This is a genomic window from Bacteroides sp. AF25-38AC, assembly GCF_003602995.1.
Taxonomy (GTDB): Bacteria; Bacteroidota; Bacteroidia; order Bacteroidales; family Bacteroidaceae; genus Bacteroides; species Bacteroides uniformis.
In genome coordinates this window covers 173,015-230,685 of the sequence record NZ_QTMD01000002.1, presented here as the reverse complement: position 1 = coordinate 230,685, position 57,671 = coordinate 173,015, and the positions used below count along the sequence as shown (strand labels likewise).

Annotated in this window: 40 protein-coding genes (2 of these 40 running past the window's edge); 29 read left to right on the top strand and 11 right to left on the bottom strand. The window is 40.3% G+C overall.

Annotation, left to right across the window (positions count from 1 at the left end; all coding sequences use genetic code 11):
- The 10 genes from DWY55_RS02480 to DWY55_RS02435 all read right to left on the bottom strand — a co-directional run.
- Nucleotides 1-251: the beginning of a PRTRC system ThiF family protein gene (locus DWY55_RS02480; RefSeq protein ID WP_118419553.1), read on the bottom strand. 532 nt of this gene lie to the left of the window's left edge; 251 of the gene's 783 nt are visible here — the first part of the coding sequence; its start codon is at nt 249-251; the stop codon falls past the left edge of the window.
- Entirely contained in the window at nt 248-949 is a 702-nt protein-coding gene (locus DWY55_RS02475) for a prokaryotic E2 ligase family D protein (protein WP_117652413.1), read from the bottom strand. The genes DWY55_RS02480 and DWY55_RS02475 overlap by 4 nt, the downstream gene beginning before the upstream one ends.
- Nucleotides 950-954: 5 nt before the next feature.
- Nucleotides 955-2,064: a peptidase gene (locus tag DWY55_RS02470; protein WP_118419552.1), complete on the bottom strand. Its 1,110-nt coding sequence runs from the start codon at nt 2,062-2,064 to the stop codon at nt 955-957.
- 36 nt (nt 2,065-2,100) lie between these two features.
- Nucleotides 2,101-2,322, bottom strand: coding sequence for a PRTRC system protein C (locus DWY55_RS02465; RefSeq protein WP_022302394.1), 222 nt, complete (start codon nt 2,320-2,322; stop codon nt 2,101-2,103).
- Between the two features lie 44 nt (nt 2,323-2,366).
- Nucleotides 2,367-3,428, bottom strand: a complete 1,062-nt coding sequence (locus DWY55_RS02460; protein ID WP_118419551.1) for a PRTRC system protein E — start codon at nt 3,426-3,428, stop codon at nt 2,367-2,369.
- Nucleotides 3,429-3,446: 18 nt separating this feature from the next.
- On the bottom strand, nt 3,447-3,656 hold the full coding sequence (locus DWY55_RS02455) for a hypothetical protein (protein WP_039950479.1): 210 nt from the start codon (nt 3,654-3,656) through the stop codon (nt 3,447-3,449).
- 18 nt (nt 3,657-3,674) lie between these two features.
- Entirely contained in the window at nt 3,675-3,890 is a 216-nt protein-coding gene (locus DWY55_RS02450) for a hypothetical protein (protein WP_118086599.1), read from the bottom strand.
- A 292-nt stretch (nt 3,891-4,182) separates the two neighbouring features.
- Nucleotides 4,183-5,952, bottom strand: coding sequence for a DNA topoisomerase (locus tag DWY55_RS02445; protein WP_118086598.1), 1,770 nt, complete (start codon nt 5,950-5,952; stop codon nt 4,183-4,185).
- Nucleotides 5,953-6,027: 75 nt separating this feature from the next.
- Entirely contained in the window at nt 6,028-6,288 is a 261-nt protein-coding gene (locus DWY55_RS02440; protein ID WP_118086597.1) for a DUF4099 domain-containing protein, read from the bottom strand.
- Between the two features lie 53 nt (nt 6,289-6,341).
- Nucleotides 6,342-8,159, bottom strand: a complete 1,818-nt coding sequence (locus DWY55_RS02435) for a DUF3945 domain-containing protein (RefSeq protein ID WP_118086596.1) — start codon at nt 8,157-8,159, stop codon at nt 6,342-6,344.
- A gap of 797 nt (nt 8,160-8,956) precedes the next feature.
- Here DWY55_RS02435 and DWY55_RS02425 point away from each other — a divergent pair.
- The 3 genes from DWY55_RS02425 to DWY55_RS02415 all read left to right on the top strand — a co-directional run bounded on the left by DWY55_RS02425 (nt 8,957) and on the right by DWY55_RS02415 (nt 17,161).
- Nucleotides 8,957-12,220 carry a glycoside hydrolase family 2 TIM barrel-domain containing protein gene (locus DWY55_RS02425; protein ID WP_242493931.1) on the top strand — a complete coding sequence of 1,088 codons (3,264 nt, stop codon included), beginning with the start codon at nt 8,957-8,959 and terminating at the stop codon, nt 12,218-12,220.
- A gap of 235 nt (nt 12,221-12,455) precedes the next feature.
- A complete protein-coding gene (locus DWY55_RS02420; RefSeq protein ID WP_117878736.1) occupies nt 12,456-15,518 on the top strand; it encodes a SusC/RagA family TonB-linked outer membrane protein in 3,063 nt (1,020 codons plus the stop codon).
- A gap of 11 nt (nt 15,519-15,529) precedes the next feature.
- Nucleotides 15,530-17,161, top strand: coding sequence for a RagB/SusD family nutrient uptake outer membrane protein (locus tag DWY55_RS02415; protein WP_165354945.1), 1,632 nt, complete (start codon nt 15,530-15,532; stop codon nt 17,159-17,161).
- Between the two features lie 100 nt (nt 17,162-17,261).
- Here the strand turns inward: DWY55_RS02415 and DWY55_RS02410 are convergent, their stop codons facing one another.
- Entirely contained in the window at nt 17,262-18,170 is a 909-nt protein-coding gene (locus DWY55_RS02410) for a family 16 glycosylhydrolase (protein WP_118086594.1), read from the bottom strand.
- A gap of 312 nt (nt 18,171-18,482) precedes the next feature.
- On the opposite strand from DWY55_RS02410, the gene DWY55_RS02405 reads away from it, so the two are divergent.
- From DWY55_RS02405 to DWY55_RS02280, 26 genes are all read left to right on the top strand, one after another.
- Nucleotides 18,483-20,261, top strand: coding sequence for an alpha-L-fucosidase (locus DWY55_RS02405; RefSeq protein WP_025018832.1), 1,779 nt, complete (start codon nt 18,483-18,485; stop codon nt 20,259-20,261).
- Nucleotides 20,239-21,849 (top strand): sulfatase, encoded by a 1,611-nt coding sequence (locus DWY55_RS02400; protein ID WP_118086593.1) that lies wholly within the window; start codon nt 20,239-20,241, stop codon nt 21,847-21,849. Before DWY55_RS02405 ends, DWY55_RS02400 begins: the two co-directional genes overlap by 23 nt.
- Nucleotides 21,850-21,873: 24 nt before the next feature.
- A complete protein-coding gene (locus tag DWY55_RS02395; protein ID WP_118086592.1) occupies nt 21,874-23,046 on the top strand; it encodes an iron-containing alcohol dehydrogenase in 1,173 nt (390 codons plus the stop codon).
- A 264-nt stretch (nt 23,047-23,310) separates the two neighbouring features.
- A complete protein-coding gene (locus DWY55_RS02390; RefSeq protein ID WP_118086591.1) occupies nt 23,311-27,282 on the top strand; it encodes an ATP-binding protein in 3,972 nt (1,323 codons plus the stop codon).
- Between the two features lie 132 nt (nt 27,283-27,414).
- Nucleotides 27,415-30,510: a SusC/RagA family TonB-linked outer membrane protein gene (locus DWY55_RS02385; protein WP_117902189.1), complete on the top strand. Its 3,096-nt coding sequence runs from the start codon at nt 27,415-27,417 to the stop codon at nt 30,508-30,510.
- 19 nt (nt 30,511-30,529) lie between these two features.
- Nucleotides 30,530-32,572 carry a RagB/SusD family nutrient uptake outer membrane protein gene (locus DWY55_RS02380; RefSeq protein WP_117902190.1) on the top strand — a complete coding sequence of 681 codons (2,043 nt, stop codon included), beginning with the start codon at nt 30,530-30,532 and terminating at the stop codon, nt 32,570-32,572.
- Nucleotides 32,573-32,574: 2 nt separating this feature from the next.
- On the top strand, nt 32,575-34,293 hold the full coding sequence (locus DWY55_RS02375) for a hypothetical protein (protein ID WP_118086590.1): 1,719 nt from the start codon (nt 32,575-32,577) through the stop codon (nt 34,291-34,293).
- Nucleotides 34,294-34,304: 11 nt separating this feature from the next.
- Nucleotides 34,305-34,859 carry a hypothetical protein gene (locus DWY55_RS02370; RefSeq protein ID WP_117902192.1) on the top strand — a complete coding sequence of 185 codons (555 nt, stop codon included), beginning with the start codon at nt 34,305-34,307 and terminating at the stop codon, nt 34,857-34,859.
- Nucleotides 34,860-34,960: 101 nt separating this feature from the next.
- Nucleotides 34,961-35,980, top strand: a complete 1,020-nt coding sequence (locus DWY55_RS02365) for a sugar kinase (RefSeq protein WP_117902193.1) — start codon at nt 34,961-34,963, stop codon at nt 35,978-35,980.
- A 43-nt stretch (nt 35,981-36,023) separates the two neighbouring features.
- Nucleotides 36,024-36,686: a bifunctional 4-hydroxy-2-oxoglutarate aldolase/2-dehydro-3-deoxy-phosphogluconate aldolase gene (locus tag DWY55_RS02360; protein WP_118086601.1), complete on the top strand. Its 663-nt coding sequence runs from the start codon at nt 36,024-36,026 to the stop codon at nt 36,684-36,686.
- Nucleotides 36,687-37,255: 569 nt separating this feature from the next.
- Nucleotides 37,256-39,226, top strand: a complete 1,971-nt coding sequence (locus tag DWY55_RS02355; RefSeq protein ID WP_243633629.1) for a carbohydrate binding domain-containing protein — start codon at nt 37,256-37,258, stop codon at nt 39,224-39,226.
- A gap of 5 nt (nt 39,227-39,231) precedes the next feature.
- Nucleotides 39,232-40,542, top strand: coding sequence for a hypothetical protein (locus DWY55_RS02350; protein ID WP_118086588.1), 1,311 nt, complete (start codon nt 39,232-39,234; stop codon nt 40,540-40,542).
- A gap of 390 nt (nt 40,543-40,932) precedes the next feature.
- Entirely contained in the window at nt 40,933-41,901 is a 969-nt protein-coding gene (locus DWY55_RS02345; RefSeq protein WP_117902196.1) for a family 16 glycosylhydrolase, read from the top strand.
- Between the two features lie 44 nt (nt 41,902-41,945).
- Nucleotides 41,946-42,437: a carbohydrate binding domain-containing protein gene (locus DWY55_RS02340; protein WP_118086587.1), complete on the top strand. Its 492-nt coding sequence runs from the start codon at nt 41,946-41,948 to the stop codon at nt 42,435-42,437.
- 230 nt (nt 42,438-42,667) lie between these two features.
- Nucleotides 42,668-43,519 (top strand): Ig-like domain-containing protein, encoded by an 852-nt coding sequence (locus tag DWY55_RS02335; RefSeq protein ID WP_118086586.1) that lies wholly within the window; start codon nt 42,668-42,670, stop codon nt 43,517-43,519.
- A 54-nt stretch (nt 43,520-43,573) separates the two neighbouring features.
- Nucleotides 43,574-45,295 carry a fimbrillin family protein gene (locus DWY55_RS02330; protein WP_118419548.1) on the top strand — a complete coding sequence of 574 codons (1,722 nt, stop codon included), beginning with the start codon at nt 43,574-43,576 and terminating at the stop codon, nt 45,293-45,295.
- A gap of 85 nt (nt 45,296-45,380) precedes the next feature.
- A complete protein-coding gene (locus DWY55_RS02325; protein ID WP_118086584.1) occupies nt 45,381-46,163 on the top strand; it encodes a hypothetical protein in 783 nt (260 codons plus the stop codon).
- Nucleotides 46,164-46,392: 229 nt separating this feature from the next.
- A complete protein-coding gene (locus DWY55_RS02320) occupies nt 46,393-46,776 on the top strand; it encodes an L-rhamnose mutarotase (RefSeq protein WP_117902201.1) in 384 nt (127 codons plus the stop codon).
- 49 nt (nt 46,777-46,825) lie between these two features.
- Nucleotides 46,826-47,758: an aldo/keto reductase gene (locus DWY55_RS02315; RefSeq protein ID WP_117902216.1), complete on the top strand. Its 933-nt coding sequence runs from the start codon at nt 46,826-46,828 to the stop codon at nt 47,756-47,758.
- Between the two features lie 11 nt (nt 47,759-47,769).
- The gene (locus DWY55_RS02310; protein WP_117902215.1) at nt 47,770-48,693 is read left to right on the top strand and encodes an amidohydrolase family protein; all 924 of its coding nucleotides are present in this window, start codon (nt 47,770-47,772) and stop codon (nt 48,691-48,693) included.
- Nucleotides 48,690-49,943, top strand: coding sequence for an L-fucose:H+ symporter permease (gene fucP / locus DWY55_RS02305; RefSeq protein ID WP_118086583.1), 1,254 nt, complete (start codon nt 48,690-48,692; stop codon nt 49,941-49,943). Before DWY55_RS02310 ends, fucP begins: the two co-directional genes overlap by 4 nt.
- A 37-nt stretch (nt 49,944-49,980) precedes the next feature.
- Entirely contained in the window at nt 49,981-50,997 is a 1,017-nt protein-coding gene (locus tag DWY55_RS02300; protein WP_118086582.1) for a zinc-binding alcohol dehydrogenase family protein, read from the top strand.
- 29 nt (nt 50,998-51,026) lie between these two features.
- Nucleotides 51,027-52,469: a tagaturonate reductase gene (locus DWY55_RS02295; protein ID WP_007560925.1), complete on the top strand. Its 1,443-nt coding sequence runs from the start codon at nt 51,027-51,029 to the stop codon at nt 52,467-52,469.
- Between the two features lie 42 nt (nt 52,470-52,511).
- A complete protein-coding gene (locus tag DWY55_RS02290) occupies nt 52,512-53,999 on the top strand; it encodes a UxaA family hydrolase (protein ID WP_007560923.1) in 1,488 nt (495 codons plus the stop codon).
- A 120-nt stretch (nt 54,000-54,119) separates the two neighbouring features.
- Nucleotides 54,120-56,675, top strand: a complete 2,556-nt coding sequence (locus tag DWY55_RS02285) for a glycoside hydrolase family 2 TIM barrel-domain containing protein (protein ID WP_118086581.1) — start codon at nt 54,120-54,122, stop codon at nt 56,673-56,675.
- A 70-nt stretch (nt 56,676-56,745) separates the two neighbouring features.
- Nucleotides 56,746-57,671: the 5' end (the start) of a sugar-binding domain-containing protein gene (locus DWY55_RS02280; protein ID WP_120178000.1), read on the top strand. Its footprint extends 1,597 nt past the window's final position; only the first 926 of its 2,523 coding nucleotides appear in the window; the start codon lies at nt 56,746-56,748; its stop codon lies off the right edge, out of view.

Below are 57,671 nucleotides of genomic sequence, written 5' to 3'. Positions count from 1 at the left end.
AGTGATACGGCTTTGTTCAGTCCCAGTTCTGTTTCACTGAAAAGCTGGCGTCCTATATTGGCCTGGCTTACTGTGTCGGGATCGAATACGGTGACATGCAGTCCCGGATGACCTAATGCCTGAAGTGCCATGCTCATGCGTGCCAGATTGGTTATCACTTGTGAGCCGGTACCTCCGGCTCCGATGACGAATACCGTTACCGGATGACGCGGATTGAGCAGGTAGCGGTCTGTAAAATGTATCTTTTTCATGGAAGTATGTCTTTAAGTTTTTTATTCATGGGCTTGAGTTCGTTCATGTCGAACGGATTGTTTCTTATGTTCTCGGTAACGATGACAAGATTTGAAACGGTAGGATTCACATTTCCTCCCAGATGGGAGAATTCAGTCAGCCAGAACCGTTTTTCCCAGTATTCCAGCAGGGAAAGGAAAGTCGGGTTCTGTGGCTTTTCCAAAGAACTGCTGCCAAGGCAGACACTTGATCCGGTCACGTTGAAGAACGGGGCACGGAACAGCGGAGTCGTCTCCACCGGACGTTTTCCCTTGAAGGCGAATACGTCCATGCTTCCGTTTTTTACATGGTAGACAATTCCCGGCAGATTGAACATGCCGTCCTGTATATTGAGATCCTTGTGAAAGAACATCTGTCTCTTTCCGGGCGGATTGTACCAGATATATTCTTCCTGTCCTTTTCTTGGATTGCAGGCCAGCATGTTTTCGGGGACTCTGCCTGCCGGTATCCCGCTCATTTCCTCCGTATAGGATTCCAGTAGGGTATTCATGAATTCGTATGTGACGGGGATACCTGCTCCCATCTGTCCGTTTTTTCCGATGGGACGCAATTCTATGAAGTACCTGGTATCAAAATTTCTTCTGTCTTCATATTTGTAGGCTATGATAGCCGCCTTCGGTACCATCATTTTCTGTATGTTTTTTGTCAGTTCATTCATGATGTTTATAAATTATAGGTAACATGTTCTACAAATTTCTCAAACCAACTGGAGAAACGCTCCGGATAGTTGTCCGGTTTGAAAAGTTCCTCTGTTTCCGGTGTGATGAAGGTAAATGATACGGGAGTCTGGTTATATGTCTCCTGACAATCAGTACTGAAACAGCTTTCCATGTCTTTGGTAACCGTATCCGTAATGGAATATGTAAGCAGAATCTGATATTCGAGCGGTGGCGGTTCGAAATCCCTTTCCTTTTCGCTTGCAAAATCATAGTCATAATTCAAGATATAAGGGCTGTCCTTTGCAATCAGGGACATCCCTTCGGTAATCAGTTCCATAAGTCTTCTTTCTTTGTCGCTGGAAGGATTACAGTTGCTGATATGTTCTTCCAGATTCCTGCAGAAAGCTCTGGAGTACATCCGGCACAGCTTCCTGTGGATTCTCCCTTTCTCATATGACCTGAAAAGCTTTTCCTTTCTGTACAAATCCTTTTTCTCTTCCTCATCGAGCTGTTCAAAGTCCACATAATCGATACAGACTTCCGACATCTCAAAATAAGGGGTATCGGTTATATCCATCATCCTGTGATACTTGATGAACCTTCTGATGAACTCCAGTGTAATCTTTTTAATTTCACCTTTCAGTCTTTCTGTAAAATCTATCGGTATCAGGAACAGGGTGTAATCAGGCCATTCATGGAAATGATAGATACAGAACTGGAGCCTGTCACCGACAAGTTCCAGATTTACATGATGAGATACTATGGAATCCAGCGCATTATATAGCAGGCATATTTTTTCTCTTATGGAAGTCCTGCCTGTAGGATGGTATGGCAGCTCCACATCCAGGAGCTGCGCATACTTCATGGCTGAACGGTACAGGAAATCAAGATTCTCTTTGGTGGTGACATTTACCGTTGCATCCCTGTCATTCTCCACATACAGATTGGGAGCGATGGAAGGTATTCTCGTGTTCAGAAAACCATAAGGTTTTCTGCAGGAGGGAGTTTTCTTTTCTTCCTGCTTCTGATGCCCCGGCTTACGTCCGTGTTTTCGAGTTCCGATATGATAAGTCTGGCTAAATTTTCCAAAGCCCGTTCCGTAAGTTGTGTACATGGTTTCTCATTTTTACGTTGTCCTTTTTTCATGTCCTTACCCTTTCACTCCGATGGTTGTCTTGAATTCATATACCGCCCGGTCATCTTCGATTTCCGGTCCATGTACGGTCGCGGTGGTCAGTTCCGGATAGTTCATTGAATAGAAATCCATCACTTCAGCCGGAGACATGTTTACGTTCGGATCGTCCAGTACGATTTCCTTACTGTTCTTCCTCATTTTGAAGACTCTTTTCATACCTTTAATTTCCAGTGCCATATTGTTTATAGTTTATTGGTTTTACAAATCGTTTATTGTGCATATCAGCAGTATATCATTTCTACCTGTGCCTCGTCCTTCATCCGGTACTCAGCCGGAAAATCCGGATATTCCGCATATGGGTCCTCTCTTAGAAGTTCCCTGTCATTCTCGTCTTCCGGATCGAAGCAGAATGTATCATGGGCAGCCGGTACAGCCTGGTATTCCCGTCCGTTTCCGTTCTGCACTTGTACCGTTCCGTTTGGTATATGGCTGTTTGCCGGTTGCTGTGGCTGTCGTGGTGGATAAGGAACTGTTTCGGGATGGTATGCCGGCTGCTGCGGATAAGTCTGCATTGTTGCACCTTGTGGCATACCTGTTCCTTGCATCACGGGACGGTTTGGAGCCGGTTGGATATATGCTCCATTCGTGTCATGTACCTGTTGGGGCATTTCTTGTGGAATCTGCTGTGGAGCAGGCTGCATGACAGGTTCAGGATTCATAGTATGGGTTGGTTGCTCCGGGAATATGCTTGTTTGCATACCGGGCTGTGGCTGACCGTTCATGCTGCCTTGTGGTTGGGGAATTACCAGCGCCGGTTCCTCTGCCATACCGAACAGGCTTCCTGCACTGGCCTGTTTCTGTACTTCCTGCATCTTTTCGTCAATCTCCTTCTGTTTTTCTGAAGGAGCCAGTACCCGTGCCTGTTTCAGCCATGTCATTGCTTCGGAGAACCTTTTTGCGGCAGTCGCATCATCAGCCTTCTTGAGGAGCTTTTCCATCTTTTCACGTTTTTCCCTGGCTTCCTTTGATTCGGCCGGTACTGTAGGAGCCTTGGATGATTTGGCCTGTGATGTAGCCTTTTCTGCCTGTTTCTCGAAATTTTCCGCATTGACAAGCAACCCCTGTACCTTCTGTATCGGTTGTAGTATCGTCTGCAGGAAGCCCATATCCAGTTCTGCCGGTGTTCCGTTCACTACCAGCGGCACCATGTTCTGCCGCGTATCCTCTTTCAGGCTGTTCCGCCTTGGCATGACTGCTACGCTCAGGCTGTTGTCCACTTTACGGATATTGATGTTCAGATCCGTACCTGCTGTAATCATCTGATAAATTGATTGAAAAAACATAATTGAAAAATTTTATGGTTATACATAAGTTTCCTTGAAGAATTCTTTCAGGACATCCTCCCTGTCCGGTCTGCTTGCAATATCACGCAGCGATTCCAGATAGTAGCCGATGTTTTTAGGCTCATCAACTGTATTGGGCAGACGTCTTTTGACCGGTCTGATATGTTCACTCTGTGGCCATACAGCCGGCATGACAGGAGCAGAAGATATACATGTACTTGTTTTCATATCTGTAGGTTTTATTGGTTAGAAAAACAGGAGTTCGACAATGAAAAAGATAAATGCTATCCTTACAATCAGTAGAAGAGCTCTGAAAAGAAATCCTATGATTCCTCCGGTGAGCAGGAGCATTGCAATAATACCGGTAGGCATGATACCTTTGTCTGTCAGCATAAGTATTCCGATAACCAGTACCAGGGTTACCGCATGCTTGCTGATACTTTCGATAATCTGTAGTTTCATAATCCTTAATTTTATGAATGAATAATCCCATCGGGATGTGTTTTCCCGATTTTATAGGCCTCCGGCCTCTTGGATTGCCTTTTTGCGCAAGGCCTGGCAGGAAAAAATACCGGAGCGTAGCGAGGATGATTTTTTCCTGTCCAGCCAAGCCCTTCAGGGCAGCCTTGCGGCAAAAGGCAGGCAATTCAAGACCTTTGCCGCTTAAAAGCGGAAAAACAGATTCTTTTCTGTACGGATACAAAAAAATGCAGACCTTCAGGCCTGCATTCTCTTGGTTGATTAGGTATAGATGTTATTCTTCTTTTGTGGAATAGGTGTTGAAAATGTCATCAGTCATTTCCTTGGCGAGAGTCCTGATCCTGTTCAGGAAGTCCTGTCCGGTTATCATTCCGCTTTCAAGTCCGGCCAGCTGTTTTTCCCAGTCTGCGGTGAGTGAAGTATCCGCAATTTTCTTTCCACGGATGGTTTCGTAGGTGAACATGCCTTTCGGGGTCGGAACGATATATTTCCCTGAATAACGGATATACTTACGGTTAACCAGTGTACGGATGATATTGGTACGTGAGGATACCGTGCCCAGTCCGTTCTGTTCCATGTATTCCACCAGTTCTGCATCCGTGAACGGATTTACCGGCAGCTGTTTCTTGTGTACCATGTTGCATCCGCATACATTCAGAGTATCACTTTTCTCCACTTCGGGGAGTTCATTGACAGAATATCCTGATTTTGGAACCATGTCGGAACGCATGAACACATCATGCCAGCCGGCTTCAATGATTCTTGTTTGTTCGGCCTTGAAATGTTGTGCCGCACAAACCGCTTCAACATTTGTCGTTTCTATGCGGCATGGAGCCATGAATGTTTCAAGCATCCTTCCGGCTACAAGTCTGTAAACCTGCATTTCCTTTTCGGACAGATTTCCGGGACGGATACCTGTAATGATGATGGCATGATGTACATTGGCTTTTTCTGCACTTATTACGTGGCGGGACAAACTGGATATGTCAATACCTCCAGTTCCTTTAGCGGCAGGGAACAGCTCCCATGATAACAGACGCGCCATGATTGGTGAAAGCGAGTCAAACACATCCTCCGTCAGATAACGGCTGGAAGTCCTTGGGTAGGAAATCAGTTTCTTTTCATAAAGGGCCTGTGCGATGTCATATACCTCTGATGCGGTATAACCATAGCGGATGTTCGCTTCTTTCTGCAACTGTGTCAGGTTAAGTAGATCCGGTGGAAGTATTTCCTTAATGCTGTGACTGATACCTGTAATCTGTGCCTGATGTGTCAGCTTGCAGTCCTGGAAAAACATTGTTGCGGATTCTTTGTCGGGAAGATCCTGTGTGCGGCGCATCTTGAAAAGGATACCGTCCTTTTGCAGGCTGATGTAGATGGGCCAGCTGTCCGATGAAATATGGTTCTCCCTTTCACGGTAGCGTCTGCTGATGGCGGCCAGTACCGGTGTCTGTACCCGCCCGAGGGAATTGTTGCCAAAGCCAGTCGCCTTGCACATGGCATAGCTGGCGTTGATTCCGAGAATCCAGTCCGCCTTGTTGCGGCTGTCGGCAGCAAGGAACAGGCTGTCGTAGCAACTGTCCGGTTTCAGATTTTCCATGCCTTTACGCACAGACTCGTCGGTAAGAGAGGAAATCCACAGACGGAAGCAAGGCTGTGTACAGTTCAGGTATTGATAGACATAGCGGAATGTCATTTCCCCGTCACGGCTGGCATCGGTAGCCGCAATGATGGTGTCACATGCCTGAAACACCCTCTCGATTACTTTAAGCTGGAGTACGGCATCAATCTCCGGTATCCATCCGTTCTCGGTGCGTGTATGACGTACCATCAGTTCAAATTCGGACGGGATGAAAGGAAAGTCATTCCGTTCCAGCTTTTGGGTTCCGTAGTCCTTCGGCATGGCCAGTGACAGCATGTTCCCGAAAGTCCATGTAACCATGTAGCCGTTTCCTTCCACATATCCGTTTCTTACTTTGGTTGCACCGATGATTCTTCCGATTTCTTTTCCTACACTTGGTTTGTCTGTTAATATGGCAATCATGATAAATTCTGTTTTTATATCTTTCCATACGGACTTACCGTATGGAAAGAGAGATGATACATTATGGATTCTTATTTATTCACTTGAAGGGTTGATACCGTTTACGCTGATGACCGGATTTCCATTCTCGTCTTCAATCAGACTGAGTGTGGCGTCCATGGTCAGTGAAAATACAGGAGTCTTGATTTTAATGGACATGACATTGGTTTCCTCTCCCTGAAGGAGCAGGTCCATGTTTCCGTCCTTATCAATTTGCGATTTGCTGATACCTACCGATTCCAGTTTCTCCCAGTCGATTTGTTCAGCCTTGTAGATATGATGATTGTTCTTGTTCATGTTCTTTCCTTTTTTAGTAATTGATGATTTGAATGATTTGAATCCCGTTCAGGTCAGACAGCCTGTTTTGCTCCCTTCTTCTGTTCCTGCTGCTGGGTATTGTCAGTCTGTGAAGCACGCTGTGAGGTATTACGGCGTACATCTGGATTTTCCTGGAAATATTGCAGCTGTCCGGTGTTTGCGTTTACTTTCAGATAGGAATCGAACGGTTTGCCGTTGGGACCTTTCATACCCGTTACAAGGATGGCCTTTCCGTCCTGAAGATTTGCTCTTTCCTGTGCCGAAAGCAGGTGTCCGTAAACCTCAGCCGGGATGGTAGGTGCCTGTCGTTCGTTGAAACCGTCCGGAGTTCTGGAATACTGTGGTCTTCCGCTTGCCAGGTCCAGCTTGACAAAAGACGAGAATTCCTCACCTTTACGGTTGATCATGTTCTCAAGATAGATGGGCTGCCCTTTGCGTAACGCTTCCTTGTCTTCCGGTGTGAGCTGTACCGAACAGATTTCCTTTGGTATGTAGATTTCTCCCGTTTCCGGATTGTGGCGCGTATATTGGAGACCACCTGTTACCTTATCCATGGTAACGAAGGATGAAAACAGTTCGCCGTTCTTTCGTTTCATATCCTCTACAAGGATGGTGTGGCCTTCGTTCAACGCTTTGAGCTGCATGGGGGAAAGCGGTACACCGCCAAGCGTCTGCTGGTTGAAAGCCTGGTCTTTCGGGAAAATAAATTCGATGCCTCTTCTTTCCGCATTGTATTGCAGATTGGCATTGAATTCCTTGCCTTGATTAGATTTCATGCCATCCACGAATATCTGTTCACCGTTTTTCAGTTTCTGAATTTCATCCGGAGTCAGAGTCACACCTTTGATTTCATTCGGGATATAGACATGCTCCTGTCGTACGGCTACAAGTTCGTTAGTATTCTTGTCGATGGAAATCAGACACGGCTCTGTCGTGTTGCCACGCAGGTTAAGGTCAGCCACGCGTCCCATGTTCCCGCTCTCACGCAGGTTCTTCTTGTCCTCTTCCGTGAAGATATGTCCGAAATAAGGACGGTCCAGTTCCGGTTCTTTTCTGATACCGTGGATGCCCAGCATGACCTGCCCGCCGTTGGATATGAATGAAAGGCGTGCATCAAGCTTTGCGGTCAGTACCCCAGGAATGTTGAGTGTCAGCGGCATGGTCCTGTTGGTCTTGTATCCTTTCAACATGCTGTCAAGCTGTCCAGACTGCTCCAGCATTTCCTTGGATATGCCGAACTTACCCAGTTCCTCCCAATTAATCATGTTCTCGTTGTAGCGGTACGTGGGTGTCTGCTGGCGTTGCGGTTCCTGTTGTTCGCGCCCCTGTGCGGCAGCTTCCACCTGTGATACCTGTTCAGGCTGAGCCTGCGTTGTCTGTTCCTGCTTCTTTGCCATTGTTGTTTCCTCCTCTTTTGTTTGACTGTTTTTCTGATTGTTTACTTTCGGTACGATTTCATAGCGTTTCAGAAACTCCTTTACCGCGTCTGTATTCTTACCTTCGGCCAAATCCTTGAGAGCCTGTTTGTTCTGCTTGTAATCATTGAAGGTCATACGGATAAGCCTGAAATGCGTAGGCTCCTTCAGCTGGCTCCAAAAATTCTTGATGAAGTTTTCGAGAATACTCGAATTCTTGTCGAATTTCAGAAATGAGTTCTCATTCTTCTCCTCCGGTGTAACCGTCTGATAATTGCCTTTCTCGTCCGCCTTGCTGATCACTCCCAAACATTCCTTTGGGTCATTCTTGTTATGTACCAGCAAAAATTCGTTAATTTGTTCCACATAAGGCTTTTCCGGTTTCTTTATCCGGCCTTGCCTTTTTTCCTTGTCAGGACTGTTTTCTTGTGCCATAATCTTTTGTTTTGGGTGACTACTTGATTTGTTTCACAGTCCAAATGTAAGATGATAAATTGATTAAACAATTGATTTACAAATAGATGGCATTAGATGTCATCAGGTGTCATCAAATGTCATATGAAGGATAGGAAAGAATGTAAAAACAGTTGGAAAAAAGGATGAAAGGAAGTAGGAAGAGTATAAGTAAAAGCATAGCTAAGCCACTGGACTATGCAGATCGGAGGGAGCTGAAATCCCTGTCTTATTTCGGGATTTGATAAGCAGGCTATGTTTTGTTATTGGGGAAAGTGGATTTTCACAGTATTTATGAGGCCATATATGGAATATAAGGATAGCCGCCTTTGATTTACGGCTATGCGTCACGTCGGTCGCAGTTAATCCCTGTAATCTTTCCTTTAATTCTAATCCGTTTGCCGCCGCATTCTTTTTCAGGTGAATTTTCATGGCGTCAGCCATAAGGAAAATTCTCCTGAAAAAAGGAATAAATGCGGCTGGCAAATCAGGATTGGGATTTATCTTTGATGGAAGGGATAAGATGAGAATATATAAAAATTGTCAGAAAAGATTTGTGTCATGGGTGTATATAATATTTCAAATAGAGTGCTACATAGCATAGTATTCCGGACGATGTTCTGTAAAGTCTAAGCTTATATTTAAAAATACCACTCTATATAGATAGAAATACCCCCTATTCATTGTTCGTTATACTTATATATTTGCATAGAAACTTAAAATGCGAATTTATGAACTTGAACTTAAAATCTATTTTTTCATTTTCTGTGTTATTTTTCATGATGCAATTTCTGTCTGCATCGGACAACGGTGCCAATCAGTGGAGAAACAATCAGAATGTATGGCAGAATCAGACCATAAACGGAATTAACCGTTTGCCTTCCCGCAGTACTACTTATTCTTTCCGGAGAGTGGATTGGGCTTTGGATGGAGACAGAGAGAAATCGGAGTATATGTCGTTGAACGGCCAATGGAAGTTTAACTTTTCCGAGGATATGGCATTGGCTCCCGCCGGTTTTTATAAAGTGGAGTACAATTCATCATCATGGAAAACTATTCCTGTTCCTTCATGTTGGGAGATGCAGGGATATGGCTATCCTATATATACAAATACTATTTATCCTTTCCCTGCTCGTCCGCCATATATTGACAGGAATAATCAGACGGGGTGTTATATCAAGGAGTTTGTTGTTCCTGACAAGTGGAAGAGCGACAGGATTATACTCCATTTCGGAGGCGTCTATTCGGGATTTAATGTATGGATAAACGGACAGAAGGTGGGATATTCCGAAGACAGTTGTCTGCCTACTGAATTTGATATTACCGAATACGTTAAGAAGGGGGAGAATAAACTGGCGGTGCAAGTGTATAAGTGGACCGACGGAAGTTATATGGAAGATGCCGACCACTGGCGAATGGCTGGTATCCATCGTGAAGTATATATCATGTCCATTCCGCAGGTGGCAATATATGATTATGGAGTAAGGACACGCATCGATTTCCGGAAGAATATAGCACGGTTACAAATCCGTCCGGAAATAACAAATCAGAATATGGATGATTTGAAGGGATGGAATCTGTCAGCCCAATTATATGATGCCGATGGGAAACCGGTGTTTGGAAAAGACATTACCGTTACTGCCGATTATGTGGTGAACGAACCTTATCCTCAGCGTGATAATGTTTATTACGGAATGATGGAGGGAATTGTTTCTAAGCCAAAACTATGGAATTCGGAACACCCTTATCTATACACTTTGGTTATAAAGCTCACAGACAAAAAGGGCAACGTGGTGGATGCGAGAAGTAATAAGGTAGGGTTCAGGGATATTAAAATAACAGGTAATCAGATTCTGGTGAATGACACTCCTATTAAACTCATTGGTGTAAACCGCCATGACCATAGCGAGACCGGAGGTAAGACCGTTACACGTGATGAGATGCTCGAAGACGTTCTGCTTATGAAGCGTTATAACTTCAATACAGTCCGCACATCGCACTATCCTAACGACCCCTATTTCTATGAATTGTGCGATAAGTATGGTATATACGTAATGGATGAGGCTAATCTTGAAACTCATCATCAAAGAGGCTATCTGTCCAACAGACCTGAGTGGATTAATCCATTCATGGAGAGAGTGGTAAGAATGGCTGTAAGAGACAGGAACCATCCTTCTGTGTTCATGTGGTCGTTGGGTAACGAGTCTGGATGCGGTCCTAATCATGCTGCCCTGTCAGGATGGTTGAAAGATTATGACCCAACCCGCCCTGTTCATTATGAGGGAGCACAAGGTCAGCCGGAAAATCCTTTATACAAACCTATCGGACGTAAAGAAGCATCAATCGTTACGAGTGAGATAGATTTTAATGTGAACGAAGATGTCAAACCGGCAAAGAAAGAGCTTTATGTGTATGCCAATCCCGATGATCCTTTATACGTAGATGTCATTAGCCGTATGTATCCTATGGTAGATGAGCTTATAGCAGTGACTAAGAATCCGGTCATGAACCGTCCGATAATAATGTGTGAATATGCACATTCTATGGGAAACTCTACCGGCGGGCTGAAAGAATACTGGGATGCAATACGTTCTCATGATGCGCTTGCCGGCGGATATATTTGGGACTGGATAGACCAGGGATTGCTGGATAATGAACGGAAATATAATAAGAAATCATGGAATTATGGTGGTGACTATGAGAAAGGGGAGCACAACGACCAAAACTTCTGTATAAATGGTGTTATCAGTGCCGACCGCTCCATTAAACCTGCTACTGAGGAATGCAAGTACGTGTTTGCTCCTGTATCATTTACAACTGATAATGTCTATAGTGGAGAGATAACTGTGAAAAACAGAAACTTCTTCCTTTCAACAGATGAGTATCGTTATTTTTGGCAATTGAAGGACGAAGACAGTGTATTGCAGGAAGGTGAGATTATTGTGCCGACAACACCAGCTGGTGAGAGCTGTAAACTAAAACTTCCTATTCAGAATTTCAAGGCCGATGACGGTGCGGAATATTGGTTATGCCTGAGTGCCAGGCTCAAGAATGACAATCTGTATGCCAAAGCTGGATACGAGGTTGCCTGGGAACAGTTTAAGTATCTTTCTTTACCAAAGATAGTAGAATGCGTTGATACTACATTGGATATGGAAATCGATTCAGATAACAAGAAAGACATCAGCGTGAAGGGAAAGAACTTTTATCTGAATATCAGTGATGGTTATATCAGTCAGTATAAGATAGATAATGAAAGTATCATCACATCTGCTCTGAAACCAAACTTCTGGAGAGCGTCAACAGACAATGACTGGCGAGGATGGAAGGTCGATAGACTGTTTGCATTCTGGAAAGATGCTCCATTAAAGCTAAAGACAGTTTCTATAGATGTACGCAAATCGGAAGGCAATCTTGAGGTTAAGGTGCTAAAGGCTATAGATGAAAGACTGAGACTTACCTTGAATTATAAAGTAAAAGCAGACGGAACAATAGGCGTTCATTATTCAATGATGAAGTCTCCTGAAATATCAGAAATGTTGCGCGTAGGATTGCAATGCGAATGTACCAATCGTTTGTCGGATGTGACATATTATGGACGTGGCCCATGGGAAAACTATTCCGACAGAAAAGCTTCTGCAATGGTGTCTATATATAACTGCAAGGTGTCCGCTCTGGGATTTGACTATGTAATGCCGCAGGAAAACGGAAACCGTTGTGACGTGAGATGGTTTGCCTTGCAGTCGGATAAGGCAGGTGTGATGATTGTCGGTGATGAACCCCTATCTGTCTCAGTGTGGGAGATGTCGCAGAATGCGATTGATAAGGCTAAACATATAAATGAACTTGAAAAGGACTTGTATTCTAATACTCTTAATATCGACCTGGTTCAGGCTGGAGTGGGCGGAACAGATAGCTGGAGTCTGAAAGCCCGTCCTTCAATAGACAAGCGTCTTCTGAAGGGAAGCTATTCATACGGATTTACTTTTGTTCCACTGGGCAGGGATGCAAATCTTAAGGAAATGGGCAGAAAAATATATTGATTAACAGGCGATTGTTAGTGATAAAATGGCTGTTGGAGTCTGGGAATGGATTCTAACAGCCATTTTTCCTTAAAATATTTAGTTAATCTATTCCCCCACCCTATTTAAATGAAATTTTCCCCCTTTGGTTATATTACATAGTATATATATTTGCAAGTGTCAGTAAGTAGCGCGCAACTGATAGAACAAAACTTTTTATTTTAAGAAAAACACTAATTACAAAAAACTCTAGATTATGAACAGAACACTATCATTAATGTGTATGCTGATTCTTATAACGTTCAGTTTACCATTAAATGCACAGAACGGGAAAGTTACCGGTTGTATAACAGACTCCGATGGTTTACCTGTGATAGGTGCAAGTATTTTAGTTAAAGGTACCACAAACGGTATTATTTCTGATTTGGACGGAAATTATATCTTGGAAAATGTACCAATGGAATCGACATTGATTTATAGCTTCGTAGGATATGATACACAGAATATAGTGTATAAAGGTCAGTCTAAGATAGACGTTCAATTAAAAACATCTGCCATTGCACTCGAGGAAGTTGTAGCAATAGGATATGAGGTTAAGAAAAAAAGTGTTGTAACAGGTGCTATCAGTAGCATCGATTCCGATGATTTATTGCAATCTAAACCAGCAAATGCCGTGAATGCATTGAGCGGTAGGGTTAGTGGTGTGAACGTTGTGACAAATTCCGGTCAGCCAGGAACAGCACCGAAGCTGGTAATTCGTGGTGTTGGTACAAATGGAAACTCTAATCCTCTTTTTGTAATTGACGGACTGCCTATGGACGACATAAACAGTGTAAATCCCAACGACATTGAAAGCATGGAAGTCTTGAAGGATGCAACTTCAGCTGCTATTTATGGTGCCAGAGCCGCTAATGGTGTAGTCCTTATAACCACAAAGAAAGGAAAGAAAGGAAAGACATCGCTTGCTTATGATGGTTACTATGGTTTTTCTACAGTAGCAAAGAAACCAACCATGCTGAATGATGAACAGTACATCATGCTGATGAAAGAGTTTGCCGATAATGATGATATGCCGCTTGCCGGTGGTGTACCTACTGCTCCAACAGGCTATAATACAGACTGGTTTAATGAAATATTGAATACAGCTCCTGTTACTGAGCATAACATTACTGCTAACTTTGGCAGTGATAAGGGTTCAAGCTTGCTTTCATTGAATTATCTAGACCAGAATGGTATTATCGGTGAAGATGCGTCATTTTACAAACGATTCAGCACAAGGCTGAACAGTTCCTATTCTATAAATGATTTCTTAAGTGTAGGTGCAAACGTCAACTATGCATATATAGAGAATAGTGGAGTGGCAACCGGCATCAATGGCTATAATCCGATATCATACGCTTATAATATTGATCCTACTACTCCGGTTTATGATGAGAATAGCAACGATACTTTCGGATATGGAGTCTCTCCTGTACCTTATAGCCGTATGTGGAACCCTATTGCATTTATGGATGAGGCACCTAAGAATAAAAATATTACCCAGCAATTTTTTGGTAATGTTTATGCTGAGATTACTTTTATTAAAGACCTTGTTTTCCGCACAGATTTTGGTATTAATCATCGGAATTTCCGTGGAAGAATGTTTGCACCAAAGTTTTTTCATTCTGCAGAATGTAAAGAAGATAATTCTAGGGTAGAACAAAGTACAAATGCTAATAGTAGTTGGCAGTGGGAGAATACATTGCGATATAAAAAATCTTTTGGTGAACATTCTGCATCTGTCCTGTTAGGTACTTCTGCATCAAGAGATGTTTATGAGTTTATGACCGGAAGACGAAATAAATATCCAAATGAAGCAATGACCAATGAGAATTACTGGTATCTTAATGCTGGTGATGTTATGACATCAGCTAATAGTGGCGGTGCTAATCCTAGACATAGTATGTTCTCATATTTTGCTCGTCTAAGCTATAATTATGCTGAAAAATATATGGCGGAAGTTGTGGTCAGACGCGATGGGTCTTCAAATTTCGGTCCCAATAACAGATATGCTACTTTCCCGGGCGTTTCATTAGGTTGGAATGTTTCAAATGAGAAATTCTGGAAAATTAAGAACTTTGATGTCTTCAAACTTAGATTCTCTTGGGGACAGAACGGAAATGAGCGAATTTCTCCATTCTCCTATACTTCTATTATTGGCAATAATTATAATTACACGTTTGGTAATGCCATCACTGTGGGATCTGCTCCTAATAACCTTGTTATTCCAGACGTGAAATGGGAAACTTCTGAACAATTTAATGTTGGTGCCGATATGACATTCTATAATGGTATGATTAGAGCAAGTTTCGACTGGTTTAAAAAAAGTACTAAGGATTTGTTGTTCCAGCCAACAGTTGAAGCCATTAGAGGTAATAATGCAGCTTTTAGAAACCTTGGTAATATAACAAACCAGGGTGTGGAAATGCAGATGACATTTAATAAAAATTGGAACGAAATCAACTTCTCTATTTCCGCAAATGCCTCATATCTTAAAAATGAGGTTGTAAAGATAGGAAATGCAAATGGATATACTGATGGTGGTAGGTGGAGAACATCTGTTAATGTAACGCGTATGGAGGAAGGTCATGCTATGGGTTATTTCCGCCTTTATAAGAACTTAGGAATATTCCAAAATGAAGAGCAGATACAAAACTATAAATCAAAAGACGGTAAAGTGATACAACCTGATGCCGTTCCGGGTGACTTTATATGGCAAGATACAAATAACGATGGCAAGATTACAGATGAAGATAGAACCGATTGTGGTAATCCTTGGCCAAAATGGACATTCGGTTTGAATTTAGGTGCCGACTGGAGAGGTATTGATATGACAATCTTCTTGACAGGAAAAGCCGGATATAAAGTCTTCTCTGATATTTACCGTCAGGAGGCATACGGACGTAGCAACCTTCCATCATTCTACCTTGACAGATGGCAGAAAGAAGGTGATAATAATGGAGTGCCTCGTCTTTCATCCAAAGACCCTAATGGAAACTTCGGCAAACCATCCGATTTTTATCTTTATGATGGTTCGCATTTAAAGATTTCTTCACTTGAGGTAGGCTATTCATTCCCAACTAAATTAATAAATAAGTTAATGCTGAATAAAGCAAGAATTTATGCAGCAATTGATAATCTTGCCACTTTCACCAGCTATCCGTTTATGGACCCAGAAGTTGGAAATATGGCAGGTGACAACATTCTTAGCACAGGTATTGACTATGGTACTTACCCTCAGGCCCGTACATTCAGATTTGGTTTAAGTCTTAATTTCTAAAAATGAAAATTATGAAGTCGAAAATATATAATAATCTTGCAATACTTATGTTTGCTGTAATTACATCATCATCTTGCAGCGACAGTTTTCTGGATACAGCTCCTATAATGTCAGAAACAGAAAGTTCTTTTTATAGGACCGATGAACAGATGTTCAAAGCGCTTACTGCTTGTTATGATCCGTTAGCTCACATAGGTGGTGGTTCGGGTAATGCACTTGCTTCTATTGTACCTATGGGTGAAATCCGTTCGGATAATGCTCGTACAGGTGGTGGTTCTGATCAGGATCAGCCTTACATGCAGGCTATAGAGGATTATTCAAATACGAGTGTCAATTCTATCTCCGATAATTTGTGGAAAACACGTTACCGTGGTATATATCGATGTAATTTTGTAATAAACTCAGAGTATGACAGTCCGGAAGCTAAAGTTTATAAAGCTGAAGCTAAGTTCTTACGTGCCTGGTATCATTTTGAATTGCTGAGATATTATGGCCCGTGCTTTATCAGTCTTGAGACTCTTTATCCTGAAGGATTCAAGTTTACGAGAGATACTCGCGAAAATGTAAATAAAGCAATAGAGAAAGATCTTCTTGAAGCTATTCCTTCTTTAAAGGATAATTTCCCGGACACAATGAAAGGACGTATTACCAAGACTGCGGCTCAAACCCTGTTGGCCAAGGTCTATCTTTATTGGGCTGACTGGAGTAATGATGATGCTATGATATTTGACAAGGCGAAACCTTTATTGGAGAATGTAATTTCAAGTGGTAATTATACTCTGTCGGATGATTATTCCAAACTTTTTGCTGCTCATCAGGAGAATAACGAGGAATCTATATTTGAAATACAGACCTCTACCAAATCTGGTAATACAAACTGGGGTAATATCGATGCAGGCGAAGGTGCTATGTGGGTGACTTTCTGCGGACCGAGACAGTTGAAAAATAGTCCTGATTATGATAATGGATATGGCTTTTGTCTGCCTACTAAGGAATTGTATGATTATTTCCTTCCGGATGACCATGTGCGTCGTGATGCGGCGATATTTACTTACGATGAACTTGTAACCAAACCTAATGCCAATATTCAGGATGAATCAAAAAAAGTTGTTTGGGAGACAGGCTCTTACGGATCTGATTTCCAGGGATATGCCCAGAAGAAATATCCTCCTTTCAAAAATTACGATATGATAGGAAACCCCAATCTAAACAAGCCTGGAAACGTAAGGGTCATCAGATATGGTGAAGTGTATCTGATGCTTGCCGAAGCATATCTCAGAGGTACTAATCCTGATGAAGCAAAAGCGAAGTATTACATAAATGAACTCAGAAAGAAGCATGTTCATGCAGACGACGGAAGTTATATTGATGTTGACAAGCTAATGCAGATGTATCCTGACAGATTTAAAAGCGTAATTGATGTTCTATGGTATGAGCGTCGTTGTGAACTGGCATGCGAGGGTGACAGATGGTTTGACCTTGTCCGCTCAGGACGTGCCGAGGAGGTCATGATGCCTATTCTTAGAAGAGATTATGGTATCTCTGCATGGAGCAAGAAGTTCAATTATCTTCCTATCGGCTCTATTGAAATAAGCAATTCGGGAAACTCTCTCACAGAGTATCCGGATGAAGCTAATGAGTGATAGAGCGGATCTAAATCTTTATCATCCCTATTATATATAAAGGCAGTCTTTATAATCAGTTTATTGATAATGAAGACTGCCTTATTTATTTCAGATTATGTTATTTCTCTTTTTTATTCCACACCCTTACATAATCTATAAGATATTCAGAATCCATGTTGTTGTCGTCCGGTAGAGCTCCAAACCATTTGTTCGATTCATTGTTGAGGTTGATACGCAATGGCTGGTGCCAGTACTTGTTTTCTATTTCTCTGTACAGTATTCCGTCGATATACAGTCGGATATATTCCTTGCTCCAGTCAAGCCCCCATACGTGAAAGTCTTTCTGCAATTCGAATGGTATGTAGTACTTAGAAGGGAAGTCAATATGTTTCTTTATATCACCCTTATCTGCCGGAGCTTTAAATACATGTACGTTCGAATTCAGGTCATGTCTGTTGACTGGATTGCCGGGACAGTTCTCGCAAATGTCTATTTCTGTCCACCAGTCTCTTTCATTGTTCGACATCCAGAAGCCGAAAACCCATGGCGAGTCGTTTGGTCTCAGTCTTGCTTCGAAATATCCGTAAAGGAAAAGTTCTTTACTTACCAGGAAACCGGCAGTGTGAGTATATCCTTCGGGCAGTGTGCCTGCTTCCGGTTTGTAAGTTCTCATCACACAACAGCCATTCTCAAACGTAGTATTCTCCTTTGCAAAGAAAGTCGGTTGTCTTCCTTTCCATTTCGGGTTGTTCGGGAACCATCTTTCCTCATTCAGTTTCTTTCCTTTGAACTCGTCGGAGGCTTTTTTGTTGAGAACCCATCCGCCTTCGTTCTTCTGGTTGGAAAGAGGGTACTTGTTGTTAAGTCTTTTCGGAGCGTTGCTGAAATCAATGCTGTCCTTGTAGAACTTTTTCGGAATGGTAAGTTCAGTGGTTTCATTACCTGTTTTTGTACTGACTTGAGCTTTCAAGTCTGCTACAGTTGTACACGATACTGCTGCGAGTAAGTAAATTAAATAGTTTTTCATAAATTTGTTTTTACAGTTTGTTATGGTGGCAAATTTACTCTATATATACTTTATTCTTAGGGTGAAATTGTAATGTAATAATAGGTTAAACTTTTTTGTGCAAAGAAATATATTTGTTCGTTATTCAATATTGATTATTGATAATCAGATATTAGAGGGGTAAATTTATTTAATAATAGGGGGGGTAAATATTTTACCCCTTACTATAGTAATTAAATTATTGATTGTAAATCGAACTCAAGTGTATCTTTGCTTACAGAAAAAATTAATGTCATTATTTAATGTAATAAAATTATTATGAATAAGAAATCCATGAAAACAGCTTTAGGAGTGGCGGCATTAAGCCTGTTGGCGTCGTGCAGTTCTACATACGCTCCTAATGTAGATTCTACTGTATCTTTAAAAGGTACAGATGTGTTTAAAGCGGACTCTGCTTCTATTGCGCAAAATTACACTATTCCTGAGTGGTTCAAGGATGCCAAGTTCGGTATCTTTATTCACTGGGGCGTTTATTCGGTTCCTGCATACGGAAGCGAATGGTATTCCCGCTGGATGTACAAGGAGGGTCATCCTATTAATAAGTATCACGTACAGACTTACGGCCCTTTGACGAAATTCGGATATAAGGATTTCATCCCTATGTTCAAGGCTGAAAACTTCAATGCCGACGAGTGGCTAGCAGTGGTAAAATCGTCAGGAGCGCAATACATTGTTCCCGTGGCTGAGCATCACGACGGATTTGCCATGTATAGCAGTACTTTCAATAAATGGAATGCTGTGGATATGGGACCGAAAAGAGATATTATTGGCGAACTGAAGAAGGCTACAGAGAAAGCCGGTCTGCGTTTCGGACTGTCTTCTCACAGATGCGAGAATGCATGGTTCTATGAATATGGAATGGAAACTCCTTCTGATGTTCAGGACACTACAATCACCCTCTATGGCGAAAGACTGCATGAGCCGGAAGGTAAGGGTATGACACCATATTGTGGCAAATACGAAGGCTCTAATGAACGCTCACGCCGTCAGTTCCTTATGCATACATACGAGCTTATTGACAAATACCAGCCTGAACTGATATGGTTCGACTGGACTGTAGGAAAATATCCTTTCCAGCCTACTTTCTATAAATTCATGGCTTATTATTACAACTCGGCTCTCGACTGGAATAAGGAAGTGGTGGTTAACACCAAATTCGGATACGGCGACAATATCCAGGTGTTCGATATAGAAAGAGGTAAGAGCGACAGAATCCGTGAATATCCATGGCAGACTGATACTTCTGTAGGTAAGAAATCGTGGAGCTATTGTGTGGGCGAGGAAAACAAGAGTCCTGACCATATCATCGACGACTTTGTTGATATTGTCAGCAAGAACGGTAACTTATTGCTGAATATAGGTCCTAAGGCCGACGGTACTATTACAGACGAACAGAAGAACGTACTTGCCGAGATAGGTAAATGGTTGAAGACTAACGGTGAGGCTATTTATGGCTCACGACCATGGGTGATTGCTTCCGAAGGACATAACGCAGGCACCGCAGGCTATATGACAGACAATACAAAAACTGAATATACAGCGGACGACATTCGCTTTACTACACGCGACAATAACCTCTATGCCGTGTCTCTGGCTTGGACAGATGGTAGTGTTACTATCAAGTCATTGGCTACTAAGTATTGCCGGAACGTAGAAATTGAGTCGGTTGAAATGCTTGGAAGCTCAGAGAAGATTGACTATAAGATGACTGACGAGGGTCTTGTAGTAAACTTCCCTAAGAACAAACCTACTGAATATGCACATGTGTTCAAGATTAAGCTTAAAGGGGTGGTGGTTTCCAAACCGCTATACGATAAGGTTGATAACGGATGCCTTATCACTGTACGTGTGGCAAACCATAATGCCGAGGATGCAAATGTCACTCTTAAAAGTGTAGTCGACGGTAATGAGGTTTCAACTCAGGTCGCTGTCAAGGCTAAATCAGAACAATGGGTTAAAATGCAGAATAAGGACGTAAAATCATTCGATGATATGTCTTGCAAGTTCTATTTCAATGATAATCTGACTTATGAAAACGAATTTAAAAAATAATATAATGAAGGGAATGGCTGTTATGCCATTCCTGTCTGTATGTGTTGGTGTCGCAGCACAGCAGAAACAGATGAATGTCATCTACATCATGTCGGACGACCATACTTCGCAGGCTATCGGCGCATACGGAAGTCGTCTTGCAGTACTGAACCCTACTCCTACAATTGATGAACTGGCAAGGGACGGTATGCTCTTCGAGAACTGTTTCTGTACAAACTCCATCAGTACCCCAAGCCGTGCATGTATCATGACCGGACAGTATTCCCATCGTAACAAGGTGCTCACTTTGGATGAAGTGCTTCAGCCGGACCAGGAATATCTGGTTGATGAGTTCCATAATATGGGATATCAGACTGCCATGATCGGTAAATGGCATTTGGGATGCGAACCGTCGCACTTCGACTATTATTCTGTATTCAACGGTCATGGCGGACAGGGCGAATACTTCGACCCTACTTTCCTTACAAGTGACGTAACTGACAAGAAATGGCCTAATAACCAGATAAAGAAAATGGGTTACTCCTCGGATATCGTGACCAACCTTGCTATTGACTGGTTGAAGAACAGACGCGACAAGTCCAAACCTTTCTTCATGATGCATCATTACAAGGCACCGCACGATATGTTCGAGTACGCACCGCGCTATGAATATTATCTTGACGATGTGGAAGTGCCTGTTCCATTGTCATTGTTCGATACAGACAAATGGGGCTCCGAAGGCACAAGAGGCAAGAACGATTCACTTCGTCACTTCATCGGAACTTCTGTCTCAAGCCGTCATGAAATCCGCAATTATGTAATGGAATATAAGTGCAATACAGGTGATGAAATGGAGAATACATACCTTGCCTACCAGCATTACCTGAAATCGTATCTGCGTTGCGTAAAGGGTGTGGATGACAACCTGAAACGTCTTTTCGACTATCTCAAGAAGGAAGGACTCTGGGAAAATACCATTATCGTATATACAGGCGACCAGGGTATGATACTTGGCGAACACGACCTGCAGGACAAGAGATGGATGTATGAAGAATCTCAGAGAATGCCTTTCATAGTCCGCGACCCGAGATGTCCTTACAAGGGAGCCAAGTCGGACCTGATGATTAACAACATTGATTTTGCTCCAACTCTTATAGAGATGGTCGGTGGCAAAGAACCTTCATACATGGATGGAAAGAGCTTTGCCTCTGTGTTCGAAGGCAAAAAGCCAGAAAACTGGAAGGATGCTGTTTACTACAGATACTGGATGCACATGATTCATCACGACGTTCCGGCACACATAGGTATCCGCACGGAAAACTATAAGCTGATACTTTTCTATGGCCGTCATTACGACGACAAACGTTACGGACAGAAATCAATGTCATGGTTGAAGAACAGCCACAAGATTGTTCCTACTCCGGTTTCTTTCGAACTCTACGATGTGAAGAACGACCCTTACGAAATGGTAAACCTGGCTGATAATCCTAAATACGCCAAAGTTCTTAAGGACATGAAAAAGAAACTGCGTGAGTTGAGAAAACAGGTGGGTGATACAGATGAGGCTTATCCTGAACTCAAGAAAGTGATTGATGAGGCTTTAAGATAGTAAGTTGACTGACTGATAATATTTATGGACAATAATTTTGTTTTTGGTTATAATATTCCGACGAAGATTCTCTTCGGATGTGGCGAACTTAAACGTCTTTCAACAGAGACATTGCCCGGCAAAAAGGCTTTGATAGTCATTTCATCCGGAACATCAATGCGTAAATATGGTTATCTGGATAAGGTGATTGGTCTGCTGAAAGAAAATAATGTTGATGCCGTGGTGTACGACAAGATATTGCCTAACCCAATAAAAGACCATGTAATGGAAGGTGCGGCAATCTGTCGTGAGGAAAATTGCGATATGATTATAGGTTTGGGAGGCGGAAGTTCGATAGATACAGCCAAATCCATTGCAATCATGGCATGTAATGATGGCGATTATTGGGAATATGTTGAAGGAGGTACCGGCAAGGGGCTTCCTTACAGCAAAGCATTGCCCATCATAGCCATTCCTACAACAGCCGGAACCGGAACCGAGGCTGACCCATGGACTGTCATAACCAATCTGGAAACAAACGAAAAGATAGGTATCGGCTCCACTTTAACTTTCCCATGTCTGTCGATAATCGACCCGGAACTGATGGTTTCAGTTCCGCCACATCTGACTGCCTATCAGGGATTCGACGCATTCTTTCATGCAGCCGAAGGCTATATTGCCAATTGTGCAACCCCAATAAGTGATATTTTCGCTCTTGAGGCCATCAGACTGCTGTATAAATATTTACCTGTTGCGGTGAAGGATGGAAATAACCTGAAAGCGAGGGCAAAGGTGGCTTGGGCAAGTACGCTGGCGGGAATGGTTGAATCCACATCCAGTTGTACTTCCGAACATTCTCTCGAGCACGCTCTCAGCGCATACTATCCCGCTCTTCCTCATGGTGCTGGCCTGATAGCTATAAGCGAGGCCTATTTCTCTACTTTTATTTATGACAGGACAAAGAGATATATGCGCATGGCAGATGTTATGACCGGACGCAAGAACCTTAATCCCGAACATTTTATAGATGCTTTGGTGAGAATGCAGAAGGAATGCAATGTCCGCGATTTGAAGCTTAGCGACTGGGGAATAGTAAAGGAAGATTTCCCTAAGATGATTGATAATGCGCGAACTGCCATGGGTGCATTGTTCAGTCTGGACCCTCATGAACTGTCGGATACCGAAATACTCGACATATATATAAAGTCATACAGATAAGTCTTTTTAAGAACAATCCCAATACAGTCTGTTACTGTAATTTCTTTCGGGCATCGTATCTATTATTGAGTGTAATGGTACGATGCTTTTTTGTTTTATACTATGAAATGAAGTTAAAGATTTATTTTTTTTCTTGATTGATTTTGATACGCATTCTAAAGTGGAAAATATCTATAATTATCTATTAACTACTATAAATACTTGATGTTTTAGATAAAATCAATAACTTTGTAATCTTGATGAAATATAAAGAATAATAGTTATATGTTTAGATTAATCTTAAGTTTAATATCAGTTCTGATTATAGTTTGCAAATCCTTTGCATCCAATGAGTTTGTCACAAGAAAGTACACTACTCTTGATGGACTTTCCCAAAATGACGTGCAATGTATTTATCAAGACTCTAAGGGTTTTATATGGTTGGCTACAAACGACGGTCTGAACAGGTTCGATGGGTATGAATTTAAGGTCTATGGATACCAGTCAAATGGTCTTACCAGTAATCTGATAGTATGTATTGATGAAGATTCTCATGGAAATCTGTGGATAGGTACTGCTGATAGAGGGGTATTCTTGTTTAATTCCGTAAAGAATGAATTCATTTCATTAAATATTGGTCATATAGGCATTGATAAGAATTTCACCTGCGACAAAATTCTGGTTGATTCGAAAGACAGGGTGTGGTTTCATTCCTCTGATGAAAGTATATACCTTGTAAATTACGATTTTTCCAATGGAAAAATAAATACTGTCTTAAAATCAACAATTAAATTACCATATATATCCGACATCATAGAAATTGATAATACAATAATGCTCTCGTCTGAAGACGGTCTGTACGAATGTAGCGTCCATAGAGAAAGATTACAGCTTAATAAACTGTTGGATAGTCCTATAGCTGCAGCTATAGTTATCTCGTCTTCTCAAATATTGTACTCTAATCTGGAGAATCATCAATTATGTTTATACGACAAGCATACTTGCAAGGTAAGCACCTTGTTGGAAAACTGCAATATTCGAAAAATGGTTTATAAAAATAAAAGATTATTTTATGCCACTACAAGTACTGTAAGTGTGTTGCCTTTTGATGTTTTACATGCTATCGAATCAAAGCCGCAGGTTATTGCTACCTATTCTTACAGCTATCCACAAACTATTGTTCTTGATAAAAATGATATTCTTTGGATAGGTTTTTTCAAGAGTGGCTTTATGAGCATACGCGAAAACAATAAACCAATAGAATTATTCAGGGAAATAGGAAATGACCATGTATCCTCCATTTATACATTTGCCAAATCCGATATTTATTTAGGCACAGAAGGCTCTGGACTATATCATTTTAATTCTATTACTGGAAATGCCAGACTTATTCCTTTCACAGCAAACAGGATAGTATACTCTACTACATACTCAAACTTTACCGACCGCATGTATGTGTCTCTGATGTACGATGGTATTTATAGTTTTACTTCAGATAATGATTATAAAAAGATTTCAGGCTTGAGGAATGTGCGCACAATGCTTGCCGATGGAAAATATTTGTGGGTTGGTACATATAATAAAGGTTTATTTAGATATGATTTGTCTACAGGTGTGATGAAGGAAATTAAAACATCGGAAAATAAAGAGCTAAAGATAGTAAGAAATGTCGTGAAAGATCATAAGGGGAATTTATGGGTAGCCTCCAGTTATGGCCTTAAAGTATTGAAATCTGCAGATTTGTATCTTGATAATCCTGTTTTGAATTCAGTGAAGGGGCTTGATGAACTAGATTATATAGTACCTATTTGTGAAGACCTGAATCATAATATATGGTATGGAACACTTGGGCTCGGATTAAAGAAAATCGTGGACTTGGATGACAGTCTGAATGTGCGTATTGAAGATTTCAGTACTGCAAACGGATTGAATAGTAATACCATAAAATCCATTGTTAATGGAACGGATGGAACATTATGGATTTCTACTAATAAGGGAATAAATTCGTTGAATATAAACACACAGAAAATAAAATCTTATGATATTTACGATGGTCTTCAGGACTATGAGTTTATGGAACTCTCGGCTGGAGTAATGACAGATGGAACAATGATATTCGGTGGTGTTAACGGAATAAACGTCTTTAGACCGAACGACTTCGATGTGATGGATTTCAATGGCTGTCCTACACTCGTTGATTTTAAAATCTTCAATCACAGCGTTGAGGCCGATTCTATATATTCCGTATATTTTGATAAAAGTGTATGTTTTGCAGAATATATAGAATTGCCTTATAATTTAAACACTTTCTCATTCCAGTTCAGCTCCCTGGATTACAGAAGTCCATATAAGGTTGTTTACGAATATATGCTTGAAGGTGTAGATAATTCGTGGATTTCCACTTCCGCTTTTCATCGTGAGGCTTTCTACACTAAGCTTTCTTCTGGAGAATATATGTTCAGACTGAGAGTCAGGAATACCGATGGAGTTTACAGTTCAAATGAACTTTCCATACCTGTCATTATTACCCCTCCTTTCTGGCGTACATGGTATGCTTATACATTTTATTTGATGTTGCTTGCATTATCCTTGTACCAGTTCAAGAGGTATTATACTTCAAGAGCGCAGCGTAGAAATGCAGTATATATAGCAAACATGGAAAAACGTAAGACTGAAGAATTGCTCGAGAAAGAAACAACATTCTTTACCAATATCTCGCATGAATTGAGGACTCCACTCACATTGATTCATTCGCCACTGAGTATGATTATAGAATCGGGCAAGTATTCGTCCGATAAGTATCTTGTCGGCATGCTGCAGACAATGGAGCATAACAGTAAGTTTTTGTTAAGACTTGTTAACCAGCTGATGAATTTCTCCAAGAGCGAGAAAGGAATGCTTAGTCTGAATCTCAGATATGGCAACTTCTCGTCTTTCTCAAAAGAGGTATTTCAGCAGTTCACGTATTGGTCAAAACAGAAAGGTGTTGGGCTGGAATATTCTGTTTCACGCAGTGATATAAGTTTTCTGTTCGACTCCCATCTTATGGAACAGATAATTTATAATTTGGTGTCGAATGCCATAAAGCATACACCTGCCGGAGGATTTGTATCGTTTACAGTTAATGAACAGGATAATAAAATAAACATCGCTATAGCAGATTCAGGAAATGGTATATCTGAGGATTTGAAAACTCATCTTTTTGAACGTTTCTATAGTCAGAATAAAAATTCAGCAGAGGGAGGTACTGGTATAGGTTTGTTTCTAACCAAACGACTTGTAGAAATACATAATGGAAATATCTCATTTGTATCAGAGGAAGGCAAAGGTACCGTTTTTCATGTACAGATTCCTATGATAACAGAGAGAGAAATGATGACAGAGAATCTTTTTTCTAATAATAGGAATGATGAAGAGTTTATTGATGTACTGAGTAGTAAATCAAGTGAATCCGAAGATATAGAAGACACAGAAGTAAAAGGAGAGTCACCTGTTGTGTTGATTGTTGATGACAATAAAGATATATGTAATATGTTATCATTACTGTTGTCAGATAAATATAAAATAATGATTGCTTATGATGGAGAAATGGCATGGAACATGATTCCCGATATGCAGCCAGATCTTGTTTTGTCTGATATAATGATGCCCGGCATGAATGGTCTGGAACTGTGTGAGAGAATCAAGCAGGATGTAAGGACATCTCATATCCCTGTAGTCTTGCTTTCAGCCAAGACTACATTGCAGGATTATCTCATCGGATATAAATTCCATGCCGATGCTTATTGTCCTAAACCTTTTGATAATCAGATAATGAAAGAGTTGCTGAATTCTATCATAACAAATAGGAAGCGGATTCTTCAACACAAAAAAGTCTCGACAATAAAGATTTCTGAGGTAACCACTACATCTACTGATGATAAGTTCCTAGAAAAACTTGTAAAGATAATAGAGGACAACATTGCGGATTCGTCTTTTCAGATAGAAGATATTTGTAAAGGACTTGGTGTTACGGCTTTAGTCCTGAACAAAAAGCTTAAAACACTTATGGGAGTAACAGCTAATGCTTTTGTCCGCTCCATAAGGATGAAAAGAGCGGCAGAACTATTGAAGACCGGAAGATATTCAGTTTCTGAAGTAACATACGATGTTGGATTCAATGATCTGAAGTATTTTAGAGAATGTTTCAAGAAAGAATTTGGTGTATTGCCACAACAATATAAAGAGCAGAATACTCAGACGGATTTGGATTCTTAATATAAGTGGGGGTAAAATTTTACCCCCTTTTTAAATATATAATTCTCCCCTTCGGTCCCGTTTTAAATAAATAATTTAGCGGCAGTTATAAAAGAAATTTCATAACCTATTGCTAAATTAAATTTTTTACAAATGAGAAATCAGGAAAAAAGGTACCATAGCAGGTACATGTTGTTCGTGATGCTTATCTTCTATACATTATCTATGTATTCACAGAAGATAACAGTCAAAGGAAAAGTGATTGATGCCGCCAATAATCTCGAAGTTATAGGTGCAGCAGTTCAGGTTGAAGGAAATTCTCTCGGTACTATTACCGATATTGATGGTAATTTCGTTCTGCAGGGGGTACCGGAAAAAGGAAACTTGGTGTTCAGTTTTGTTGGTTATAAAACTGTAAAGGCTGCAATCAAGAATGGAAAATTCTATAACATTAAACTTCAGGAAGACACAAAAGTGTTGGACGAAGTGGTTGTTGTAGGTTATGGCTCAATGCGTAAAAAAGAAGTTACAGGTGCAGTAGCACGTGTAAATTCTGAAGAAATTACAAAGATCAGTACATCAGATTTGGGAACCGCATTGCAAGGCATGGTGGCTGGAGTCAATGTTCAAGCTAGTTCTGGTGAACCTGGAGCGAAATCTAATATACAGATTCGTGGTATTAGTTCAATTTCAGGTTCTAGTGCTCCTCTTTATGTCGTTGATGGTGTTCCCTTTGAAGGTGACCCTGGTTTGAGTAATAATGAAATTGCTAGTATTGATATTCTTAAGGATGCTGCTTCTGCTGCTATTTACGGAACACGTGGTGCTTCAGGTGTTATACTAATTACAACCAAGAAGGGTAAGGAGGGTGAAATGAAAGTTGCTCTTGATGGATATTATGGTTTTCAACATATAACATCAAAAGTTCATCTTCTAGATGCTAATGAAGAAACTTTTGTAACTGTCATGGCTAACCGTATGGCTGAAACTAAGAATACAGATGATTTGGCTTGGTCAAGTTTGAAAAATTATCCTGTTAATTTCTTTAATAATACTCGGCTTTATGATTGTATAATAAATAATAACGCACCAATACAAAATTATTCAGCCAATTTTAGTGGTGGACAGAAAAATCTGACTTATAATATGACTGTTAACTATTTTGATCAGGAAGGTGTATTAATCAATTCAGACTATAAACGTTATAATATCCGTTCTAATACAAATTTTAAAAGAGGAAAATGGAATATTAATGCAAATCTTGCAATGCAAATAGAAGACCAGCTTTCTCCTGCTTGGGCTTTATTAAATGATGCATACGACTATTCTCCTTTACGTTCTCCAGTTGATCCTAATCTAGATATATTCAATACAGCAGGTGATCCAGGTGAAATTCAAGGTATAAGTTATACTTTAGGTCGATTAAAAGAAAGAAATGATAAAAATACAGAGTCATTTAATGGGAATTTTTATATTGCTTACGGTATATTACCTGGATTGAGTGTTTCTACACGTTTGAGTTTCGGTTATCTTAACCAGAAGATGGTTATGACACGTCCTGAGTTTGAAGTGTATAACCAAGATGGCGAAAGAGTCGTTAGTTCAAACTATCGATCGCAGATAAAAGATACCCATTCTAAGAATACTAGTATGACTTGGGAATCTATGGTAAACTATAATAGGAAAATCAAGAAACATGATTTTAAGTTTACTGGTGTTTTCAGTATGGAAAAATATACATACGAGATGTTTTTTGCAAGTATAATGGACTTATATACAAATGAAATACCAAATCTGAATGCAGGCTCGTCTGATATGTCTGTAGGAACTGGTGATGGTCAATGGGGGCAGGATAGAACAAGCACACTTATTGGTATATTGGCCCGTCTACAGTATTCTTATGCTGATAAATACATGGTTAGTGTTAGTGTTCGTCGAGATGGATCTTCAAAGTTCTCTAAAGAAAACCGTTGGGGTATGTTCCCTTCATTATCTTTAGGATGGAATATTTCTGAAGAACGATTTTGGGATAGACTAAGATGGATGGTTAATTCTTTTAAATTAAGATTAAGTTATGGTACAACAGGTAATCAGAATTTTGCTGATTATTCTTATGCTCCAGCTATCTATAAAAATTATGATTATGCTTTTGGAACAGGAGCTAAAGAAACTTTAGTAAATGGTCTTACTCAGTTGGGTTTTGCAAATCCGAATGTGAAATGGGAGACAACGCAGCAGCTCAATGCTGGTATTGATTTGGCTTTCATGAACAATAAGTTAATTTTGGGTCTTGATGTCTATAAAAGTAATAAAAAGAATATGCTATTTCCGATGGTTGTGCCTCCTTCTAGTGGTGGAGGACAGAATTCCACTGTTACATTGAATGCCGGTAATATGGAGAATAAGGGAGTTGAACTATCACTCACTCATAGAAATAAAATTCATGGGGTAAATTATAGCTTGACAGGAACATTTACAAAGAATAAGAATGAGATAACCTCAATGGCCGGTAAGAACTCTCTTTATTTCTTCTCAGAAGGAAAACCTATTTATAGTGGAAGTGATTATGTTACTGCTATAAAGGAAGGATATGAGGCTGGTGCTTTCTTTGTTATGCCTACAAACGGAGTTATAAATACGGAACAAAAACTTGCAGAGTATCAGAAACTTGTATCAAGTGCTCGTATGGGAGATCTTATGTATGTAGATACAAATAAAGATGGCATTCTTAATGATGATGATAGGGTTTATGCAGGAAGTGGTATGCCTGATTTTGAACTTGGATTGAATTTTGCAGCAGATTATAAGGGATTTGACTTTTCTATGAACTGGTATGCTTCTGTAGGAAATGATATTATCAATGCTACTAAGATATATTCTTATCAGAAGAAGACGAGTAAAGATCTTATATATATGTGGACTCCTACAAATAATACTTCAACAATACCTTCTTATCGTAATGAACAACATAACAATTATCGTGCTCATACAGATATGTGGGTTGAGGATGGTTCTTTTGTGAGGTTGAAAAATATTATGTTAGGTTATTCTTTACCAAAGAAAGTCGTTTCAAAACTTAGGCTTGGTAAATGCCGTTTTTATATTGCAGCAGATAACCTTCTTACATTGACCAAGTATGACGGTTATGATCCTGAAGTTGGTAGTAATGGTTTGTCAAGACGTGGTCTTGACTTTGGAACATATCCTATCAGTATACAAATGCGAGGAGGATTCCAACTTAATTTCTAATCTATTAAAATAAAAAAATATGAACTTAAAATATAAGATATTAACTTTTAGTTTATTGATGTCTGGCCTTGGATTTACATCTTGTGATGATTTCTTAACTCAGGAAAATGAGCATCAATTAACTACTCAGAAATTCTACAAAGACTTAGGAGATTGTGAAAATGGGTTGGCAGCCATTTATAATGCTTTTAAAAACACAAATATTTATCAACCAATGGATGAAAATCTGAGAAGTGATTTAGCGGTTGAAGCAAATAAAAACAGAATTAATCTTGTAAATGCTGCTTATCTTCAAAATTTTAATGATTCATACCAAACTTTGAGAAATAAATGGGCTGCTCTTTACACTGGTGTTTTCCGTTGTAATCAAGTTATAGAAGGAGTAGAAAAGGTACGAACTATTCTGACAGATGAAGTTCAATTGGTAAAACTCACTCAGATTGAGGCTCAGGCATATTTCTTCCGTGGTGTATTCTTTTTTTATCTTAATACATCTTTCAATAATGGAAATGTACCATATATTGATTATGTACCTGAAGAAGAAGATGACTATTATAAAAAGTGTACTCCAAGTGATGAAGTGAAGAAATATTATAGAGCAGATTTGCAGAAAGCGCTAGATTTAGGACTAAATGGTGAGTGGAAGGAGGCCGATAAAGGACGTGCTACTTCTTGGGCAGCAAAAGCTGTACTTGGTAAAAGTTATTTGTATGACGGTGACTACGATAAGGCTGCAGAGTATTTTTCTGATATAATTAATAACGGTCCGTTCACTCTTGTTGATAATATTATGGATAATTTTACCGCCGTTAATGAATTTAACTCAGAGTCTATTTTGGAAGTTTCATATTCAACTCAGTATAATACACAGTATGGACCTTGGTCGGATGCTACATTGTACAATATATGGGGCATGAATGTTTGTGGTTCAAGCACATCTTGGATTAATACATCTCCTTCTTTGTGGCTAGTAGAAAAATTCGAAAATGAAGCTGTTGATGAAAATGACCCTCGCAACTGGATTGAAGTGGAATCTGATAATTATCCTCTAACAGCTCCAAACAATCAGAAGGATATTATATATGATCAGTTAGGTCAAACTTTTAATTCTGTGATAGAAAGAAACGGGAAAAAATATAATAAAACCTATGTCTATCATTATGAAAATGGTAAGTATGTAGGTGTGCGTCAGCGTTTGATTCCTGTTGATGGAATTGGAAATGTTGATTACGGAAAACTTTCAGATATATATTCTGAACCAGAACATGAAAGAAAATTTAAATGGGAGAATGGTAAACCGTATCGTTTGAGAGCATATTCTTTAAGAGCATCTGCTTCATTGGCTATTAATGGAGATGAAGATTTAAGCTATTATGAAAAGACCACCCAACAGGTAGGTAAGTTCAATAATGGAATTACTGCTTATTTCAGAAAACTTACAAACTGGGATTCACGAAAAGACGAGGCAGATTTTAAGCCTGCTATGGCTTCGGGTATAAATTATCGTCTGATTCGTTTGGCTGATATCTATTTGATGTATGCAGAATGTCTTATCAAAGGTGGTACATCTGAATCTAATCTTCAAAATGCTATTAACTTTATTAATAGGGTAAGAAAACGTTCTGGTATTATTCTTATTGGTAAGCAAAACCTTGGTGAATATCCTGAAGCTACTTATGATGATAGAGACTTGAATTCTAATGATGTTATGCAGCATTTAATGTATATTGAAAGACCTATGGAACTTTGTATGGAAGGGCATGCCATTCGAGTTATTGATTTACGTCGATGGAATGTTACAAAAGAACGCTTCACCTGGCTTTCAAAACAGAAATATCTTATAGGTAGAGGGACTTTCTTGGCTCCTACTAAGGAAGACCCTAATAGTCTGTATGTTGGTCAAAATTGGGGTAAACAGCGTCCTTATAGAGCTGACGATCCTGATACATATCTTAAACCAGTATCTGATTATATTCAAGCATCAATGAACTATGGACCAAGTGTTGCATATTGGCCTATACCTAACATAGAATCAACTTCTAATCCTGACATTAATAACTAGATATGATGAAAAATAAATTTTTATATATAGTTTTGGTGATTACATCAATTATTTCCTCCTGTAAGGAAGATGATTTTGAACCATTGAATGATGTGGCAGAATGTACTTGGCATATGAGTACTGAAGCTGAGAATATATCTCCGATTCAACTTAATCTTAAAGAGTATATTAGTATAATGGATTTGTCTCAAGGTAATTTATCACATGAATGGACTGTTTCTGATGATGGAACTAAATTCCTTAGTGGTAAGATGCAATGGGGTCAGAAAGAATATGATAATCTGGTAGATGAATCTATTCCTCATGTAAATAATGAAAAGACAATTCATGTATATTTTACAAAGGCTGGTGATCATACAATTAGATTGCGTAATACATTCTCTAAACAGGTTGTATATCCTTACTCAGAATGGAGTGCTGAGCTTCAGACTTATGTGAAGAAATATACTTATGCAAGAAAGGAAGGCGATGTCTATGTAATGGACACTACATTTCATGTGCGTGTATATGATCTGAATCTGGTTCCTGCTATTAGAATGTATAGTGACCCTGAATGTACTCAGGAGATTAAAATGGGACAGATTGGAGGCACTGAAGAGGCTCCTGAGTATGAGACGTATGAACTTGAATACGGAAAGAGTCTTTATGTAAAAGATGACTCTTATGGATTGCCAAATTATTGGAAACTTGTATGTTATGCTGCCGGTTTTGAGCAGGAGTTTACAGACTTTCCCGATGTTTATGAGCTTAAACTTAAAAAGTTTTCTGATAAACCTCTCAATCTTAACTTGACGGTTGAGAGAAAAAGCGATCCTAATAATAAATATCAGCCAACAGCTATGGCTAAATCTGTTGTGGTTCCTCTTAACATTAAGGTAGTTCCTACACAAGACCCTGTTTCTTACAAAATCCGTCAGATAGACCAGTGGAATATTGCTATTGACCTTGAAAACTCAGAGTTCGGTTATAAGCCTATTGACGTAAGTGCTTTAACTTTAAATTATCGGAATAACTATAATGGGAATAATAATTCAGGTACAATTGCAATAAATAAAGCAGAGGTTAATAATACTCATCGTTATGAGTTAAAATTGACATTGGGTGAAAAAATTTATAATACTGATGATTTGATTCTTACAGGTACTTTAAGAAAAGCTTTATATGGAGATGCAGACTTGACAATTTCTTCTTCAGAACCTAATGTTGTTACAACATATGCTTCATTCTTGGATGATGGTTTTGAGTATCCTTCTACTTATGAAGACTGGAAGGTGGTTAAAGCAGATGTATTGCCGGCTCAATATCAGCCATCATCTGTAGTTGATAATCCATTACAAAATGCGGTTAATTCAAGTGCTAAATGTTTACGTGTAGATGCTGTAGAATTCAGTAGAGCTCTGATTTCTAAGCCATTTAAGGGTGGTAAAGGTACTTATACAATTAAATATAAGTATTATGTTCCAGGTGAAGTAAGATCAGGTTTGACAGCGTGGTTTGTTCCTTCCGATAAACCAGGGCAACAGGATCCTTCATGGCTTGAGACTCCTACAAACAAGCTGCCGTGGGAAACATTACAGTCTGGAATATGGAAAGAAGTTACAGGTATTATTACTTCTAAGGCAGAAATGGAAAGTGTAATTCTAAGTTTACGGTTCAATTATTTCTTTGGAGAAATTTATTTTGATGATATATTCTTCGGATATATTGAAGTTAGACCATAAAAATATTAATTATGAATACCAAAAATAAAATATTTCAGGCATTGGCAATCTTATGCATGACTGTGTTGCTTTGGTCGTGTAAGAATGATGACTGGCATGCTGTTGAATTAGATAATACTCCGGTTTACGAACTATATGCATTAAAAGATGCCGAAACTAATCAACCGGTAAACATCAGCAAGTTTTCTGTCTATCGTGAAACTTTTGATCTGATAGTATGGCAGAACGATTTCCAGACATTGTGGATGAATAAAATAGAGTTCTTTGACGAGTCTAATGACCAACCAGACCAATTGCCGGAATGGTTGGAAATAGATCTTGATAAGGAAAAATATCTTACTTTCTCTTTTAATGAAGTCTTTGTAGTGACAGAAGAAATTCTGGATCCTGAAACAGGAGAAAAAGAGATTAAGGAAGTTGAGAAGAAGCGTATGTTTGTCTTCATGGGTAAGAAGGAGATTAATTCATCTGCCGGTTTCGGACATCTTACTGTTACCGAAGATGATGGAACTGTAGTAGAGTATATCGCAGGCTTGAATGATATATTGAAACCAGCTGATCAGTAGTAATTCACATAGGGAAGGTATATAATGCTTTTGTTATTGTGAAAGAAGTATTATCTACCTTCCTTTTTTTAGTATTGTGTTTATTAATAAAATATTATACGATGAAAATTGTAACTTTGGGAGAAATAATGCTCAGATTGTCCACTCCAGGCAATACACGTTTTGTTCAATCAGATTCTTTTGATGTCGTTTATGGTGGCGGTGAAGCAAATGTAGCTGTAAGTTGCGCAAACTACGGACATGAAGCTTATTTCGTTACTAAACTTCCCAAACACGAAATAGGGCAATCAGCAGTAAATGCACTTCGTAAATATGGTGTCAGAACTGACTATATAGCTCGTGGTGGTGACCGTATAGGTATATATTATCTTGAAACTGGAGCTTCTATGCGTCCAAGTAAAGTTATATACGACCGTGCAAATTCTGCAATATCTGAGGCAGAACCATGTGACTTTGACTTTGATGCTATTATGGAAGGAGCAGACTGGTTCCATTGGTCAGGTATTACCCCAGCCATTTCTGATAAAGCTGCCGAGTTGACTAAACTTGCTTGTGAGGCAGCTAAGCGTCATGGTGTTACAGTCTCCGTAGACCTTAATTTCCGCAAGAAGCTTTGGACTAAAGAAAAGGCTCAGTCCATTATGCGTCCATTGATGCAATATGTTGATGTATGTATTGGAAATGAAGAAGATGCAGAACTTTGTTTAGGATTTAAACCTGATGCTGATATAGAAGGAGGTAAAACAGATGCAGAAGGATACAAAGGTATTTTTACTGCAATGGCTAAAGAGTTCGGATTTAAATATGTTATCTCTACTTTGCGTGAATCATTCTCTGCTACACATAACGGGTGGAAAGCAATGATTTACAATGGTGAAGAGTTCTATACATCAAAACGTTACGACATTGATCCTATTATTGACCGTGTAGGTGGTGGAGATTCTTTTTCTGGTGGTATTATCCATGGCTTGCTTACTAAAGTAACTCAGGGTGAGGCTTTAGAGTTTGCAGTTGCAGCTTCGGCTTTAAAACATACCATCAATGGAGATTTCAATTTGGTATCTATTGAAGAAGTTGAAGCTTTGGCTGGTGGTGATGCAAGCGGACGTGTACAAAGATAATGCGAAAGATAGATTATTATATTTTAAAATTAAGATAATAGAAATGAGCAGATTTGATAAAGTAGCAGTCTTTAATAAAATTGCTTCAACCAGAATGGTTCCGGTATTCTACCATAAAGATGTGGAAATAGTAAAGAAAGTAGTAAAATCATGTTATGATGGTGGAGTTCGAGTTTTCGAATTTACAAACAGGGGAGATTTTGCACATGAGGTTTTTTGTGAAGTGGTAAAATATGCCGCAAAAGAATGTCCTGATATGGCTGTCGGAGTTGGTTCTGTTGTTGATTCTGCGACTGCTGCACTCTATATTCAACTTGGTGCAAGTTTTGTTGTAGGTCCATTGTTTAATCCTGAAATAGCAAAAATCTGTAACCGTCGTCTTGTTACTTATATGCCCGGATGTGGAACGGTGTCTGAAATAGGCTTCGCACAAGAGTCGGGATGCGATCTTTGTAAAGTATTTCCTGGCGATGTTTATGGCCCTAACTTTGTAAAAGGTATATTGGCACCAATGCCATGGTCTAAGCTTATGGTTACCGGTGGAGTTGAGCCGACAGAAGAAAATCTCAAATCATGGATTAAATCTGGAGTGTATTGTGTTGGTATGGGTTCTAAGCTCTTCCCAAAAGATGTTCTTGAAAAAGGAGATTGGGGTTATATAACCAATAAATGTCGTGAAGTTTTAAATTATATATCGGAATTTTAGTGATTATTTTTATCAGCACTGGTTATGGTTTGCTGGATTATAATTATATAAACCCCACCAGAATTTTTATTTTGGTGGGATTGTTTTTCTGGGCTATAGTATTAATCTTTTATATATTGCTATGATTTTTGGCCATCGTTCTTTTTCTGTAGTTCCCTAAGCCAAAATTTTATATCTGGACCTATGTAACAGTATATTCATTAAAGGCATCCTGCATACGTTCATATATTTGGCTGAGTGTTTCCGATATTTCCATTTTAACCAACTACTTTGTACTAACCATTGTTAATTTAATTCGCTGATTTTTAGTGTTTAATTAAATATTAATCGAAGTATTTATGAATAACAGCTTTACAAAATACCTATTAACAGGCTTTTTTCCCCTGTTTATAATACTACCGGTCCTAGCAGGCAGAGAAACTGGCAATTCTATAGTAACGGTAGATTATTATACTAAAAGATATTTGGGGAATGTATCATCATTGGACAGGAGTAAATATTTTAACATACATTCTATAGATGACAGCGATCCCGATATCAGTAGTTTTCTTAATAACTATGATGTAGGTTTGGGCAGATCTTTTTGGGGACCATATTCGTATGCATACAGCAAGACAAATGAAGTAGGTAAATATCCTCAGGTGAAACCTTACAGCGGAAGTATTTCTGTAAAAAGATATATAGCTACCGAGCATCCCAATATACAGACCATTCAAGGTGGAATTGACATTGAGGCTGCAGGCGTATGGGCAGCTGAGTACTATTCCAATAGTGAAAGAGCTCCTGAGTTCTTTGAACCACTCAACGAACCATTTGTTCATGCAGATGATGTGTACTTCACAATTAAAGGTCAGGCCATGCGTGAATTGATGACCGATTTTTATGCTTCAATAGGTAAGCATATACATAATAACCCACGCTTGAATGGAAAAATGAAGGTGATAGGTTATGCTGCTGCATATCCTGCTTGGGAAGACGGAAATTTCAATTACTGGAATACCCGAATGAAAATGTTTATTGACCGTGCCGGTGAATACATGGATGCGTTTTCCGTACACCTTTATGATGGTATAAACGTTACAGGGACTGATTCTAAACGCTCAGGAAGTAACTCTGAGGCTGTGCTTGATATGATTGAGGCATATACCTCCATCAGATTCGGCAGTCCGAAACCCCTTGTGTGCTCGGAATTTGGTGGAATAGACAATGAGTTTGATGACGAATTTTACCGTCCTTTGCAGAGTGTCAGGTCTGTGTCTTCTTTCAATCATTTTCTATTCAATCTTCTAGAGCGCCAGGATAATCTGCTTATAGCAATACCTTTCGTATCTGATAAGGCTGAGTGGCATATCACTGCTGCCAATAATTATAGCTCCTATTGTGCGGCATTATTCATACCGGACAATCCTCAGGACTTGAAGAATACAGAGTGGAAGCTGAATGACAAGAAATATTTCTTCGAACTTTGGAAAAATGTAAAGGGTGATCGTGTTGACATAACCAGCAATAATCCTGATATTCAGGTGCAGGCATTCAAGGACGGCGGCAGACTGTATATTGCCCTTGATAATCTTGATGATACCCCACAGACTGTATATCTGAACAATAAGAATAGCTGGAAGGATGTATCGAATGTCACAAAGCGTTCTTTATATGTTAATTACAACTCGGGTATAGAATATTCGGAACAGAATATCCCGTCCATTCCGGAAAGTGTTTCCATAATCCCCAATCAGACCATTATTCTTGTGGCTGATGTAGCGTCAGCGGGATATACCAATTCCATTATCAGGAAAAAATATTACAGCAGTGAGTATCTGAAACCAATTTCCGCTGGATCGTCCCTTTCGTTCCCTTTCACGGGAATAAAGTCAGGTTCGGGTAGAGCATGTCTGCGAATGTCAATAGGTCGTCCTGTCTCAGCTTCCAGAAAGCCGGTGGTGAAGATTAACGGTACCGCTGTGAGTGTTCCCGACAACTGGAAGGGCTATAACCAGAGCAATCGCAGTATATTTTTCGGTATGATAGAAGTGCCGTTCGACATACAGTTGCTGAGGAATGGTGATAATAATGTCGATGTCACCTTTTCCGACGGAGGAGGTCACGTATCGTCCATGATTCTTCAAGTTGAGAAATATACTGTCTCTACCTTACAGAATGGAACCTTCAGCGATGGACTTTCGGCATGGCAGCCATTAAGCAAGCGTGGAACCGTGTCTGTCAAGACTGACAATGCAGGTAATAATGCAGCCTGTATATCCGGTCATGCAGGACTAATGCAGAGGGTCGACATGGAGAGTGGCAGGACTTATCGCTTCTTGGCCGATGTAAAGACCGAAGGTGCATGTAAGTTAAAGGTTCTGATACAGGATATGCCATCAGGAACGATATGTGAAAAAGAATTTTCTTCTCCCGGCAATTATAAAGCCGTATCTTTCGATTTCAATTCTTCAGGAAAAAAAGTAGGGTGTGCCATTGTGTGCGAAGGGCAGAACGACTTGGCTTGGATTGATAATATTGTCTTATTACCACAAAACTGATTATTATGAGGAATTTTATTAGCTTTTATATTCTGATTATTATGTGCTTCCCGTTCATCTCGTGCAAGGATGACACTGAGATTGCTGATTTCGAAGTCTCAGAAGTGGGGTTCGACGCGAAGTTGCGCGATGTCCTGATTCAGAAAGGTTTCAGTTTCAATGAAAACGGAGAACTGATTTGTGACAATCAGGTTCTCAATACCACTTCTTTGAACTTGAGCAGATGCGGACTTACATCGATAAGTGGCCTGAGGAGTTTCCCTTCTCTCATAGAGGTAAACCTTGAGTATAACGACTTCACTGTATTTGACTTTGGTGATTTGCCCGAAGAGATAAAGTCGGTAGCTTTACGCGGCAATGACGGTATTACTTCATATGTCAATCTTATGTCGGCCGACGGTACTACGGCTCTTTGCAGGAGTCTTACATATCTGAAGTTGCCTTATTTTGCAAAATGGAACACTGATGTCATTCCTGCATTCTACAAAGCTATGTCAAATAAATGTCTGGTAGTTATGTCGGATCAGGATGGAAATTACACTGAATATTCCATAAACAGAAAGATTCCGGACCCTATGCTTCGCTTGTATCTTTACAAAAATTTCCCGTCAGTGTTTGTCTCCTCCTCGGAGATTGATGTTACAAAGAGGATAACCGAAGGGAACGACTTGATAATCCTGTCGCAGACAGCCAACCTTGAGGGCGTGGAGTATATATTATCAAATCCGGGCTTCAGAGGAAAAGTAGATATCTCGGGAGTGAAGTCCCAACATTATTCTATGTCGTATGTCAAACCATCGGCTGGAGTTTCAAGCTTTTCTATTTCTAATATTGATACGCCATTAGGGATGGATTTAAGTTCTGCTTCATCATTGAAGGTACTTAGCGTGGAGGATAACAGCTTGCTTCAGACGCTAGTTATTCCATCCGTTATACTGCATGATGATGTGAGTGAAACTTCGATATTTTGCAGTGAGATTTATATATCCGGTTGCCCTTCATTGGAGAGTGTATCTCTTCAGACCGCCAATAGCGGGAATATGATAGGGAAATTGCATTTCGCAAATCTTCCGGCACTTGATTGTCTTGATGTATCTACAGTGGGAGCTGTAAATACAGTCGTTCTGACTGACGTAAACTCAGACATAGGTAGTATGCTCCTGCCGACTGAGCTTACAGCGTTTCTTGACGGGACAGGACGTTTTTCGTCTACATCACAGATTGCACTGTGTATAGATCATCCCAAAGCATCGTCATTCAAGGAATATTGTAAAAATGTTGCAGATATTATAGATGTGAGCTTTTTTTATAAATAGATTTTTTGTGTTTTATTTTTGTCTTTTTGAGAAATGTGTTCTTCTCAGAGCACATCTTTTTTAGGGGTAGTAATATATTTGTTTAGAACGTAGGCAATTTTAACCTTAAACTTGCCCGCATTTTTTCGATTGATTTTTTCTCTTTTCATGTCGTGAAAATTTTCTCAAACAGTAGCTATTATGTAAATATACTTGTGGTCTGGTATTATTCTTTTGTCAGGTTTTGTAAATCATAGCAAATCGTAAAACAATTGTTTTAAGGAGTGAAATTATTGTGTATTAGAGGGTGGTGGAATTTTACCCCACCTTTTACGATGTAAATCCCCCTTATTGCTTTCATGAAACTTAAATACTTTTGTCATGTAACAAAAAATCTAAAACTACAAAGTTATGAGAAAAGCAGTATCGTGTTTATTTGCCGCATCTTTAGTCTTATCATCTTATGCTATAAATAATAATGATAAGGAATATTATTTAGCTGAAGAGCATATCAAGAATTTGCCCGAGGCTCCTAAAGGTTATAAATGGGTAGTTAACGAGGATTATACAGATGAATTCAATGGCAGACGTTTAAGTGCTTCAAAATGGCATGCGAAAAGTCCTTATTGGACTAATGGTCGTCCGCCTGCAACATTTAAGGCCGAAAACGTGAGTGTCAAGAAAGGTTGTCTTCGTATAACCAATACAGTTTTGTCGCCAACGGAAGGACTTGACGGAAAACCGGGTGATAAATATAGCCTTGCCGGTGGGGCGGTTGCTTCTGTAAAGAACCAGGCTCACTATGGATATTATGAGACAAGGATGAAGGCTTCGCTCACTACCATGTCCTCTACTTTCTGGCTTTCCAATCGTCCCGTTGAAAAGAAAATAATTAAAGATGGTAAGGAAATAAGAACTTGGAGCAGTCAGGAACTGGATATTATCGAGACTATGGGGGTGATAGGAACTGTTAATCCGGATAACCCATGGAATAAAAAATGGAATATGCAGATGAATAGTAATGCTCATTACTGGTATCAGGAACAGGGAGGAAAAAGAACGAGTTATACTTCAAACCGTTCGGATGTAGAGTCTTATGAAACTGACCCTTCGGCAGAAGACTTTCATACCTACGGATGTTGGTGGGTAGATGCAAATACCGTGAAATTCTATTATGACGGTAAATATATGTACACTATCAAACCGACAACAGAATTTACAGATACTCCTTTTGATAGACCAATGTTCATACATATAGTTACAGAAACATACGACTGGGAGCCTAAAGTTCCTACAGAAGATGATTTGAAGGACAAAGAAAAAAGTACAACCTATTATGACTGGGTCAGAGCTTATAAGTTGGTGCCAATAGAAGAGTGATTCTAATAAATACATTAAGTCTTAAATTTTAAAACCTTAGAAAAATGAAAAAAGAAATTTTAGCAATGATGGCTTGCGGAATGATGATGACTTCTGCATACGCTCAGGAATTCAAAAATGGTGATTTTGAAACAGGTGACTTGACAGGATGGCAGGTATGGGAAAATAAGACCAACGATATCGTTGATGTCAAGAAAGCACATAGTGGCAATCATGCCGTAGAAGTGAGAGTCGGAATGTGGCAACAGTTTAATATTACATACGAAGCAGGCGCCGAATATGAAATTACTGGTTATACCAAGTATATATGGGGTGAGCAGCCTTTCTTCCGTATGGAATATTATAATCCTGATTCAGGCCAACTTGAAGAAATTGCAATTTCTAATGTGAAGAAAGACCGTAAGAACTATCAGGAAACAAAAGTGAAATTCAAACTGAAAGAAAACGGTTATGTATATCGTTTTACTATGGTGCCTGGATTGGGAAATGGTGGCGCTGTACTGTTTGACGATGTGAAAATTGAAAAAGTTAAATAATTTTTTAGGTGTTAAATTATAGATTCGGTAATTAGATTTAGTTGTTTATTTATTGTGATTGAAGATAGTAAATCAGAAATATATGTCCTAAAGTGATGGCATCTTTTTCTGATTCCGTATTTAATAAGGGTGAATTGTTTTGTTTTCAGGATGTTAAGGCATATCAGGGGCTTTCTCTTTTATGCCTTTTATACTAAAGATTTTTGGTTTGACTTTAAACAATATGAATTATGGTTAATATAAAACCAAGAGATCTGTCTGTGCGTAACTTGCTGATATTTCTATGCTTTCAGCTTATGATTATTTCATGTGAAAAAGACGTTGCTTCGTTAGAAGGAGGTGACGGTACGCCAGCAGAGAATATAAAAATAGAATATGTAGTTTATAAAGCTGGGCAGACGGATAATATGCCTGTTAGTATGATTGATTTACCATATGGAGAAACAGTGGAATTGGGTATAAATATAACCAGAGACAATTTCCCTTATACCGGTTATAAGTCAATAGTATGGGGAACTTCATTCCCAGATGTATTGGAAATTACACCTTCGGATGATAAATACAGATGTACTGTAAAGGCTAAGAAAAGCGGTAGGAATTCAAATATAGGTGTGTCTGTTGATACTGGTAATGGTATTAAAAGTGCCGCATGTATGGTGGCTGTGCCCGTGGTGCCTGCTGAAAAAGTTGAAATTGCAGTAACCGATGATATAGAGGTGGATGAAAACGGCAACAAATCGTTGAAACTTGACTTTGGAAGAGATAAGGCATATCAGCTGCAAATAGCTGTAGAACCTGATTATTCTACCGATAATAAGGTGGAATGGAAATCTTCAAATCCTGATGTGGCAACTATTGATAAGGATGGATGGATTACTACATACAATAAGGCCGGTGAGACTGTCATTACTGCTAAGCATATACCTGCTGTGGTATCAAGATTTTCAAGAAGTGGCGAAGAACATGAAGGAGAAACGCTGATGTCGATTACTCTGACCGTGGTTCCTACTATAGATTCCGATTTGACTGATGGTGAACACGGAGGTTTCGAGAACGATGGAACTGAATGGAAGCCGGATTAAAAAAATAAGAAAATACAAGTGATGTGATTTTTTAATTAATAAAATTGTTTAATCATGAAAAATACAATGCTTTTTTGTGGATTTACATTGATGACTATTGTAATGTTCCAGTCTTGTACAAAAGATGAATTGTCTAATTTAAATACAGTAAGTAGTCCACAGGAAATGACTTTTATTGCAGGTACGTCTTCAAGCCGTACTTCTTTACAGAATGGAACTCAGGTATGGTGGACCGCCGGTGATGCTATCAATATCTTCTCTGGTGCTGAAAACAATAAATTTACTACTGCAGAAGGTGGAAAATCTATTGTTACATTTACGGGAAAGGCTACTCCTGCCGATTCATATACTGCTCTTTATCCTTATAATGCTGAGGCTTTGATTTTAGATGGCGCTGTTACTACTACACTTCCAGCAGCTCAGACGGCTCCGGTTTGGGGATTCGATGCAAAAGCAAACATCTCTTTTGCTACCGCAACAGACGAAAACAAATCGCTGTCGTTTCAAAACACTTGTGGATTGATTAGGTTTAAAAATAATCTGACTGACCTTACAGCTATTAAGCTTACTGCTCAAGGAGTAAATATTGCCGGAAACGTAAAAATTGATGCTTCTGGAAATCTGACAGTGGAATCCGGTTCTAACGTAATAACACTATCTGCTAAAGAGGGAACATTTGTCGGTCCTAATGATGCTAATGCCAATGCAAAGGAATACTCAATGGTTGTACCTCCTGTGACATTTACTGGTGGATTTACCTTGGAATTGTCAAAGACTTCTGGTAATGAAACTTATACATTCAGTGGCGAAAACCTGACTATTACTAAAGGTCAGATTGTAACAATTGAATTGAAAGAAGGCGGTCAGCCTCCTGTAGTTGAAGAACAAACAACTGCTATTGTAGCAAGTGCACAAGAAATTGTTACAGATCCTACTACCGGTAACGACCGTGTAGTTCTTACACTTGATAAGGATGTTGCCGGTACATTCACTGAAGCAGTAAAAAGTGCTTTTAAAGTATCGGTTGCTGGAGTAGAAATACCAGTTTCTTCAGGTACAGTGTCAGGAAAAAATATTACTCTTACTTTAGGTGATAAGATTTATAGTAATGATGAACAGATTACAGTTATTTATAATACAGACTATGCTGTCGGTGATTTGACAACAGCTGAAAATGGTAAAACTGCAAATATCAAAATCGAGTCAGCAACTGTAAACTTGGCACATAACACAACATGGGAGCTTAATTTCGCTGATATCGCTGCTGCCGGTGATTTCTACGATCCATCTACATTAGAAGGTGTTGCTTCTGTAACAGAAGACGGTATCTTGAATGTGTCAGCTCCAACAGGAGGTAAAAAATACATCTCTAAGGAATTCAAATTGCGTACAACAGCCAATTATAAATTTGAATGCGAGTATGTAACTGCCGGTGATCCTGCTCTTACAGTACGTTTTGCAGATCCAGTAGCAACATCCAACAAAGATATTTTTAAGGTATGGATTAAAGATGGTGTAAGCCCTGAAAATTTGGTTTCTGACTATAATGTGATAACAGCAGAAGGTAAATGGTATATGAATTCTCAAGGTGCAGGAAATGTCAGTGATGCCCCAACTGTTGGTAAATTCTCAATTGAACATGCCAATGGCGGAGCCCAGATTAAAGCTATCAGACTTATTGAAACAGAAAACAGACCGGACAGCAAAGCGGATGCTAGTTTTAATGGAACACATGGAGAATATACCAATAATAATGTAACTTGGACTAAGCAATAATCGTAAGAAAATGAGGGGGATTAGTCTTCCTCATTTTTTATACGAATATTTAAAACTTTTTGAACAATAAATCAGTTCATACTGTATGACTTGTAATATAGGTAAAAAGAAATTTCTTATCAGGAAAATATTTACAATCGCTCTTTGGGTTTTTATGGGTGTAGTGAATGCGCAGGCTCAGCTTCACATGAAAACCACTCTACAGAACATGATTCTCTGGCGTGGTATTGAAGTGGCTGACGGACTGATTCTGTCATCCGATTTATCTGTTTCCGATCCATCAGGAATGTTTGCTGCCGGTTTTCTTGGCGGGGCAAACACTAAGGGGAGTTATAAGGAGCTGAGCCAGTATATTGCATATACTCATGGCAGGTTTCAGATAAAGGTTATAGATACATATAATTTCTCTCCCGGGGTTACATATAATAATAATGAGTTCTTCAACTATAAGCCTGATGAAACTGGGCGTTTTATGGATCTAATGGTTAATTATACAGGTAATAGGAAATTTCCGCTGGAGCTAAGTCTCTCTACACTTATTTACGGTCGCGACAGAGATCTGTACAACAGCAAGAATATATACTCCAGTTTCGTTTATGTGGGCTATACCATCTATCAGAATGAAAAGCTGAAGGTTGGTTCGGGCGTTGGAACAGCTTTCGCATTGAGAAACTCAAGAAATGAGAGTGGGGAAATGGTAAACAGAACCATGTATGCCGAATCGGCAGGTATTACTCAGGTTTCTTTGAATGTCATTTATAAGTTACAGATAATGGAATATGAAATTCCATTGACAGTGATGACCTACTGGAATCCGAAATCCAACCAGGGATTTTTCTATACAGGTATGCAGTTCAATTTGTTTTGATTTATATAAAGTTTGGGATAACTTTTTTATTTCCTCATGAGGGGTAAAAATGTCGAAAAAGAGGGGGTATAATATCTCCTCTTTCTTTTTTGAAAATCTCCTCTGTCCATCTGTAGAATACTTTATAGTTTAGCATCGTCGAAAGGGAAACAGCAGTGATGAAAATAGAACTGGCATACTAACAATAATAATATCAAAATATAATTAACATCAATAATATAATAATATCATGAAGACAGAAGGATATAAAGTAAAAAGCTATTCTCAGCCTGTGAAGAGATATTGTCAGACTTTGAGTCTGCGTGACAATCCGGAATTGATTGAAGCTTACAGGAAGGCTCACAGTAAGGAAGAGGCATGGCCTGAGATACGTGCCGGAATACGTGAGGTGGGAATTCTGGAAATGGAAATATACATATTGGGGTCTAAACTTTTTATGATAGTGGAAACTCCTCTGAATTTTGACTGGGATACAGCAATGGCAAAGCTTGCCACTCTGCCTCGTCAGGCCGAATGGGAGGAATATGTAGCAAAATTCCAGCAGTGTGCCGAGGGAGCCACATCGGACGAGAAATGGCAGATGATGGAACGCATGTTCTATCTGTATGAATAATAAGAAGAATAAACAGAGTAAAAAATTAACCTTTAAATTATTTATCAAAATGGAATATCGTGAATTGGGAAAGACAGAACTGAAAGTGCCTGTATTGAGTTATGGTGCATCTTCGTTGGGTGGAGTTTTTCATTCTATTAAAGAAAGTGATGCTATACAGTCTGTTTTTACAGCAGTAGAACATGGACTGAACTTTATTGATGTTTCTCCATATTACGGGCATTATAAGGCAGAAACAGTATTGGGTAAGGCTCTCAAGGAGTTGCCAAGAGAATCGTTCATACTTTCTACCAAGGTGGGACGTTATGGCAAGGATGGTGTGAATACATGGGACTATTCAGGCAAGCGCGCACAAGAAAGTGTATACGAAAGTATGGAAAGGCTCAATATCGACCATATCGACCTTATCAATGTTCACGATGTGGAGTTCTCGGATATGAATCAGGTAGTGAACGAGACATTGCCTGCACTGGTGGAACTGAGGGAAAAAGGAATTGTCGGACATGTAGGTATAACTGACCTTCAGCTTGAAAACTTGAAATGGGTTATTGATCATGTAGCTCCAGGTACAGTAGAGACAGTGCTGAACTTCTGTCACTATTCGCTGAACGATGATAAGCTTGTTGATTTCCTCGATTATTTCGATGAAAAGGGTGTAGGAGTGATAAACGCTTCACCATTTGGTATGGGACTTCTCACACAGAGAGGTGTTCCTGAATGGCATCCGGCCCCAAAATCACTGATTGAGGCATGTGCAAAGGCTGCGAAGTATTGTGCGGAACAGGGATATCCTATCGAGAAGCTTGCAGTGCAGTTCTCTGTTAGTAACCCAAGAATACCTACAACACTGTTTAGTTCGGCAAAATCAGAATCTGTACTTCAGAATATAAAATACATTGAGGAACCTATTGACTGGAGTCTTGTGGAAAAGGTTAAGGAGATAATAGGCGATCAGCAAAGAGTAAGTTGGGCAAATTCATAAATACTGTTGCTATGGATTATACAATAATTGACGCTCACTCACATCTGTGGCTTTATCAGGATACTGAAGTAGATGGCCTGAAAATAAAAACTACAGAGAATGGCCAATCATTGTTTATGGGGGAGGTGAGACAAATGCTCCCCCCTTTTATGATAGACGGAAGAAATACGGCAGAGGTTTTTCTAGCAAATATGAACTATGCTCAGGTTGGCGGAGCAGTTGTCACGCAGGAGTATATCGATGGCATACAGAATGACTATCTACTAGAGGTCATGACAAATTATCCCGACAGGTTTTTCGTGTGCGGTATGTGTGAATTCAGGAAGCAGGGTTACTTTAATCAGGCTGTTGAACTTATAGACAAAGGGTTTAAGGCCATAAAGATTCCAGGACACCGTCTGCAGCTAAAGGACGGAAGGGTGATGCTCAATTCGGACGAAATGATGAAGATGTTTCATCTAATGGAAGATAAGGGAGTGATTCTTTCCATAGATATGATAGAGGGAGACCTCCAGGTTGGCGAGATGGAAGAAATCATTTCAGAATGTCCGGGTTTGAAGATAGCTATCGGTCATTTCGGCATGGTTACAAAACCGGACTGGAAGAAGCAGATAATGCTTGCCCGACATAAAAATGTAATGATTGAGTCTGGCGGTATCACATGGCTGTTCAATGACGAGTTCTATCCGTTCAACGGTGCTATAAGGGCCATCAACGAAGCTGCCGATCTTGTCGGTTTCGAGAAACTGATGTGGGGTTCCGACTATCCGCGCACAATTACAGCCATCACCTACAAGATGTCGTACGACTTTGTGATTAAATCAAAAGAATTGGAAGAGAGGAGCAAAAAACTTTTCTTGGGCGAGAATGCGAAAGCCTTCTACGGTTTCAAGAATCTGCCTGAGTTACCTTATATTAAAAACATGTCAGAATGAAAAACAAATATTTTATACCGCTTTTACTGATATTCAGCTTGTTCTTCATGTGGGCTATCAGCAGTAACCTGTTGCCTACAATGATTAGGCAGTTGATGAAAACCTGTGAGTTGAATGCCTTTGAGGCTTCGTTCACAGAAGCTGCCTATTGGCTGGCCTACTTTCTGTTTCCCATACCGATAGCTATGTTTATGAAACGTTTCAGCTATAAGTCTGGTATAATTGTCGGTCTCATTCTTGCAGCCATCGGAGGTCTGCTTTTCTTTCCTGCAGCCGAGATTAAGGAATACTGGGCATATCTTGTAATCTTCTTCATTATGGCAACGGGAATGTGTTTCCTTGAGACGGCTGCCAATCCGTATGTGACAGCTTTGGGTACGCACGACACTGCTTCGAGAAGACTGAATCTTGCACAGTCGTTCAACGGACTTGGTGCTTTTATCTCCGCAATGTTTCTGAGCAAGCTTATACTTACCGGACAGAACTATACGCGCGAAACGCTGCCTGCCGACTTCCCAGGAGGCTGGGAAGAATTTATTCAAATGGAGACAGATTCCATGAAGATGCCTTATCTGATTCTTGCCGTGCTGCTGATTATTCTTGCTGTGGTGTTTGCACTGTATAAGCTTCCTGATATTGACAAGGAGGAGTCACACGGTGAGAAAGGCAAACTTATCAACTTTTCAGTGTTGAAACGTAAGCATCTGAGATGGGGAGTCATAGCACAGTTCTTCTATAACGGAGGACAGACAGCTATTAACAGTCTGTTCTTAGTTTACTGCTGCATGTATGCAGGTCTGCCAGAGGATGAGGCAACCACATTTTTCGGACTGTATATGTTAGCTTTCCTTGCCGGCAGATGGATAGGTACTATGCTCATGGCGAAATTCAGGCCTCAGGATATGCTGCTTACATACGCTATAGTAAATATCATACTGTGTGGAGTGATTATCATGTTCGGTGGTATGACAGGGCTCTATGCCATGATTGCAGTGTCGTTTTTCATGTCAATCATGTATCCTACTCAGTTCTCACTTGCACTCCGGGACCTTGGCGAGGATACCAAGAGTGGTTCGGCATTCCTTGTAATGGCTATTATAGGTAATGCATGTATCCCACAGTTTACCGCATTTGTGATGAATCATAACGCGGATTTCTATCAGGTGGCATATATAATACCTCTGATATGTTTCTTCTTTACAGCATATTATGGCTGGAAAGGTTATAAGATAGAGAAAAAACATCATTAAAATAATACAATAACAAATTTAAATAAATACATAGATTATGAAAGCTGTACAAATTACTGAAGCCGGAAAGGTTCAAGTAGCTGATATAGTTAAACCAACACTTGGAGCCGGAGAAATTTTACTTCGTATCAAATATGTCGGATTCTGTGGTTCCGACCTTAATACTTACCTTGGAAGAAATCCTATGGTCAAGATGCCTGTTATCCCGGGACATGAAGTGGGTGCTGTGATAGAGGAAATAGGCGAAGGCGTTCCTGCCGGTTTCGAGAAGGGAATGAACGTGACTGTAAATCCATATACCAACTGCGGAAAGTGTGCCTCATGCCGCAACGGACGTGTCAATGCCTGCGAACACAACGAGACTTTGGGCGTTCAGCGTAACGGTTCGATGCAGGAGTTCCTTGTCCTCCCTTGGACAAAGGTTATTCCGGCTACCGGCCTCTCGGATAAGGAATGTGCATTGATTGAGCCTATGAGCGTAGGTTTCCATGCCGTCTCAAGAGCACAGGTAACTGACATTGATACTGTGGCCGTGATAGGTTGCGGAATGATTGGACTTGGTGCCATAGTAAGGGCATCGCTTCGTGGAGCAAGAGTAATAGCCATGGATATTGATGACGAGAAACTTGAACTGGCAAAACGTCTCGGTGCATCGATGGTTATCAATTCTAAGACAGAAAATGTGGTTGAAAGAGTAAGGGAACTTACTGACGGTTATATGGCTGATGTGGTGATAGAAGCTGTGGGCAGTCCTGTCACATACGTAACTGCCATTGATATTGTTGCTTTCACAGGTCGTGTGGCATGTATAGGCTATGCCAAGAGTGAAGTGGCTTTCCAGACAAAATATTTTGTTCAGAAGGAACTCGACATACGCGGTTCGCGCAATGCAATGCCTGAGGATTTCCGTGCCGTGATACATTATCTTCAGAATGGAAATTGCCCGATGAACGAACTTATCTCTGCCGTAGTGAAACCTGAAGAGGCAGGTGAGGCTCTGCAGAAATGGTCGGAAAATCCAGGTAAGGTATTCAGAATGTTGGTTGAATTTTAATTTTATCAATTTTAATTTTTGACATTACAATGAAAGCTTTAAATAATAAGACTGCAGTAAAGGCAGTACGTCCGGAACGTATCATACAGTTTGGTGAAGGCAATTTCCTTCGTGCGTTCGTTGACTGGATTATCTCGAATATGAATGAAAAGACTGATTTCAACAGCAGTGTTGTTGTGGTGCAACCTATAGATAAAGGTATGGTTGATGCCCTCAATGCTCAGGACTGTCTTTATCATGTCAATCTTCAGGGACTTAACAATGGCGAGGTGGTGAACTCATTCAGAATGATTGATGTCATCAGCCGTGCCCTGAATCCATATAGCCAGTATAATGATTTCATGGCACTGGCAGAACAGCCTGAGATGAGATTCGTAATCTCGAACACTACTGAAGCAGGTATCAACTTCGATCCGTCGTGCAAGCTCGAAGATGCTCCTGCAAACTCTTATCCGGGCAAGCTGACACAGTTGCTTTATCACAGATTCAAACATTTCAACGGCGACAAGTCGAAAGGACTTATCATCTTCCCATGCGAGCTTATCTTCCTCAACGGTCACAAACTGAAGGAAACAATCTATCAGTATATTGAATTGTGGAACCTTGGTGAAGAGTTCAAGTCATGGTTTGAAACAGTATGTGGTGTATATGCCACACTGGTGGACCGCATCGTACCGGGATTCCCTCGTAAAGACATAGATAACATAAAAACTAAACTAGACTTTGATGACAATTTAGTTGTACAGGGTGAGGCTTTTCATCTGTGGGTAATCGAAGCACCGGAATCGGTTGCCGAAGAATTTCCTGCAAACAAGGCGGGGCTGAACGTTCTGTTCGTCCCGTCGGAGGAGCCATATCATGAACGCAAGGTGACTCTCCTGAACGGTCCTCACACTGTATTGTCGCCGGTGGCATTCCTTTCGGGCGTCAATATCGTGAGAGATGCTTGCCGGCATGAGGTGATAGGTAAGTTCATCAAACGTGTGATGTTCGACGAGCTGATGGAAACCCTTAACTTACCGAAAGAAGAACTTAAGAAGTTTGCAGATGACGTTCTTGAACGTTTCAACAATCCTTTCGTGGATCATCAGGTGACATCAATCATGCTTAACTCATTCCCTAAGTATGCCACACGCGACCTTCCGGGAGTGAAGGAATATCTGAAACGTAAGGGTGTTCTTCCTGAAGGACTCGTCCTCGGTCTTGCAGCCATCATAGTATACTACAAAGGTGGAAAGCGTGCCGATGGTGTAGAGATAGTTCCTAACGATGCACCGGAAATCATGGCGATGCTTACAAGTTTGTGGAACGATGGCTCGGTAGAAAATCTTGTGAAGACAGTTCTCGCCGATACTTCCATCTGGGGTGAAGACCTTAATACCATCCCGGGACTGGCAGACCGTGTAATTTACTATATCAACAAAATCCAGAGCGAAGAAATGCTTCAGACAGTAAAAGACCTTGTAGATTGATACTTCTACCTGTATTCTTCAATTTATAAATGTTAGTTTGTTATGACTGAATATATCCAGATAAACCCTGCGGACAATGTGGCTGTGGCACTGCACCCATTGTCCAAGGGTACTATAATAGAGGTAAACGGCAATTTTATAGAACTGGCTGAGGATATACCTGCCGGTCATAAGATTGCCTTGAAGGATTTTGCAGAAGGTGATATGGTGATAAAATACGGTTTCCCTATATCGCACACTGTGAAAGAAGTCAGGAAAGGACATCTGCTGAACGAGAAAACTGTTAAGACTAACCTTTCCGGTCTGAGTACATATACTTACACTCCGAAGTTCGAGAAACAGACTTTTTCGAACGAGAACCGTACATTCAAAGGATATTTGCGTGCCAACGGAGAAGCCGGCATACGTAATGAGATATGGATTATCCCTACGGTGGGTTGCGTGAACGGAATAGCAAACCAGTTGGCCGAGCAGCTTCGCAAGGAAACAGATTGCGAGGGGGTTGACTCCATTATATCTTTCCCTCATAACTACGGATGCTCGCAGTTGGGTGACGACCATGAGAATACCCGTAAGATATTGCGCGACATGGTCCTTCACCCCAATGCCGGAGCTGTCCTTGTCGTAGGTCTTGGCTGTGAGAACAACCAGCCTGATGCCTTTCGCGAGTTTATAGGTGACTATGATACCCAAAGGATCCGTTTCCTTGTTTCTCAGAAAGTAGATGATGAGATAGAAGAGGGTATGAAACTTCTTCGTGAGATGTATGCCATAGCCAGGGAAGACAAGCGGACTGATGTCCCCCTGTCAAAACTGCGTATAGGACTCAAGTGCGGCGGGTCTGACGGACTGTCCGGTATCACGGCCAATCCGATGCTTGGGGTGTTCTCTGACTATCTTGTTGCCCAGGGTGGGACAACAGTCCTCACGGAGGTACCTGAAATGTTCGGAGCCGAGACACTGCTCATGAACCGTTGCCGTACGCAGGAGATATTCGACGATACAGTGACCATGATAAACGACTTCAAGAACTACTTCATCTGCAATGACCAGCCTATATATGAAAATCCTTCGCCGGGAAACAAGGCGGGAGGTATTTCTACACTTGAGGAGAAATCATTGGGATGTACACAGAAGTCGGGAAGCTCGATGGTGGAGGATGTTCTGAAATATGGCGACCGTGTCACAACACACGGACTTAATCTGTTGAGCGCACCGGGCAACGACCTTGTGGCAAGTACGGCTCTTGCTTCTGCCGGATGCCATATCGTACTGTTCACAACAGGTCGAGGAACACCGTTCGGAACATTCGTTCCAACCGTGAAGGTATCGACCAACACACCGCTGTACGAGCAGAAACATACGTGGATTGATTTCAATGCCGGAACTCTGGTAGAGGGAGAAAGCATGGAATCTTTAAGCAGACGTTTTATAGACTTTGTGGTGGAAGTGGCAAGCGGAAAGCAGGCACTGAACGAAAAGAAGGGATACCGGGAAATAGCTATCCTTAAGCAAGGAGTAACTTTATAAAATGTTTTATTTTTTTTAATGATGAAACTCTCCGTTGATATCTGAAATATAAATGGAGAGTTTTTTTGTTTTTACACTTTTGAAATTATTTTTGTCATTAATATTAATCTGAAAATCGATATGACCATAAAAAACATTATCACAGTCTTAACTATCTTTCTGTCCGGATTCTGTTATGCCGGAACCTCCACTAAAGTGGATTTCAACTTCGATTGGAAATTCAGCAAACCAGCAGGCTTCGTGCCTCAGGACACTTTGTTCCTGAGTCCAGATATAAAGTGGGAGGATGTGTGTCTGCCTCACGACTGGAGTATCAGCGAAGGATATACCAAGACTCAGACAGCCGGAAGCAATGGTTTTCTGCCTGGCGGTGTGGGGATTTACATGAAGAATTTTCTCACCTCGGATGATATGAATGGGAAAAAAGTGTTCATTCATTTCGAAGGTGTATATAATAACTCAAAGGTTTGGATAAACGGGCATCTGTTGGGATTCCGTCCTAACGGATATGTGGGATTTGAATATGAACTTACTCAATATCTGAAACCAAAAGGTTCGATGAATACAATAACTGTCTGCGTTGACAGAAGAGCGTATGCCGACAGCAGATGGTATGTCGGTGCCGGTATATACAGGAATGTGAGTCTTATTCTAAGAAACGAGCTCTATATTCCTTCAGACGGAATATTCGTTACCACACCACAGGTAGGCAACCGTTCGATGGTGAATGTGGTATGCGAGGTGAAGAATGCTGGAACAGGTGTAAAAGGAGTCACCGTGAAGCACGAAGTAGTGTACGACGGCAAGACAATAGCTTCTGTTTCCGATGATTTTGTTGCCCTGAAAGGCGATTTCAATGAGTTCACTGCATCTGTTGAACTGGAGAATTGTCATCTCTGGAGTCTTGAAACGCCTTCGATGTATGAGCTTCATACTACTCTGATTGCTTCTGACGGATATGTGATGGATAAGAAAACAACAAAATTTGGTATCCGCGACATTAAATTCGATGCGGATGAAGGCTTCCTTCTAAACGGAAAATCCGTAAAAATAAAAGGAGTGAACATACACCACGACTTGGGATGTATGGGTGTTGCCGCATACGATGATGCCCTGTTGCGACGCCTTCTGAAACTTCGTTCCATAGGCTGCAATGCCATACGTACAGCCCATAATCCGCATTCGGAAAGTCTGCTGGAAATGTGCGACAGTCTGGGACTTCTTGTAATGAATGAATTTATCGACGAATGGAAGGTGGCAAAGAAAAAGTGGATTACTGAGCGAGCTAAGGAAGATGCGCCCGACAGCATATCAATAGGATATACCAGATACTTCGATACGCATGCCGAGCACGACCTCAAGTCGTTCATCAGGCGAGACAGAAATCATCCTTGCGTGATACTCTGGAGTATAGGCAATGAAATAGAATGGACCTATCCATATTACTGGGCATCGAGCAAAGACAATAAAGGGTTCAAGGGGCTTATCCATACGGGCGACCCGGAAACAGACAACAAGTCTATACTGAAAGAGTTCAACCGTCTGTCAGGAGGTAAAGACGATTTGGCTGAAACAGCCGCTGTCCTTGCCGGTTGGGTTAAGGATGTGGACACTACCCGTCCCGTCTCTTCAGGAGTCGTTGTTCCGTCAGTTTCGCGTCTCTCCGAATATACAGACGTGCTTGATGTAGTGGGATATAACTATAAAGACAAATATTATGAAATCGACCATAAGCTATATCCATATCAGCCTATTATCGGTTCGGAGAATGTTGGTCAGCTCTTTGAATGGACAGCCGTGGCCGACAAGAAATACATAGCGGGCATCTTCGTGTGGACAGGATTCGACTATCTTGGCGAGAACGGTCCATGGCCTGCAAGAGGTGGAGACTGTTCTTTCTTCGATTTTGCGGGCAACAAGACAGCGCGTGGCCATTTCTTTGAATGTCTGTGGAAAGACATACCGAAAACCCATATTGTAACAATACCTGAAAAGGAAAGTGAGTTCAGGATGAATCCCGACGGAAGCTTCACCTACACTCCCCGTCCGGGATGGATTAGACGCTGGGAGTGGTACGACACACGCGACAAATGGAACTACCGCAAGGACGAGGACATACTTGTGCAGGTATATACCAACGCCCCCGAAGTGGAACTGTTCCTGAACGGCAAATCGTTGGGAACAAAGGAACGCAGCGATTTCATGGAGCATAATATAGTGATGTGGAAGGTGGCATACAAGGAAGGAACACTCCTTGCGGTAGGCAAGGACGGCGACATAATATTGTCGAAAGACACTTTGTCCACAAGCGGCAAGCCGTGCCGTCTGGCACTGAACTGCGACCGCAAAACAGCTACCGACAACGGTTATGACCTTATCCATGTAGAAGTATCCATTGAAGATAAAGAAGGAAACACAGTAGTCGATATACCTTCGGATGTGAGGATAATCCTCGACGACAAGCTTGAACTTGCCGGACTCGACAATGGATCGCCTTCGATAGAAGATTTGAACATCAACGTCATAAACAATAGTGTAAGGACATATAACGGAAAGTGTCTGTTTGTCCTGAGAACCATAAGAGGGAAGAAAGGAACATCCTTTGTCAAGGTTGTAGGTGACGGTGGAATACAGGGCAGATGTAAAATTCTGATTTCCCACCCTATATCACATTAATATCCCCCTCATATATTATAAGTGAAAGATATAGTTTTGTGACATCAAAAAACATGTAAAACCTAAGATTATGAGAAATAAAAATCTTTTAGCTTTAATAATCCTATTATCAACCCTAAAGGTTTCAGCATCTGATTCAAATGTTGATTTCAATAAAGATTGGAAATTCGTACTGAAAGATTCTGCTCATTATTCATATACTTCTTATGTCCCAGGTGATGAATGGAAGAAAGTGAACCTGCCACACGACTGGAGTGTTGGTTTGCCTTACGACTCCATCTCTGGCGAAGGGTGTGTAGCTTTCCTTCAGGGAGGAATAGGATGGTATAGCAAATCATTTCCCACAACAATCAGTGCAAATCAGAAATGCTATATAGTGTTCGATGGAGTATATAATAATTCTGAGTATTGGATAAATGGCAAAAAGCTTGGATATCATCCTTCGGGATATGCTCCTTTTTATTTTGATGTCACAGACTATCTCAATCCCAATGAGGATAACCGCATGACTGTAAGGGTCGACCACAGCCATTATGCCGACAGCAGATGGTACACCGGTTCAGGTATATACAGGGATGTGAAAATGATTGTAACCGACAGACTGCATATTCCGGTTTGGGGAACATTTGTCACTACTCCCGTGGTTACTGATAAATATGCTAAAGTAAACAACCAGGTTACCGTGTGCAACAGCTACTCCGAACCCAGAGCTGCAGTTGTTGAGGTAGTATATAAGGATAATAAAGGCAATATCGCAGCCTTTGAGGTCTTCAGTATAAAACTGAATGCTGGTGAGGAGAAAATTATCGACATCGTATCTGAGATTAAACAGCCTGATTTGTGGAGCGTCGATACACCTGTCCTCTATACAGCCGAGACACGCATCAAGAATGGCGATGAAGTAATTTCTGAAAACACTGTCAGGTTCGGCATACGGACATTCCGTTTTGATGCAGACAAAGGTTTCTTCCTTAACGGGAAAAACATGAAGATAAA

Excerpts from the sequence above, each read along its gene's own strand:
- DWY55_RS02475 (WP_117652413.1), bottom strand. The coding sequence starts at position 949 with ATGAATGAACTGACAAAAAACATACAGAAAATGATGGTACCGAAGGCG.
- DWY55_RS02470 (WP_118419552.1), bottom strand. The coding sequence starts at position 2,064 with ATGTACACAACTTACGGAACGGGCTTTGGAAAATTTAGCCAGACTTAT.
- DWY55_RS02465 (WP_022302394.1), bottom strand. The coding sequence starts at position 2,322 with ATGGCACTGGAAATTAAAGGTATGAAAAGAGTCTTCAAAATGAGGAAG.
- DWY55_RS02460 (WP_118419551.1), bottom strand. The coding sequence starts at position 3,428 with ATGTTTTTTCAATCAATTTATCAGATGATTACAGCAGGTACGGATCTG.
- DWY55_RS02455 (WP_039950479.1), bottom strand. The coding sequence starts at position 3,656 with ATGAAAACAAGTACATGTATATCTTCTGCTCCTGTCATGCCGGCTGTA.
- DWY55_RS02450 (WP_118086599.1), bottom strand. The coding sequence starts at position 3,890 with ATGAAACTACAGATTATCGAAAGTATCAGCAAGCATGCGGTAACCCTG.
- DWY55_RS02445 (WP_118086598.1), bottom strand. The coding sequence starts at position 5,952 with ATGATTGCCATATTAACAGACAAACCAAGTGTAGGAAAAGAAATCGGA.
- DWY55_RS02440 (WP_118086597.1), bottom strand. The coding sequence starts at position 6,288 with ATGAACAAGAACAATCATCATATCTACAAGGCTGAACAAATCGACTGG.
- DWY55_RS02435 (WP_118086596.1), bottom strand. The coding sequence starts at position 8,159 with ATGGCACAAGAAAACAGTCCTGACAAGGAAAAAAGGCAAGGCCGGATA.
- DWY55_RS02425 (WP_242493931.1), top strand. The coding sequence starts at position 8,957 with ATGATGCAATTTCTGTCTGCATCGGACAACGGTGCCAATCAGTGGAGA.
- DWY55_RS02420 (WP_117878736.1), top strand. The coding sequence starts at position 12,456 with ATGAACAGAACACTATCATTAATGTGTATGCTGATTCTTATAACGTTC.
- DWY55_RS02415 (WP_165354945.1), top strand. The coding sequence starts at position 15,530 with ATGAAGTCGAAAATATATAATAATCTTGCAATACTTATGTTTGCTGTA.
- DWY55_RS02410 (WP_118086594.1), bottom strand. The coding sequence starts at position 18,170 with ATGAAAAACTATTTAATTTACTTACTCGCAGCAGTATCGTGTACAACT.
- DWY55_RS02405 (WP_025018832.1), top strand. The coding sequence starts at position 18,483 with ATGAAAACAGCTTTAGGAGTGGCGGCATTAAGCCTGTTGGCGTCGTGC.
- DWY55_RS02400 (WP_118086593.1), top strand. The coding sequence starts at position 20,239 with ATGAAAACGAATTTAAAAAATAATATAATGAAGGGAATGGCTGTTATG.
- DWY55_RS02395 (WP_118086592.1), top strand. The coding sequence starts at position 21,874 with ATGGACAATAATTTTGTTTTTGGTTATAATATTCCGACGAAGATTCTC.
- DWY55_RS02390 (WP_118086591.1), top strand. The coding sequence starts at position 23,311 with ATGTTTAGATTAATCTTAAGTTTAATATCAGTTCTGATTATAGTTTGC.
- DWY55_RS02385 (WP_117902189.1), top strand. The coding sequence starts at position 27,415 with ATGAGAAATCAGGAAAAAAGGTACCATAGCAGGTACATGTTGTTCGTG.
- DWY55_RS02380 (WP_117902190.1), top strand. The coding sequence starts at position 30,530 with ATGAACTTAAAATATAAGATATTAACTTTTAGTTTATTGATGTCTGGC.
- DWY55_RS02375 (WP_118086590.1), top strand. The coding sequence starts at position 32,575 with ATGATGAAAAATAAATTTTTATATATAGTTTTGGTGATTACATCAATT.
- DWY55_RS02370 (WP_117902192.1), top strand. The coding sequence starts at position 34,305 with ATGAATACCAAAAATAAAATATTTCAGGCATTGGCAATCTTATGCATG.
- DWY55_RS02365 (WP_117902193.1), top strand. The coding sequence starts at position 34,961 with ATGAAAATTGTAACTTTGGGAGAAATAATGCTCAGATTGTCCACTCCA.
- DWY55_RS02360 (WP_118086601.1), top strand. The coding sequence starts at position 36,024 with ATGAGCAGATTTGATAAAGTAGCAGTCTTTAATAAAATTGCTTCAACC.
- DWY55_RS02350 (WP_118086588.1), top strand. The coding sequence starts at position 39,232 with ATGAGGAATTTTATTAGCTTTTATATTCTGATTATTATGTGCTTCCCG.
- DWY55_RS02345 (WP_117902196.1), top strand. The coding sequence starts at position 40,933 with ATGAGAAAAGCAGTATCGTGTTTATTTGCCGCATCTTTAGTCTTATCA.
- DWY55_RS02340 (WP_118086587.1), top strand. The coding sequence starts at position 41,946 with ATGAAAAAAGAAATTTTAGCAATGATGGCTTGCGGAATGATGATGACT.
- DWY55_RS02335 (WP_118086586.1), top strand. The coding sequence starts at position 42,668 with ATGGTTAATATAAAACCAAGAGATCTGTCTGTGCGTAACTTGCTGATA.
- DWY55_RS02330 (WP_118419548.1), top strand. The coding sequence starts at position 43,574 with ATGAAAAATACAATGCTTTTTTGTGGATTTACATTGATGACTATTGTA.
- DWY55_RS02325 (WP_118086584.1), top strand. The coding sequence starts at position 45,381 with ATGACTTGTAATATAGGTAAAAAGAAATTTCTTATCAGGAAAATATTT.
- DWY55_RS02320 (WP_117902201.1), top strand. The coding sequence starts at position 46,393 with ATGAAGACAGAAGGATATAAAGTAAAAAGCTATTCTCAGCCTGTGAAG.
- DWY55_RS02315 (WP_117902216.1), top strand. The coding sequence starts at position 46,826 with ATGGAATATCGTGAATTGGGAAAGACAGAACTGAAAGTGCCTGTATTG.
- DWY55_RS02310 (WP_117902215.1), top strand. The coding sequence starts at position 47,770 with ATGGATTATACAATAATTGACGCTCACTCACATCTGTGGCTTTATCAG.
- fucP (WP_118086583.1), top strand. The coding sequence starts at position 48,690 with ATGAAAAACAAATATTTTATACCGCTTTTACTGATATTCAGCTTGTTC.
- DWY55_RS02300 (WP_118086582.1), top strand. The coding sequence starts at position 49,981 with ATGAAAGCTGTACAAATTACTGAAGCCGGAAAGGTTCAAGTAGCTGAT.
- DWY55_RS02295 (WP_007560925.1), top strand. The coding sequence starts at position 51,027 with ATGAAAGCTTTAAATAATAAGACTGCAGTAAAGGCAGTACGTCCGGAA.
- DWY55_RS02290 (WP_007560923.1), top strand. The coding sequence starts at position 52,512 with ATGACTGAATATATCCAGATAAACCCTGCGGACAATGTGGCTGTGGCA.
- DWY55_RS02285 (WP_118086581.1), top strand. The coding sequence starts at position 54,120 with ATGACCATAAAAAACATTATCACAGTCTTAACTATCTTTCTGTCCGGA.